The sequence below is a fragment of the Amycolatopsis sp. NPDC114503 genome, assembly GCF_055633655.1.
Genome location: NZ_JBVKDT010000018.1, coordinates 57,672 through 113,376, shown reverse-complemented (window position 1 = coordinate 113,376; position 55,705 = coordinate 57,672). Strand labels below are relative to the sequence as shown.

Annotated in this window: 56 protein-coding genes (2 of these 56 only partly in view); 27 read left to right on the top strand and 29 right to left on the bottom strand. The window is 69.0% G+C overall.

What is annotated here, in order from left to right; translation table 11 throughout:
* From ACZ7OI_RS44885 to ACZ7OI_RS44865, 5 genes are all read left to right on the top strand, one after another.
* Positions 1–284: the 3' end of a tRNA-dependent cyclodipeptide synthase gene (locus tag ACZ7OI_RS44885; protein WP_470270207.1), read on the top strand. The gene continues 400 nt to the left of window position 1, outside the view; only the last 284 of its 684 coding nucleotides appear in the window; the start codon falls outside the window, past its left edge; its stop codon occupies positions 282–284.
* Positions 281–1,963 carry a cytosine permease gene (locus tag ACZ7OI_RS44880; RefSeq protein WP_470270206.1) on the top strand — a complete coding sequence of 561 codons (1,683 nt, stop codon included), beginning with the start codon at positions 281–283 and terminating at the stop codon, positions 1,961–1,963. The genes ACZ7OI_RS44885 and ACZ7OI_RS44880 overlap by 4 nt, the downstream gene beginning before the upstream one ends.
* A gap of 10 nt (positions 1,964–1,973) precedes the next feature.
* On the top strand, positions 1,974–2,441 hold the full coding sequence (locus ACZ7OI_RS44875) for a thioredoxin family protein (protein WP_470270205.1): 468 nt from the start codon (positions 1,974–1,976) through the stop codon (positions 2,439–2,441).
* 61 nt (positions 2,442–2,502) lie between these two features.
* The gene (locus ACZ7OI_RS44870; protein WP_470270204.1) at positions 2,503–3,672 is read left to right on the top strand and encodes a S8 family peptidase; all 1,170 of its coding nucleotides are present in this window, start codon (positions 2,503–2,505) and stop codon (positions 3,670–3,672) included.
* A 523-nt stretch (positions 3,673–4,195) separates the two neighbouring features.
* Complete coding sequence (locus tag ACZ7OI_RS44865) at positions 4,196–5,356, top strand: MFS transporter (protein WP_470270203.1); 1,161 nt, start codon at positions 4,196–4,198, stop codon at positions 5,354–5,356.
* Between the two features lie 15 nt (positions 5,357–5,371).
* Here the strand turns inward: ACZ7OI_RS44865 and ACZ7OI_RS44860 are convergent, their stop codons facing one another.
* Positions 5,372–6,442 (bottom strand): TetR/AcrR family transcriptional regulator, encoded by a 1,071-nt coding sequence (locus tag ACZ7OI_RS44860; RefSeq protein ID WP_470270202.1) that lies wholly within the window; start codon positions 6,440–6,442, stop codon positions 5,372–5,374.
* A gap of 88 nt (positions 6,443–6,530) precedes the next feature.
* Between ACZ7OI_RS44860 and ACZ7OI_RS44855 the strand changes: the two genes are divergently transcribed.
* From ACZ7OI_RS44855 to ACZ7OI_RS44845, 3 genes are all read left to right on the top strand, one after another.
* Entirely contained in the window at positions 6,531–7,667 is a 1,137-nt protein-coding gene (locus ACZ7OI_RS44855; protein WP_470270201.1) for a cytochrome P450 family protein, read from the top strand.
* An 87-nt stretch (positions 7,668–7,754) separates the two neighbouring features.
* Entirely contained in the window at positions 7,755–8,348 is a 594-nt protein-coding gene (locus tag ACZ7OI_RS44850) for an HdeD family acid-resistance protein (RefSeq protein ID WP_470270200.1), read from the top strand.
* A gap of 45 nt (positions 8,349–8,393) precedes the next feature.
* Positions 8,394–8,933, top strand: a complete 540-nt coding sequence (locus ACZ7OI_RS44845) for a DUF6069 family protein (protein WP_470270199.1) — start codon at positions 8,394–8,396, stop codon at positions 8,931–8,933.
* A gap of 64 nt (positions 8,934–8,997) precedes the next feature.
* Here the strand turns inward: ACZ7OI_RS44845 and ACZ7OI_RS44840 are convergent, their stop codons facing one another.
* From ACZ7OI_RS44840 to ACZ7OI_RS44795, 10 genes are all read right to left on the bottom strand, one after another.
* The gene (locus ACZ7OI_RS44840) at positions 8,998–9,789 is read right to left on the bottom strand and encodes a hypothetical protein (RefSeq protein WP_470270198.1); all 792 of its coding nucleotides are present in this window, start codon (positions 9,787–9,789) and stop codon (positions 8,998–9,000) included.
* A complete protein-coding gene (locus ACZ7OI_RS44835; RefSeq protein ID WP_470270197.1) occupies positions 9,786–9,965 on the bottom strand; it encodes a hypothetical protein in 180 nt (59 codons plus the stop codon). Before ACZ7OI_RS44835 ends, ACZ7OI_RS44840 begins: the two co-directional genes overlap by 4 nt.
* 20 nt (positions 9,966–9,985) lie before the next feature.
* Entirely contained in the window at positions 9,986–11,440 is a 1,455-nt protein-coding gene (locus tag ACZ7OI_RS44830) for a hydrogenase large subunit (RefSeq protein WP_470270196.1), read from the bottom strand.
* Positions 11,437–12,909 carry a proton-conducting transporter transmembrane domain-containing protein gene (locus ACZ7OI_RS44825; protein WP_470270195.1) on the bottom strand — a complete coding sequence of 491 codons (1,473 nt, stop codon included), beginning with the start codon at positions 12,907–12,909 and terminating at the stop codon, positions 11,437–11,439. The genes ACZ7OI_RS44830 and ACZ7OI_RS44825 overlap by 4 nt, the downstream gene beginning before the upstream one ends.
* Positions 12,909–13,547: a hypothetical protein gene (locus ACZ7OI_RS44820; RefSeq protein ID WP_470270194.1), complete on the bottom strand. Its 639-nt coding sequence runs from the start codon at positions 13,545–13,547 to the stop codon at positions 12,909–12,911. The genes ACZ7OI_RS44825 and ACZ7OI_RS44820 overlap by 1 nt, the downstream gene beginning before the upstream one ends.
* On the bottom strand, positions 13,544–14,506 hold the full coding sequence (locus tag ACZ7OI_RS44815; RefSeq protein ID WP_470270193.1) for a respiratory chain complex I subunit 1 family protein: 963 nt from the start codon (positions 14,504–14,506) through the stop codon (positions 13,544–13,546). Before ACZ7OI_RS44815 ends, ACZ7OI_RS44820 begins: the two co-directional genes overlap by 4 nt.
* Positions 14,503–16,503, bottom strand: a complete 2,001-nt coding sequence (locus ACZ7OI_RS44810; protein ID WP_470270192.1) for a proton-conducting transporter transmembrane domain-containing protein — start codon at positions 16,501–16,503, stop codon at positions 14,503–14,505. The genes ACZ7OI_RS44815 and ACZ7OI_RS44810 overlap by 4 nt, the downstream gene beginning before the upstream one ends.
* A complete protein-coding gene (locus tag ACZ7OI_RS44805) occupies positions 16,500–16,979 on the bottom strand; it encodes an NADH-quinone oxidoreductase subunit B family protein (protein WP_470270191.1) in 480 nt (159 codons plus the stop codon). The genes ACZ7OI_RS44810 and ACZ7OI_RS44805 overlap by 4 nt, the downstream gene beginning before the upstream one ends.
* Positions 16,980–17,012: 33 nt before the next feature.
* Positions 17,013–17,369: an ArsR/SmtB family transcription factor gene (locus ACZ7OI_RS44800; RefSeq protein WP_470270190.1), complete on the bottom strand. Its 357-nt coding sequence runs from the start codon at positions 17,367–17,369 to the stop codon at positions 17,013–17,015.
* A 286-nt stretch (positions 17,370–17,655) separates the two neighbouring features.
* Positions 17,656–18,504: an NAD(P)H-binding protein gene (locus ACZ7OI_RS44795; protein WP_470270189.1), complete on the bottom strand. Its 849-nt coding sequence runs from the start codon at positions 18,502–18,504 to the stop codon at positions 17,656–17,658.
* Between the two features lie 87 nt (positions 18,505–18,591).
* On the opposite strand from ACZ7OI_RS44795, the gene ACZ7OI_RS44790 reads away from it, so the two are divergent.
* Both ACZ7OI_RS44790 and ACZ7OI_RS44785 read left to right on the top strand, forming a co-directional pair.
* Positions 18,592–18,999, top strand: a complete 408-nt coding sequence (locus ACZ7OI_RS44790; RefSeq protein WP_470270188.1) for a winged helix-turn-helix transcriptional regulator — start codon at positions 18,592–18,594, stop codon at positions 18,997–18,999.
* Positions 19,000–19,256: 257 nt separating this feature from the next.
* A complete protein-coding gene (locus ACZ7OI_RS44785; protein WP_470270187.1) occupies positions 19,257–21,395 on the top strand; it encodes a hypothetical protein in 2,139 nt (712 codons plus the stop codon).
* 119 nt (positions 21,396–21,514) lie between these two features.
* Here ACZ7OI_RS44785 and ACZ7OI_RS44780 read toward each other — a convergent pair whose 3' ends face one another.
* Together ACZ7OI_RS44780 and ACZ7OI_RS44775 are read right to left on the bottom strand one after the other, a co-directional pair.
* Positions 21,515–22,669, bottom strand: a complete 1,155-nt coding sequence (locus ACZ7OI_RS44780) for an acyl-CoA dehydrogenase family protein (RefSeq protein WP_470270186.1) — start codon at positions 22,667–22,669, stop codon at positions 21,515–21,517.
* A 31-nt stretch (positions 22,670–22,700) separates the two neighbouring features.
* On the bottom strand, positions 22,701–23,552 hold the full coding sequence (locus ACZ7OI_RS44775) for a 3-hydroxybutyryl-CoA dehydrogenase (RefSeq protein ID WP_470270185.1): 852 nt from the start codon (positions 23,550–23,552) through the stop codon (positions 22,701–22,703).
* 140 nt (positions 23,553–23,692) lie between these two features.
* Here ACZ7OI_RS44775 and ACZ7OI_RS44770 point away from each other — a divergent pair, with 140 nt between their 5' ends.
* A complete protein-coding gene (locus ACZ7OI_RS44770) occupies positions 23,693–24,361 on the top strand; it encodes a TetR/AcrR family transcriptional regulator (protein WP_470270184.1) in 669 nt (222 codons plus the stop codon).
* A 4-nt stretch (positions 24,362–24,365) separates the two neighbouring features.
* Here the strand turns inward: ACZ7OI_RS44770 and ACZ7OI_RS44765 are convergent, their stop codons facing one another.
* The 4 genes from ACZ7OI_RS44765 to ACZ7OI_RS44750 all read right to left on the bottom strand — a co-directional run bounded on the left by ACZ7OI_RS44765 (position 24,366) and on the right by ACZ7OI_RS44750 (position 27,311).
* Entirely contained in the window at positions 24,366–24,947 is a 582-nt protein-coding gene (locus ACZ7OI_RS44765) for a YbaB/EbfC family nucleoid-associated protein (RefSeq protein ID WP_470270183.1), read from the bottom strand.
* A gap of 1 nt (position 24,948) precedes the next feature.
* Positions 24,949–25,986: a hypothetical protein gene (locus tag ACZ7OI_RS44760; protein ID WP_470270182.1), complete on the bottom strand. Its 1,038-nt coding sequence runs from the start codon at positions 25,984–25,986 to the stop codon at positions 24,949–24,951.
* A gap of 1 nt (position 25,987) precedes the next feature.
* Positions 25,988–26,365, bottom strand: a complete 378-nt coding sequence (locus tag ACZ7OI_RS44755) for a hypothetical protein (protein WP_470270181.1) — start codon at positions 26,363–26,365, stop codon at positions 25,988–25,990.
* A 121-nt stretch (positions 26,366–26,486) separates the two neighbouring features.
* The gene (locus tag ACZ7OI_RS44750; RefSeq protein WP_470270180.1) at positions 26,487–27,311 is read right to left on the bottom strand and encodes a DUF1295 domain-containing protein; all 825 of its coding nucleotides are present in this window, start codon (positions 27,309–27,311) and stop codon (positions 26,487–26,489) included.
* A gap of 51 nt (positions 27,312–27,362) precedes the next feature.
* Between ACZ7OI_RS44750 and ACZ7OI_RS44745 the strand changes: the two genes are divergently transcribed.
* On the top strand, positions 27,363–27,869 hold the full coding sequence (locus ACZ7OI_RS44745) for an EXPERA domain-containing protein (protein ID WP_470270179.1): 507 nt from the start codon (positions 27,363–27,365) through the stop codon (positions 27,867–27,869).
* Between the two features lie 218 nt (positions 27,870–28,087).
* On the opposite strand, the gene ACZ7OI_RS44740 is transcribed toward ACZ7OI_RS44745, so the two are convergent.
* From ACZ7OI_RS44740 to ACZ7OI_RS44730, 3 genes are read right to left on the bottom strand one after another with little or no spacing between them, the layout of a single operon-like run.
* Complete coding sequence (locus ACZ7OI_RS44740; protein WP_470270178.1) at positions 28,088–29,563, bottom strand: MFS transporter; 1,476 nt, start codon at positions 29,561–29,563, stop codon at positions 28,088–28,090.
* A gap of 51 nt (positions 29,564–29,614) precedes the next feature.
* Positions 29,615–29,983, bottom strand: coding sequence for a VOC family protein (locus ACZ7OI_RS44735; protein ID WP_470270177.1), 369 nt, complete (start codon positions 29,981–29,983; stop codon positions 29,615–29,617).
* Positions 29,984–30,002: 19 nt separating this feature from the next.
* Positions 30,003–30,545 carry a dihydrofolate reductase family protein gene (locus tag ACZ7OI_RS44730; RefSeq protein ID WP_470270176.1) on the bottom strand — a complete coding sequence of 181 codons (543 nt, stop codon included), beginning with the start codon at positions 30,543–30,545 and terminating at the stop codon, positions 30,003–30,005.
* A 4-nt stretch (positions 30,546–30,549) separates the two neighbouring features.
* Here ACZ7OI_RS44730 and ACZ7OI_RS44725 point away from each other — a divergent pair, with 4 nt between their 5' ends.
* Both ACZ7OI_RS44725 and ACZ7OI_RS44720 read left to right on the top strand, forming a co-directional pair.
* Positions 30,550–31,014, top strand: a complete 465-nt coding sequence (locus ACZ7OI_RS44725; RefSeq protein WP_470270175.1) for a YciI family protein — start codon at positions 30,550–30,552, stop codon at positions 31,012–31,014.
* Positions 31,011–32,219, top strand: coding sequence for an RNA polymerase sigma factor (locus tag ACZ7OI_RS44720; RefSeq protein ID WP_470270248.1), 1,209 nt, complete (start codon positions 31,011–31,013; stop codon positions 32,217–32,219). Before ACZ7OI_RS44725 ends, ACZ7OI_RS44720 begins: the two co-directional genes overlap by 4 nt.
* On the opposite strand, the gene ACZ7OI_RS44715 is transcribed toward ACZ7OI_RS44720, so the two are convergent.
* The gene (locus ACZ7OI_RS44715) at positions 32,216–32,767 is read right to left on the bottom strand and encodes a M15 family metallopeptidase domain-containing protein (protein WP_470270174.1); all 552 of its coding nucleotides are present in this window, start codon (positions 32,765–32,767) and stop codon (positions 32,216–32,218) included. The two genes, ACZ7OI_RS44720 and ACZ7OI_RS44715, sit on opposite strands and share 4 nt — an antisense overlap.
* Before the next feature lie 199 nt (positions 32,768–32,966).
* Between ACZ7OI_RS44715 and ACZ7OI_RS44710 the strand changes: the two genes are divergently transcribed.
* Genes ACZ7OI_RS44710 through ACZ7OI_RS44700 form a run of 3 tightly spaced genes read left to right on the top strand, consistent with a single transcriptional unit; the run spans position 32,967 to position 35,520 of the window.
* Positions 32,967–33,659 carry a response regulator gene (locus ACZ7OI_RS44710; RefSeq protein ID WP_470270173.1) on the top strand — a complete coding sequence of 231 codons (693 nt, stop codon included), beginning with the start codon at positions 32,967–32,969 and terminating at the stop codon, positions 33,657–33,659.
* The gene (locus ACZ7OI_RS44705) at positions 33,656–35,065 is read left to right on the top strand and encodes an ATP-binding protein (protein WP_470270172.1); all 1,410 of its coding nucleotides are present in this window, start codon (positions 33,656–33,658) and stop codon (positions 35,063–35,065) included. Before ACZ7OI_RS44710 ends, ACZ7OI_RS44705 begins: the two co-directional genes overlap by 4 nt.
* Complete coding sequence (locus ACZ7OI_RS44700; RefSeq protein WP_470270171.1) at positions 35,062–35,520, top strand: hypothetical protein; 459 nt, start codon at positions 35,062–35,064, stop codon at positions 35,518–35,520. The genes ACZ7OI_RS44705 and ACZ7OI_RS44700 overlap by 4 nt, the downstream gene beginning before the upstream one ends.
* A 1-nt stretch (position 35,521) precedes the next feature.
* Here the strand turns inward: ACZ7OI_RS44700 and ACZ7OI_RS44695 are convergent, their stop codons facing one another.
* Positions 35,522–36,691: an MFS transporter gene (locus ACZ7OI_RS44695; RefSeq protein WP_470270170.1), complete on the bottom strand. Its 1,170-nt coding sequence runs from the start codon at positions 36,689–36,691 to the stop codon at positions 35,522–35,524.
* A gap of 95 nt (positions 36,692–36,786) precedes the next feature.
* Here ACZ7OI_RS44695 and ACZ7OI_RS44690 point away from each other — a divergent pair, with 95 nt between their 5' ends.
* Entirely contained in the window at positions 36,787–37,386 is a 600-nt protein-coding gene (locus ACZ7OI_RS44690; protein ID WP_470270169.1) for a TetR/AcrR family transcriptional regulator, read from the top strand.
* Between the two features lie 378 nt (positions 37,387–37,764).
* Here ACZ7OI_RS44690 and ACZ7OI_RS44685 read toward each other — a convergent pair whose 3' ends face one another.
* The 4 genes from ACZ7OI_RS44685 to ACZ7OI_RS44670 form a co-directional block, all read right to left on the bottom strand.
* Positions 37,765–38,853, bottom strand: coding sequence for a Gfo/Idh/MocA family protein (locus ACZ7OI_RS44685; protein WP_470270168.1), 1,089 nt, complete (start codon positions 38,851–38,853; stop codon positions 37,765–37,767).
* Complete coding sequence (locus ACZ7OI_RS44680; RefSeq protein ID WP_470270167.1) at positions 38,850–39,581, bottom strand: sugar phosphate isomerase/epimerase family protein; 732 nt, start codon at positions 39,579–39,581, stop codon at positions 38,850–38,852. The genes ACZ7OI_RS44685 and ACZ7OI_RS44680 overlap by 4 nt, the downstream gene beginning before the upstream one ends.
* Positions 39,582–39,674: 93 nt before the next feature.
* Entirely contained in the window at positions 39,675–40,214 is a 540-nt protein-coding gene (locus ACZ7OI_RS44675; protein WP_470270166.1) for a GNAT family N-acetyltransferase, read from the bottom strand.
* Between the two features lie 19 nt (positions 40,215–40,233).
* On the bottom strand, positions 40,234–40,965 hold the full coding sequence (locus ACZ7OI_RS44670; RefSeq protein WP_037818796.1) for a FadR/GntR family transcriptional regulator: 732 nt from the start codon (positions 40,963–40,965) through the stop codon (positions 40,234–40,236).
* A 214-nt stretch (positions 40,966–41,179) separates the two neighbouring features.
* Between ACZ7OI_RS44670 and ACZ7OI_RS44665 the strand changes: the two genes are divergently transcribed.
* The 7 genes from ACZ7OI_RS44665 (at position 41,180) to ACZ7OI_RS44635 (ending at position 51,663) form a co-directional block, all read left to right on the top strand.
* On the top strand, positions 41,180–42,787 hold the full coding sequence (locus ACZ7OI_RS44665) for an ABC transporter substrate-binding protein (protein WP_470270165.1): 1,608 nt from the start codon (positions 41,180–41,182) through the stop codon (positions 42,785–42,787).
* A 16-nt stretch (positions 42,788–42,803) separates the two neighbouring features.
* Positions 42,804–43,763, top strand: coding sequence for an ABC transporter permease (locus ACZ7OI_RS44660; protein WP_470270164.1), 960 nt, complete (start codon positions 42,804–42,806; stop codon positions 43,761–43,763).
* A gap of 141 nt (positions 43,764–43,904) precedes the next feature.
* On the top strand, positions 43,905–45,866 hold the full coding sequence (locus ACZ7OI_RS44655; RefSeq protein WP_470270247.1) for a dipeptide/oligopeptide/nickel ABC transporter permease/ATP-binding protein: 1,962 nt from the start codon (positions 43,905–43,907) through the stop codon (positions 45,864–45,866).
* 82 nt (positions 45,867–45,948) lie between these two features.
* A complete protein-coding gene (locus ACZ7OI_RS44650; protein ID WP_470270163.1) occupies positions 45,949–46,908 on the top strand; it encodes an oligopeptide/dipeptide ABC transporter ATP-binding protein in 960 nt (319 codons plus the stop codon).
* Positions 46,905–47,834: a dihydrodipicolinate synthase family protein gene (locus tag ACZ7OI_RS44645; RefSeq protein ID WP_470270162.1), complete on the top strand. Its 930-nt coding sequence runs from the start codon at positions 46,905–46,907 to the stop codon at positions 47,832–47,834. The genes ACZ7OI_RS44650 and ACZ7OI_RS44645 overlap by 4 nt, the downstream gene beginning before the upstream one ends.
* On the top strand, positions 47,834–49,840 hold the full coding sequence (locus ACZ7OI_RS44640) for a beta-galactosidase (protein ID WP_470270161.1): 2,007 nt from the start codon (positions 47,834–47,836) through the stop codon (positions 49,838–49,840). Before ACZ7OI_RS44645 ends, ACZ7OI_RS44640 begins: the two co-directional genes overlap by 1 nt.
* On the top strand, positions 49,837–51,663 hold the full coding sequence (locus ACZ7OI_RS44635) for an exo-alpha-sialidase (protein ID WP_470270160.1): 1,827 nt from the start codon (positions 49,837–49,839) through the stop codon (positions 51,661–51,663). Before ACZ7OI_RS44640 ends, ACZ7OI_RS44635 begins: the two co-directional genes overlap by 4 nt.
* A gap of 37 nt (positions 51,664–51,700) precedes the next feature.
* Here the strand turns inward: ACZ7OI_RS44635 and ACZ7OI_RS44630 are convergent, their stop codons facing one another.
* Positions 51,701–52,426 carry a sulfite exporter TauE/SafE family protein gene (locus ACZ7OI_RS44630; RefSeq protein ID WP_470270159.1) on the bottom strand — a complete coding sequence of 242 codons (726 nt, stop codon included), beginning with the start codon at positions 52,424–52,426 and terminating at the stop codon, positions 51,701–51,703.
* Between the two features lie 145 nt (positions 52,427–52,571).
* Entirely contained in the window at positions 52,572–53,297 is a 726-nt protein-coding gene (locus ACZ7OI_RS44625) for a GntR family transcriptional regulator (protein ID WP_470270158.1), read from the bottom strand.
* A 182-nt stretch (positions 53,298–53,479) separates the two neighbouring features.
* Here ACZ7OI_RS44625 and ACZ7OI_RS44620 point away from each other — a divergent pair, with 182 nt between their 5' ends.
* Positions 53,480–53,740 carry a hypothetical protein gene (locus tag ACZ7OI_RS44620; protein WP_470270157.1) on the top strand — a complete coding sequence of 87 codons (261 nt, stop codon included), beginning with the start codon at positions 53,480–53,482 and terminating at the stop codon, positions 53,738–53,740.
* Between the two features lie 50 nt (positions 53,741–53,790).
* Here the strand turns inward: ACZ7OI_RS44620 and ACZ7OI_RS44615 are convergent, their stop codons facing one another.
* Positions 53,791–54,555, bottom strand: a complete 765-nt coding sequence (locus tag ACZ7OI_RS44615; RefSeq protein WP_470270156.1) for an SGNH/GDSL hydrolase family protein — start codon at positions 54,553–54,555, stop codon at positions 53,791–53,793.
* A 126-nt stretch (positions 54,556–54,681) separates the two neighbouring features.
* Between ACZ7OI_RS44615 and ACZ7OI_RS44610 the strand changes: the two genes are divergently transcribed.
* Positions 54,682–55,705, top strand: the 5' portion of a protein-coding gene (locus tag ACZ7OI_RS44610; protein ID WP_470270155.1) for a glycosyltransferase. The gene runs 176 nt beyond the window's last position; only the first 1,024 of its 1,200 coding nucleotides appear in the window; it begins with the start codon at positions 54,682–54,684; the stop codon falls past the right edge of the window.

The following is a 55,705-nucleotide window of genomic DNA, read 5'->3' as shown; positions in this document are numbered from 1 at the left end:
TCCGTTCCGCCTGCTACGGCGCTTCCACCTGGGTGCTGCAGGGCCGGACCGGAAACGTGCCGGACGAGCGGGCGCTGCGGCTCGCGGTGCGCTACTTCCTCGCCGAACTCCCGTTGTTCGCCGGTTCCGGGCTGATCACCGGAAATCCGCGGTCGATGTTCGTCTACCACCAGCGGGTGCCGTTTCTCGAGAAGTTCTTCGACCGGGAATTCGCGTTCCGGCCCGAGCCGGGCCAGGGTTTCCTGGTCGTCGCCGAAGCCGCGCTGGAAGCGACGGGCCGATGAGCGATCGCCACGACGACTATTCGCTGACCCGCGTCCCGGACGCCGCCCGCCGGTCCTGGGCGTCGGTCGCGGTGCAGCGGTTCGGGCAGGTCTCCTCGTTCCAGCAGTTCATCGTCGGCGCGCTGCTGGGCTACGGCATGACGTTCTGGAACGCGGTGCTGGCCATCACGATCGGTTCGGTGCTGCTGGAGGTCATCACCGTGCTGCTCGGCATCGCCGGGGTGCGCGAGGGACTGTCCACCTCGGTGCTGGCCCGCTGGGCCGGGTTCGGCCGGAAGGGCTCCGCGCTGGTCGGCCTGCTGGTCGCGATCAGCCTCGCGGGCTGGTTCGGCGTGCAGAACGGGGTGTTCGCGCACGGGATGCGGGCGCTCGGCGGCGCGCTGCCGGAATGGGGCTGGGCGCTGGTCGGCGGAGCGGCGATCACCGTGATCACCGTCTACGGCTTCCGCCTGATGGCCTGGACCGCCTACCTGACCGTGCCCGCTTTCCTTGTGCTGGCAGGGTATTCGGTGCTGGACGCGCTGCACACGCACTCGCTGGCGGCGTTGATTTCCGCTCCCCCGCCGGGACCGCCGCTGTCGCTCGGCGCGGCGACCACCCTGGTGTCCGGGGCGTTCATCCTCGGCGCGCTGATGACCCCGGACATGACACGGTTCAACCGCACCCGCGGCGACGTGGTCAAGCAGACCGTGCTCAGCGTGACGCTCGGCGAGTACCTGATCGGGCTGATCGGCGTGCTGCTCGCGCACGCCGCCGCGACCTCGGACGTCGTCGGCATCGTCACCACCTCGTCGGGGCTGCTCGGCACCCTGGTGCTGGCCACCGCGATCCTCAAGATCAACGACTGGAACCTGTACTCCTCCTCGCTCGGCCTGGTCAACGTCGTGGACGTGCTGTTCGACCGGAAAGTCAGCCGCGTGCACGTGGTCCTGGTGCTCGGAGTGTTCGGCACGGCCGCGTCCGCGCTCGGGATCGCCGACAACTTCGCCGGGTTCCTGACCGCAGTCGGTGTGCTCGCCCCGCCGGTGGCCGGGGTGCTCATCGCGGAGTACTTCGTGCTTCGCCGGTGCCGTCCCGTTTTCGCCGCCCTGCGCCGCGGACAGGCGGTCGCCGGCCGCGACTGGGAACCGGCCGCGCTCGTCAGCTGGACGCTCGGGACCGCTTTCGCGCTCGTCTTCGACTTCGGGATTCCCACGATCAACTCGGTGGTCGTGGCGTTCGTCTGTCACCTCGCGGCGGGCCTGCTCGCCCGCCGCCGGAACCCGGGAGGAACCGGCATGCTTCCGCTGATCGGCCGCGAAGAGCTGAAAACCGCGATGGACGAGGGCGCGGTGATCGTCGTCGACACCATGCCGCCCGACTACTACGCCCGCGAACACCTTCCCGGCGCCCGCAACATCCCGGGCTTCCCCTACGAGCAGGCCGCGCGGTTCACCGACGAGCACGCCCCGCGGGTGGTCCCGGACAAAACCGCGGCGATCGTCGTCTACTGCGCCAACACCCCCTGCCGCAACAGCGAATTCGTCGGCGCCCGGCTGCTGGAACTCGGTTACGCCGACGTCCGCAAGTACCGCGAAGGAATCGAAGACTGGGTCGGGGCCGGCCATCCCACCGAAACCGGCCCCGCCCCCGAAGCCCCGGCGCGTCCGGCGCCGGTGCCGGTCAACCACCCCGAATAGAGGAGAGAACATGGGAACCAGAATCCGGATGTTCGCGGCCGTCACGGCGATCGCGGCGGGAGTCCTCGCCGGCGCCGCGGCGCCGGCGAACGCCGCCCCGGCCCCGGGGTCCTACGTTTCGCTGGCCCCGCAGGACGAGACCGTCATCGACGTGACCTCGGCCAACTACGACCAGGTGATGGAGATGTCCAAGACCAAGCCGGTGGTGCTGGACTTCTACGCCAGCTGGTGCGGCCCCTGTCAGAAGATGGCTCCCTACCTGGAGAAATACCACGCCGCCGACAACGGCAAGTGGATCTGGGCGAAGGTGGACCTGAGCGAGCAGGGCCAGAACAAGGAGATCGCCGACAAGTACGGCATCGAGTACATCCCGACGCTGATCGACATCTCCAGCGGCCAGGAGAAGGGCAGCCGGGTGGTCGGATTCGACGAGGGCAGCGGCCCGGACGACCTGCGCACCTGGCTGAACGGTCTCTGACATCGCCGGCCGCCGCCGGGACTCCCCGAGGTCCCGGCGGCGGCCTCCCGAAGGGATAACCATGAAACGCACCCCGAAAGCCGTCGTGCTGGCGGCGCTCCTCTTTGTCGCAGCCGGCGTGCTGCCGGCGGCGGCCTCTGCTTCGCCGGACGACACCGCGGTGTACATCGTGCGGCTCAAGCCGATGGACAAAGACAAGGACAAGGTCACCGCCGCCGCGAACGCGCTGATCGCCAAGTACGGCGGCACGCTGCGCCGGGTCTACTACTCGGTCTCGCAGGCGTTTTCCCTTGAGCTGACCCGGGAACAGCACGACAAGTACCTGACCGACCCCGCGGTCACCACGGTCGGGGACAACCAGGTCTACACCGCGGCCGGGACCCAGCAAGACCCGCCTTCGTGGGGACAGGACCGGATCGACCAGGCGGACCTCCCGCTCGACGGCAGCTACACCTACCCGAACACCGCGGAGAACGTGCACGTCTACGTCCTCGACACCGGGGTGCGCACCAGCCACCACGACTTCGGCGGCCGCGCGCACGCCGCGTACGACGCGGTCGATCCCGACGAGGACCAGAGCGGATCGGACTGCAACGGCCACGGCACCCAGGTCGCGGCCGCCATCGCGGGCCGCCGCTACGGAGTCGCGAAAGAGGCGTCGGTGGAGTCGGTGCGCACCCTCGGCTGCGACGGCACGGGCACGTCCGAGGAGATTCTGTCCGCTTTGGACTGGGTGAACCTCAACGCGCAGCGCCCGGCCCTGCTGAACCTCAGCTTCGCCGGTCCCAGCGGCACGGTCCTCGACATCCAGCTGTACAAGATGACCCAGAACGGCCTCGCCTACACCGTCGCCGCGGGCAACGGCTCCGGCGGCGCCGGAGTGAACGCCTGCGACGTCACGCCTGCCCGGCAGACCACCGGGATCACCGTGGGCGCCACCGATCAGGCCGACCACCGGGTGCCGTCGTCGAACTTCGGCAGCTGCGTGGACCTTTACGCGCCGGGAAAGGACATCCAGACGGCGGACAGCACCGGCGACTGCGCGTCCACCGCGGTTTCCGGGACGTCGATCACTTCGGCCGAAGCCGCCGGGGTGGCCGCGATGTTCCTGTCCGCGCACCCGGACGCCACGCCTGACCAGGTGCTCAAGGGCATGACCGACGCGGCCACGAAGGACAAGATCGTCGATCCCGGCGACGGCTCGCACAACCTGCTGCTGCACACCGCGTAACCGGCGCGGCCGGGCCGCCACCGCGCCGGGGGCGTTCCGGCCGCGCCGCACTCCGCGACAGCACGACCGACGGGGGCCGCCACAAGCACCACCCCCGCACAAACCGCGCGGCGAGACTGGACCGCCGCAACACCAAGGACATCACGGTCCGGCCACGCCGAACTCCGCAACAACACAATCGACGCGGACCGCCACAAGCACCACCTCGCACAAACCGCTATTGCACACCACGTAACCGGCGCGGCCGGGCCGCCACAACGCCGGGGCGTTATGGCCCGGCCGCACCGCCCTCCGCGCCCCGGAGACGGACCACGCAACCCGCTACCGCACACCACGCAACCCGCGCGCGGCCGGGCCGCCGCAACGCCAGGGCGTCACGGCCCGGCCGCACCGCACCCCCGGCGACGGGCCGCACAACCCGCTACCGCACACCGCGTAACTGGCGCGGCCGGGCCGCACCCCGGCGACGGATCACAAAACCCGCGCGGCCAGGCCGAGCCGCCACGACCCCGAGGACCTCGCCATGGACGTCACGGCACCGCCCGGCCGCACCGCCCTCCCCGTGCCCGCCCTGCTGGCACTGGCCGCCTCGGTGTTCCTCGGCTGCCTGACCGAGATCGTCCCGGCCGGGATCCTGCTCCCGGCCGCGGCCGACCTCGGGGTGTCCCCGGCCGCCGCGGGACAGCTGGTGACGGTGTACGCGATCACCACCGCGCTCACCGCGCTGCCGCTGACCGCGGCGTCGGCCCGGATGCCTCGCCGGAAGCTCCTGCTCCTGCTGGTCGCCGGATTCGTGGCGACCAACCTGGCGATCGCGCTGTCCCCGTGGTTCGCGCTGGTGCTCGCGGCGCGGGTGGCTTCCGGGGCGCTCACCGGGATTCTGTGGTCCCTCGTGGCGAACTACGCCATGCGGCTCGTGCCCGCGGAACGGTCCGGCCGCGCGCTCGCCGTCGCGATGGCGGGAACCCCGGTCGCTTTCGCTTTCGGCGTCCCGGCTGGCGCCGCCCTCGGCGAACTCGTCGGCTGGCGCTGGGTGTTCGCCGGAATGGCCCTCGTCGCGGTGCCGTTGCTGTGGTGGATCGTGGCGGTGGTTCCGCCGCTGTCCGGCGAGGAACCCGGTGCCCGGACGAGTCTCCGTGCGGTGCTGCGCACGCCGGGGCTGCGCCCGCTGCTGCTTCTGGTGATCGCTTTTTCCTTGGCGCACAACATGTTCTACACCTACCTCGGTCCGTTCTACGCCGGTCGCGGGCATCTCGCACTGTTGAGCGCGGGCCTGTTGTTGTTCGGAGCCGCCACGGTGGCCGGGCTGTGGCTGGTGGGGCTCGTCCTCGACCGGCATCCCCGAGCTGTGCTCACGTGCTGCGCCGCCGTCACCGCCTGCTGTTTCGGGATACTGGTCTTCGGCGGCCGTGAACCGGTGCTGCTGCTGGCCGCGTGTGCGTTGTGGGGCTTGGCTTTCGGCGGCGCGCCGACGTCGTTCCAAGCTGTCACCGCGGTCCTGGCCGGACGCCGCGCCGACATCGCGCAGTCCCTGACCATCGCCAGCTGGAACGGAGCCGTCGCCGGCGGCGCGCTGATCGGCGGCGTCCTGCTCGGCACGGCGCCCGGCGCACTGCCCTGGACAGCTATCGCGCTGATGGTCGTGCCGGTTTTCCTTTCCCGTTTCGTTCTCCGGGCACAGTGAAACGTCGGTCGGCGATCAGCGCACTTCCCCGGATTCGGCGGGCACGGAGCTGGTCGCGGCGGCGTGGCAGGCACCGAAGCCCTCGGCGCGCAGCAGGATGTGTCCATTGTGGACCCGGATCGCGGTCTCGGTCGCGTCGCTGACCGCCGAAACCCCGGCCGCGGAAGCCACCGCGCCGGTCTCGTCCACGATCACGCGCACCTTCGGCCATGCCGATTCCGGGCATGAGCGCTTCAACAACCCACGCAGGTCGGCCAAAACCAAATTGGTCAACGGCACCAGCTCCCCCGGCTGACCGGTCGCCACCACGAGCGTGACCTCCCCGGCCGCGCGCAGGGCTTCCTCCACCGCGGACAGCCGATGCAGCCCGATCACCGCGACCACACCGTCGCCGTCGATCCGCGTCGGACGCTCTCGCAGGGCGTCGAAAACCTCTGGCGGAGACCAGATTTCCCCGGCCGCCCGTGCTTGCGGCACGATCGGCGGCTCCGGCCAGGTGTCGCTCAGTTCCAGCGCGGGCAACGCTTCGCACGCGCGCACGACGTTGAACGGCTCGCCGAAACCGGGTGCCGCGGCCGCTAGCTGACTCGCCCCGTGCAGCATCGTGAGCGCCGCTTCCGCCACCCGCACCAGACGTCCGGACGACGGCGAAAGCCGTTCCAGGGCCAGGCCGAGCACGATCGCGTCGAACCGCAGCAGCTGCGCGTACGGCCGATGGGTGAGTTCGTCGGCGAGGATTTCCGGCAGCAGGTCGACACCGAGGCGCGCGTCCGGATCGGTGGCCAGCGGCAGCCGGGCGACCCAGGCGCGGGCGAACGCGCCGAGCGCTTCGGCGGGCGTGAGGCCGCGGTCCGGCTCGGGCGGCTGGGCGGCGAACCGCTCCGCCTCGGCCGCGAGCACGGCGAAGTAGAGCGCGCGTTTGCCGGGGAAGTTGGAGTAGACCGCGCCGCGGGTCAGCTCGGCGCGCTCGGCGATCACGTCGATCTTGGCGTCGCGGAACCCGCGCTCGGTGAACTCGTCGCGAGCGGCGGCCAGCACCTTCGCCCGGTTGCGCTCCTGCGTCTGCGCCCTGGTCAGCCGCGCCATCGTGAGTCCTCCCGGTCCGCTTCCTTGCCAAGATACCGCCACCATTCATATGATGAGATCATCTGAATTGCCCATCTGGAGGTTCCCGGTGTCCCCCGTTCCCGAGCTCGACCTGACCGATCCGGCCGTCACGAGCGACCCCTTCACCACCTACGACGCCGCCCGCGAGCAGGGCCCGCTCGCCAAGCTGACCGGCACCGGCTTCCCGCCGATGTGGGTGCTGACGCGGCACGCCGAAGCCCGCGCGATGCTCACCGACCCGCGGTTCGCCTTGAGCGAGGCCAGCTACCAACGTCCGGAGGTGCCCGAGCACTGCCGTCCGTACCTGCGGACCATGCAGGAGATGGAGGGAGCCGAGCACGCCCGGCTGCGCCGGCTGGCAACGCCCGCGTTCGCCGCCCGCCGCGCGCTGGATTTCCGGCCGGAGATCGAGAAAATCGTCGCCCGGTACCTGGACGCGCTGCCCGCGGAAGGCCCGGTCGACCTGCTGACCGCCTTCGCCCAGCCGCTGCCGATGGAGGTCATCTGCGCGCTAGTCGGCGTCCCGGAAGCAGAACGGCCGCGCTGGCACGAGTACGGCGCGGCGGTCGTCCAGGTGTCCGGCGACGGGTTCGCCACCGCCGTGCCCGGGATCATCGACAGCTCGCGGACGCTGGTCGCGCATCCGGACAGCGCGATGCTGGCGTATCTGACGAATGCGGGCCTGACCGAAACGGAAGCCGTCGCGCTCGTCTGGCAGCTCGTTTTGGCCGGGCAGACGCCGGCGAATTTCATCGCCAATTCCGTGGAAACTCTGCTGGCGCATCCGGATCAGCTCGAACTGCTGCGCGCGGAACCGGAACTGTGGCCGGGCGCGGTCGAGGAATTGATGCGCTGGTGCGGTTCGCAGCTGCTGACGATTCCCCGGCGCGCCACCGAGGATCTGGAATTGCACGGCGTGCGGATCCGCGAGGGCGAGCCGGTGACCGTGTCGATCGCGGCGGCGAACCGGGACCCGCGCGTCTTCGCCGATCCGGACCGCTTCGACGTCCGCCGCGCGGCGGGCGCGCACCTCGGTTTCGCGCACGGGCCGCATTTCTGTCTCGGCGCGTCGTTCGCGCGGGTGCAGGCGGAGGTGGCGCTGACCGCGTTGCTGGACCGGTTCCCCGGGTTGCGTGTCCTCGAGGCGAAGCGGGTACCCGACCCCGGGACCTGGCGCCTCGCCGGGCTGACGGTCGCTTGGTAGCGCCCTCGATCGGGTGAGGTCCCGGCGATGCCGCCCAGGTCCGGCTACCGTTTCGCCAGGTCAGCACGACACCCCGGGAGGCTATCCATGTCCACGCCCATTCCGCCCGTCCTCGGCTTCGCGGTGCTCGACCCGCGGCGCGCGTGGCCGCTCGTGCTCACGCGCGGGATCCTGGGTGTCCTGTTCGGCGTGCTGGCGCTGGTGTGGCCGGGGATCACCGTGCTGGCGCTGGCTTTCCTGTTCGGGATCTACGTGCTGATCGACGCGGTCGGCGCGATCATGCAGGCGTTCCGGCCGGGAGACGGCGCGCACCGGATCGCGTACGCGCTGCTCGGTGTGCTGGGCCTGGTCGCCGGGATCATGACGCTCGTGTGGCCCGGGGTGACCGTGCTGGTGCTGGCGACGCTCGTCGGAGCGTGGGCGGTGGTCACCGGGATCATGGAAATCGTCGCCGCGGTCCGGCTGCGCAAACAGATCACCGGCGAGGCCTTTCTCATCGTGGCGGGCGCGCTTTCGGTGATCGCCGGGGTGCTCGTGCTGTTCCACCCGATCGCGGGCGCATTCGGCGTAGCGCTGCTGATCGGGATTTACGCGGTCATTTACGGGGTAACCCTCGTAGTCCTGTCGTTCCGGCTGCGCACACTGGCGAAATCCGCCGACCCGGCGGAACAGCCCCGGTAGCGAGACAATCGGAACCGACCGCTTCTGCGACGGAAGGACCGCCCGATGACGCAGCAGTACCCCGGCGGCTACGGGGAGGACACCCGGCCAGGAATCGACGCGGCAAGACTGTGGGCGGGCGGAGTGGCCACCGCGGTGGTCGCGGCGCTCGTGGCGGTGGTCGGCCTGCTGATCGCGCGCGGCGTCTTCGACGTGCCGGTGCTGGCCCCGAAAGGCGACGGCCTGTGGGGCAAGGCGAGCACGCCGACCTACGCCGTCGTCGCCGCGGCCGTCGCCTTGCTGGCGACCGGGCTGATGCACCTGCTGAGCGTGGCGACCCCCGCGCCGGGCCAGTTCTTCGGCTGGATCATGGTGCTGGTCACGGCCATCGCGGTGGTCCTGCCGTTCACCCTGACGGTGGGCATGGAAGCGAAAATCGCGACGGCGGCGATCAACCTGGTGATCGGGCTGGTGATCGCTTCGCTGGTGAGCAGCATGGCGGCCAGCGCGCGGACGCTGCACCGGCGGAAGAAGAACAGCCGGGCGGAGCCTCCGCCGCCTACCCGGCAGTGGCCGGAGGGGCCGACCACGTATTACGACCGCTAAGCCCGGAAGGACGCGACCGGACGGCGGATCAGCGACCCCCGGCTCCGGCCCGATCAGCTCGGGGCTAACGCCGCCGAGGCGGCCGCAACGCCTCCTCGATCGCATCCAGCACCCGGACGGCCAGATCCGGATCGGAAAGGTCCGGCAGCATCCGGTCCACCGGGGTGAGCGTCGTGAGCGCGTGCGCGCACGCCCGGTGCACGTCCAGCTGATAGAGCGGATCGTTCACCGGCCGCGCGACCAGCCCCCGCCGCAACGCCGCGAACAGCCCGGGCAGCGGCAGCAGTCCCGCGCTTCGTTCCGGTGCTGCCAGCGCCGATCCGCCCAGTTCCCCGGCCGGATCGACCACCACGGTCGCGTTCCGCGCGACCTCGGCGAGCGGATATCCGGCCGCGTCGGCGCTCCGCCAGGCCACGACCTCCCCCACCCCGGACGCGACCAGCAGCGGCACCAGCAACGGCATCGTGTCCGAGTTCGCCACCACGACTTTCGCGGCGAACGGCGCGACGTGCAGCCGCCGCGACCGGACCAGCACCGCGGCGGCTGTCGCGATGCCCGCGGTTTCCTCCTCGGTGATCACCGGCACCCCGCCGCTCGCGGCGACATCCCGTTGCGCCGCACGGGCTTTCGCCGGTTCCGTCCCGGTCAGGTACACCGCTTCGACCTCGTCCGGCAACGACCGCAGCGCGACCGACAGCTCGCCCGCATTCCGTGACCGCACCGCGAACGCCGACGCCGGCACGCCGGTGTGCTCCCGGATCGCTTGCGCGTCGGCGCTCAGCAGCGCCAGCGAGGGTTCCGGCTCGCCCGGAGCGCTGTCCCCGACCACCGCCAGCCCGGCCCGCACCCCGTTCACCGGCCCGTCTCGCCCTCGTCCGGGCCGTCGAGGGCGACTCCATTGTGCCGCGCGATGTCGCGCAGCTCCGCCAGCCGCGCGCGGTGGGTGTCCGCGTCGTCGTCGCCCGCGGATTCCAAGGCCTGGCGCGCCGCCGCGACGCCCCGCTTCAATTCCCTGACGAATTCACTCGGCATGCTGTCTCCGGTAGAGGGGTTCACAGGTCGTTGCCCGCGTAGGAGAGGTTGAAACTCTTGTTGGCGAGCGGGAAATCCGGGACGATCGTGTCCACGAGAGCCGCCGGCAGCGCGGGCCAGTTGAAGAAGCTCGGGTCGACGGCTTTGACGCGGCTCAGCACTCCGGCGGAGAGCTCGACGCGGTGCACGATCGTTCCGCGCCAGCCCTCGGCCACCCCGACCCCGGACCGCGTACCGCCGGGATCCGCGGTCTCCGACCGGCTGCCCAGCGATCCGGTCAGCCGCTCCACGAGCGCCGCCGAATGGCCGATTTCCTCCACCCGCACCAGGAAACGGGCGAGCACGTCGCCATCGGTCCGCGAGTGCCGTACCGGCTCGCCCAAATCGAGAAAGGGATGCTCGTACCGCGCGTCGCGGCGAAGACCGCTGGCCCGCGCGACGTACCCGAGTGTCCCGAGATCCGTTGCCTGCCGCTGCGAAAGCACCGCAGTGCCCGCGAATCGATCGCGGACCACGGAATGCTCCAACGCCAGCGAAGCGATCTCCTCGGCTTCAGCGGCCAATGCCCGCACTCGCGCCACGTCCGGCAGCCTGGCCAGTCGTGCCCCGCCGAGCCGGACACCGCCGCGCAGGAGCCGGTGCCCGGTGACTTCCTCGTTGTGCCGCAACAGCTTCTCCCGCACCGTCTGCGCATGCGAGTTCAGCACCGAATGCCCGACGTCGTTGCACAGCGCGCCGAGATCGGCCACGTGGTTGTGGATCCGTTCCAGCTCCAGCAGGACCGCCCTGACCCGCGCGGCGTCCGCGGACACCTCCAGGCCCAGCGCGTCCTCCGCGGCGAGGCAGTAAGCCAGCGCGTGCCCGACCGCGGTGTCGCCGCTGATCCGTTCGGCCAGCTCGATCCCGGCCTCGGGCTCCCGGCCGGCGAACAGCGCCTCCAGTCCCTTGTGGACGAACCACAGCCGGGCCTTGAGGTTCAGGATCGTCTCGCCCGACACGGAAAACCGGAAGTGCCCCGGCTCGATCATCCCGGCGTGCACCGGGCCGACCGGGATCTCCGACACCCCGGCCCCTTCCACCGCGCGGAACGGATACGGCCCGTCGGCCTCCCCGAATTCCGGCGGCGCGCCAGCCCCGGCCCGCATCGGGTACCACCCGCGCGGCCAGTGGAAATGCCGGACCAGCCGGCGCGGCAACGGGTGGTTCTCCGGCACGATGCCGAACAGGTCGCGCATCTCGCGCTCGAACCGGCCCGCCGGGAACGACAGCCCGGCCAGGCTCGGCAGCCGCGGGTCGGCGAGCGGGAGCCGCACGCGCACTTCGGCCCGGCGGTCGCCCGGGGCCAGGAACACATACACCGCGCGCAACCGGTCGCCGTCGTCGTGCCCGGACACGAGCGCGACGCGGAATCCCTCCGCCAGCAACGATTCCGCCGCCGCGGGCAGCTCCGCCGGATCCGTTTCCCGTACGTTCACGAGCCGCCTCCCCCGGCCAGCGCGGCCGCGTGCAGCAACGACGCCAGCGGACCGGTCCAGAATCCGAGCACCGCCGCGGCCGCGAGCGGGGCGACCAGCGCGGCCCGCGTCGCCCGCGGCACCGCCATCGGAGCGCGCGCCGCCCCGGGACCGCCGGGCGGTTCGCCCAGCAGCATCCGCGTCGTGTGCCCGGCCAGCGCCGCCGCGACCACCAGCACCAGAACGAGGACGATCGCCGTCGCCCAGCCGAGGCCGCCGGCGAAACCCGCGCGGGCGAGCCCCAGTTCGCTCGCGAACAGGCTGAACGGTGGCATCCCGGCCAGCCCCAGCACCCCGGCGCCGAGACAGCCGGCGAGCCCCGGCCCGCGCGCGGCCAGCCCGCGCACCTGGTCGATCCGGCTCGTGCCGGTCCCCTGTGCGACCCGGCCCGCGCCCACGAACAGCACCGCCTTGACCAGGCCGTGGCCGAGCACGTGCACCAGCACCGCCGCCGTGGCGACCGGACCGCCGACCGCCGCGCCGAACGACACCAGCCCGAGGTGCTCGATGCTGGAATAGGCCAGCATCCGCTTGTAATCGCGTTGCGCGAGCAGCAAAGTCGCCGCCACGAGGAGCGACGCGAGCGCCATCACGATCAGCAGGCCGCGGGCGAACCCGGCGCCGAGCGCGGCATCGGAGATCACCTTCACCCGGAGCACGGCGTAGAACGCGACGGCGAGCAGCACCCCGGACATCAAGGCCGATACCGGCGCGGGCGCCTGCGAATGCGCGTCCGGCAACCACGCGTGCAGCGGAGCCAGCCCCGCCTTCGCCCCGAATCCGAGCACCAGCAGGGTGATCGCGATCCGCGTGACGCCGCTGTCGAGGCCGCTTGCCCCCGCGGCCAGGCCGGCCAGATCAAGGCCGCCCCCGGCGTGCCCGGACGCGTACCCGAGCAGCAGGGTGCCCAGCAACGCCAGCGCGAGCCCGGTCGAGCAGATCACCACGTACTTCCACGCCGCCTCGACCGCGGTCCGGGTCCGGCCTTGGCCGACGAGGAACGCGGTCACGACCGTCGTCGCTTCGATCGACACCCACAGCAGGCCGAGACCGGCGGCGAGGACGGCGAGCGTCATCGCGGCGAGGAACAAGTGGACCAGCAGGCCGTGCCTCGCCGCCGTGCGCGCCGTCGCCCGGCCCGCGGCGCGTTCCGTCGCGAAATGCCCCGGTGTCGCGAGGGTCGCCGGAATCGCGACCGCACTGATCACCACCAGCAGGAACGCCGACAACGCATCGGCCCGCAGCAGCCCGCCCAGCGCGACGATCGGACCGGCTCGCACCACCGCGACGGCCAGCGCGATCGCCGCGGCGAGACCAACGACGGCGCTCGCCGCGCCCGCCCACAGCATGCCGCGCCGCCACGCGGGCACCAGGAATCCCAGTGCCGTCACCGCGGGCACCGCGAGCACCGTTACGACCAGAATCGCCATCAGTCGCGCAACTCCCGCAGCTCGCCGAGGTCCGTGCCGCCGAACAGCTGCCGCATCCGGCCGGACAGGATCTGCAGCACGAGGACCGCCAGCAGCACGTCCAGCGAAACCCCGATTTCCACCAGCAGCCCCGGATCCGCGCCGAGCAGCAGGCCGGTCGCGGTGATCCCGTTGTCCAGCACCAGGAATCCGACGAGCTGGGACACCGCGCGCCGCCGCGTCACCAGCACGAAGAACCCGATCAGGACCACGGTCAGGCCCACCGGAGCGGCCGCCGAGGCCGGAGAAGGATCGAGTTCCACGAGCGGACGCGACACGGCGTAGGCGACGAGTGCCAGCAAAGCGGCCGACAGCAAGGAAGCCGTCACGTTCACGACCGGACGCGTCTCGCGCCGGTCCAAACCCTGGCGCGCGGTCGCCCGCCGCACCAGCCACGGCAGGACACCGGCCCGCAGGACCAGCAACCCCGCCGCGATCAGTCCCGCCTCGGCCGAGCCGGCGAGCAACGCGGCCATCCCGGCCAGCGCGACGCCTTGCGCCGCGAGCATCCGCACCAGAACCGGAAGTTCGCGCCGCCACAACGTCAGCACCGCGGTCAGCAGGAACAGCCCGCAGACCAGGTAAAGCAGCTCGGTCACGAAGCACCTCCGGGCAGGACAAAGGACGCCGCAACCGCCAGCAGCGCGAGCAGGAACGAGCCCGCCAGCAGCTCCGGAACCCGGAAAAGCCGCAGCTTCGCGAAGAACACCTCGGCCGCCGCGAGCGACGCGCCCAGCAGGCCGACCTTCCCCGCGAACGCCGCGGCGCCCGCGAGCAGCGCGGGCAGCGACGCCGAGGTCGCGATCCCCCACGGCACGAACAGGTTGGCCAGCAAACCGAGGAACACCGTCAGCCGCATCGAGGACGCCAGTTCGACCAGCGCGAGGTCCGGCCCGGCGTACTCCAGCACCATCGCCTCGTGCACCATCGTCAGCTCGAGGTGAGTGGCCGGGTTGTCCACCGGCAGCCGTCCGGTCTCCGCGACCGCCACGATCGCCAGCGCGACCGCGGCCAGCAGGCTCACCGGCGACCCGACCCGCGCCGGATCGGCCACTGTGGACGAAACGATCGCGGCGAGATCGGTGCTGCCCGCCCGCGCGGACAGCGCCAGGATCGCGACCAGCAGCGTCGGCTCGACCAGCGCGATCACGGTGATCTCCCGGCTCGCGCCCATCCCGCCGAACGCGGTGCCGGTGTCGAGGCCGGCGAGCGCGAGCGCGACCGTGCCGAGCGCCAGCAGCGCGACCACCGCGAAGAGGTCGGCTACCGGCGGCAACGCCGACGCCGTGGTGACGAACGGGCCCGCGAACGCGACGAGCAGCGTTGTCGCCATCAGCAGGACCGGTGCGGTCCGGAAAACCTGCCCGGTGCCCCGCGGCGTCAGCGATTCCTTGCGCCGCACCAGTTTTCGGAGATCACGCCACGGCTGGAGCACTCCGGGACCAGCGCGTCCCTCCAACCGGGCGCGGACCTGCCGCATCAGGCCGGTCAGCACCGGCGCCCCGGCGACCACGAGCACGGTCTGCACGACCGCTCCGGCGGCGGCGAACCCGGTCATCGCGTCACCGTCAGCAGGATCAGCGCGAGAACCACCGCGGAGAAGCCGTAGCCGAGGTACCGGTGCACGCTGCCGGTGGCCAGCCGCCGTCCGGCGCGGCCCCACGAGGCGGCCGCGGCGAGGACCGGCCGGTAAAGCATCCGTTCGATCCGGTCCGGCACCTCCCGGCGGTAAGCGACCTGGCGCACGAGGTAGCGCGCTTCGTCGTAGTGGCCGACGTCCACATCGGTCTCCGGGCGCACCACGTCGTCGAAAACCCGTTGCAGCGGTTCGGCGAACGACGTCGCGGTGTACTCCGCTCGCGCCGTCGCGGGGCCGCCGCCGCAGTCCCAGAGCCGCGCTTCCCGGCGCGCCCGGCTCGACGCGAGCATCCGCACCGCCGCGACCACCAGCAGCGCGCCGCCGAGCAGGCCGAAGGTGATCAGCAACGGGGAAACCGTGCCCGAGACCCCGTTCAGCCGCACGGTAAGCAGGTCGCGCGCGGCCGGATTGCCGAAGCCCGCCGCCGCGCCCACCGCGGGCAACACCAGCGTCGGGAACAACGCCGGCACCACGCAAGCCACCGCCGCGATGCCCATGCCGACGAGCATCGGCCCCGGACTTTCGTGCGCTCGTTCCGCGCCGGCGCCGCGCGGTTTCGCGAGGAAGCCGATGCCGAACGCCTTGACGAACGTCGCCACCGCGAGGCCCGCGGTGAGCGCGACGGCGGCCATCGTGAGCGGCATCGCGACCGCGGTGACCACCCCGGCGGCGGGAAGGCCGTGCACCAAAGCCTGCAGCAGCAACCATTCCGACACGAACGCCGTGCCGGGCGGCAACGCCGAGGCAGCCAGCGCGCCGAGACCGAACAGGCCGGTGGTCCACGGCATCCGGGTGCGCAGGCCGCCGAGCGCGTCGAGATCGCCGGTGCCGGTCGCGTGGACGACCGACCCGGCGGCGAGGAACAACAGCGTCTTGAACGCCGCGTGCCCCACGGTATGCAGCAACGCGGCGGCCAGCGCCAACCCCGCCGCGACGCGGGCACCGGAGGACGCGAGCAGCCCGGCCGCCCCGATCCCGGCGAAGACCAGCCCGAGGTTCTCCGTGGTCGAATACCCCAGCAGCCGCTTGAGATCCGACGCCATGACCGCCTGGAGAATCCCGTACACCGCCGAGCCCGCGCCCAGCGCGAGCACGACACCCCACCACCAGCGCGAGCCGCCGCCGAGGAGGTCGAATCCGACGCGCAGCACGCCGTACGCGCCGAGGTTGACCATCGCCGCCGACATCAGCGCGGACACGTGGCTCGGCGCCTCGGGATGCGCGCGCGGGAGCCAGGCGTGCAGCGGCACGATCCCGGCCTTCGAACCGAACCCGGCCAGTACGAGCAGGAAGATCGCGCTCGCCGCGCCTGGTGGCGGCGAAGCGGCGCGCAAGACCGCAAAACTGTCGCCGCCTGCGAGAGCAGCGAACCAGAGCAGTCCGATGAGGACAGTCACGAATCCGAGATGCGTCATGACCGCGTACCACCGGCCCGCCGACGCGACCGAAGGCCGCAGCCGGTGCTCGGCAAGCAACAGCACCAGCGACGTAACCGCCATCAGTTCCCAGCACACGAGGAACGTGCCGACCGATGCCGCCGCGGGCACGAGCAGCATCGCCACCACGAACAGCGGCTGCACCGCCTGCACTGTGCGGGCACGCAGCCCGTTCCGGGCGTAACCGATGCCGTACAGCCCCGCCGCAATCGCTACTCCGCCGGTGACAGCGGTGAACAGGCCGCCCATCCGGTCCAGCTCGAACGAGATCCCGGAGAGCGGCAGCAGCCACGGAAAACTGGCGTGCGCGGCCTGCCCGGCGAGTGCCGCCGCACCAGCCGCGACCCCGGCCGCACCCGCGAACATCGTGCCGATTCCGGCCACTCGCGTCCGAGCCTTGGCCGGCGCCACGAGGCTCACCAGCGCTGCCGCCGCCCCGCTCGCGACCGCCGTTCCGAGCCCTGTCGCCGCGAGGTTCACCGGCCCGTCAGCTTTCGCACCGCCTCGACGATCGCCTCGGGCCGAGGCGGGCAGCCAGGCACTTCGAGGTCGACCGGCACGACGTCGCGCACCGGGCCGGTCACGCCGTAAGCACCCGCGAAGACGCCGCAATCCCGTGCGCAGTCCCCGATCGCCACGACCGTCCGCGGCCGCGGCACGGCTTCGTACGTGCGTTTCAACGGCTCCGCCATATTGCGCGTGACCGGTCCGGTGACCAGCAGCCCGTCCGCATGCCGCGGCGACGCGACCAGCCGCGCGCCGTACCGCTCCGCGTCGTAGACCGAGCCGAACGCCGAACCGATCTCGATCTCGCAGCCGTTGCACGATCCCGCGTCCACATGCCGCAACTGGACCGAACCGCCGAGTTCACGCGCTCGCGGCAACGGCTCCGGCCTCGGCGGGGCGGGTTCGGCAGCGCGCCCGGTCCGGCGGATCGCACGCCACAGCCTCAGCACCGCACACCGCCGGCGCGCCGGGCCCCGCGCACGTCAGCGCTCCGCACGAGGCGCGCTGCCGGCCTGCGCGGTCCGCAGGTCGTCGAGCAGTTCGACCTGCCCGGACAGCACGCCGGTCAGAATCTCCCGCGCCACCGCCATCAGCTCCGCGACCTGCGGGCTGATCAGCGAGTAGTAGACGCTCGACCCTTCCTTGCGCGTGGTGACCAGCCCCATCCGGCGCAGGACCGCCAGCTGCTGCGACAGGTTCGCCGGCTCGATCCCGACCTCGGGCAGCATCTCCGCGACGGCGTGCTCGCGCTGCGACAACAGCTCCAGCACCCGGATCCGGGCCGGATGGCCGAGCGTCTTGAAGAACTCGGCTTTCAGCTGGTAGAGCGGCTTGCTCACGGGCGCCTCCTGCGGTCCGGGCCCGTCCGCGGACGGGGCGGAAGGGTTCAGCAATTGCGAATATTAGCAATTACTGAACCCGCGTCCAAGCCGGGTTGCAGTGGCGGACGAATGTCGGAAACCCAAGGCGACGCCATCGGTGCTGCCAGCCCGGCGAGCAGCGAAAGCGAAGGCCGCCGAGTCCCAACGTCACGTCTGTGAGGGGAACCCTGACGGAATCAGATTCCGTCAGGGTTCCCCTCACAGACCGCGAACCACACCCGCGGCACCTGCGCGTTGGCAGCCGTCAACGCGCGCCGAACTCGGCCGCGTGATCGGCCACCCACTGGGCGTAAGTCCGCGCCGGAACGCCGGTGACGTCTTCCACCGTCGTCGTCGGCCGGTCGGGTTCACGCCCGGCCAAACGGGCGTACGCGTCGAGCATGGCGTCCGCGTACTTCGCCGGGATCCGCTCGAGGAGGAGTTCTCGCGCGACCTCCCGGGACACCTCCTCCCAGCGGGTCTCACGGCCGATCACCTCCCCGATCACCCGGACCTGCTCGGCCTGCGTCAGCGCGGCCGCGCCGGTGAGGTCGTACTTCGCGCCGACGTGCCCGTCCGAAGTCAGCGCGGTCACCGCGACCGCCGCCATGTCGGCCTCGTGGATGAGCGTCGAGTACACCGAGCCGTACGCCCCGCGGACGACGCCGTCCTCACGAATCTGCGACGCCCAGCCGAGCGTGTTGGTCGCGAAGCCGTGGGGTTGAAGGAACGTCCACTCCAGACTCGCGCGCTCGATCGCCTTCTCCACCGCACGATGGACCTGACTGATCGCGTCGTCCGAGTCCGTGCGCGCCGCGGCTGACGACAACAGCACCAAACGACGGGCGCTAGAGGCGATCGTGTCCGCTATCTTCTGAGCCGGATCACCGGAAATCAACGGCCACATCAAGAATACCGATTCCACGCCCCGCAATGCGGCGCGCAGACTGTCCACATCAGACAGATCACCGGGCACGACCTCAACGCCGCCGGGCAGATCGGCCCGTTCGGGCCGCCGAGCCAACGCGCGCACCGGAAGGCCGCGTTCGCCCAGTTGGACAACCACCTGACGGCCGACGTTGCCGGTCGCGCCGATCACCAGAATCTTGGTCACGGGAGTACCTCCTTGTGGGGCAATGAGGCTCACCGTAGGTTTTGGGCTATCCTTTCGTAAGTACGAACCGCGAGGTAAGCTCCCGACATGGGAGTAGGCATCGAGGCAGGACGCCGCGCAGCCGCAGACCCGGGTGACGCATTCAACAGCGACTGCCCCGGCCGCGGAGTGCTCAACCACGTGTGCAGCCGCTGGGGCACGCTGATCCTGCTCTCACTGCGCGAACGCCCGGCACGCTTCTACGAACTGCGCGACACGATCGGCGGGATCAGCGAGAAGATGCTGTCGCAGAATCTGCGGACCTTGACGCGGGACGGCTTGATCCGGCGCGAGGTGGAGCCTGCGACGCCGCCTAAGGTGACTTACTCGCTCACTGAGCTTGGACAGGAGCTGGCGACGCCGCTGGAGGGGTTGCTGGATTGGGTGAGGGCGCGGACGGTGGATGTGGTCAAGGCGCAGAGGCGGCATGATCGGCAGCACAAGCCTTCGACCTGACCAGGCTCGTCCGATCTCGTTGTGAAACATGGATCGGCACCGTCATTCAACAGTGCCGATCCACGAGCAGCCCGGACAACCTGAGCCCGCAGCGAATGGCGAGACATCCCGACCTGATGTCGCGGCAGCCTGAAGACGGCCATGGGCCACCAGCACCCTCGGCGTCAAGAAATTTCATTAAAGCATTCTTGCGCGTTGAATCGGGCCATTTTTGCGCATGGCAGACATAATGCGGAGCGTTTGTTACCGTATCTAACATGTCACACAAAGCCCACGGCGAAACCAAGATCAAATTGCCAGGTCCGCTGCCATGGAATCAACGAAGCCCAGTCATCGGTTGCCCCAAGGGCGACCTGTCGTACCTGTTCGAAAATCTCGCCAGCCTGCTGCAGTTGATTGACAACAATACTCGCAGAGATGCTGTTATCTTCTGGCCAGATTCGACCACTGAGATCACAGTCGGGGAAGCCATGGGGCCGATCTTGAACTCCGGGCTACTTATCCGAGACGTAACCAGCGTGCGGTTATCAGCCCACGGCAAATCCTGGCTAACCGACCAAAACCCCGAGAAGCTAATAGAAATTCTCCATACGCATGTACGGTTCATCGGCGAGATCCTTCACGAGCTCGAGCAAGAATCGATGTCTAGTCGCGCTTTACTCAAAATCGCACGTGAAAAATATCACTTTCAATGGAAAAGTGGCGGTGCCATATTCTACAGGATTAAATGGCTGATCGCCGCAGGACTTGTAAAGTCTTTTAGCCATAAATACCACCTGAGCAACGAAGGCCACAGCTTTCTTGCTCACCTAACCGTACATGAGCCCGAATCCGAAGCCACTACTTCTACAGACTTCCGACCCGCACCAACAGCAATCACAGAACTAATGAGAAGAGCCAAGAACGACCCTAGATGTCGATCGCGTGCGGCAAGCTTCTACATTCCCGGAATCAGGACCAACAACGGACAGATTGAAACCCTTAGAACTATTATCGAAAGTTGCGCATCGCCGATCGAGGACGAAACTTTAACGGCAACAACGGCCAGGTTATTCAACACCAAAGGCACGAGTGCTGAAACCGGTATTCGATCAATGCAAATGAGCGGCCTACTCGAAAGAATATCAGCAACAGAATTAGTCGCAACACCTGCAGCACTTGCCTGGCCAGCGAGCGCTTACCCTATGGACCTTGCTCGCATTATCCACGCGAGTATCTGGTATTTCGGAGAAATCGTTCACGAGCTTGACCAAGCGGGACGACTAACATTCACGGAAGCTCTCGAGAGTTGCGTTAAGTACTCCGCAGGCGACTACTTCGCCCCAATCAAACGCGGCGGTCTCACAGCACGGATCGCACTTCTGGAAGCATTTGGCTTGATCGTCCGCATGTCAAACCACTTCTACAAGGCAACACCACAAGGAGTTGCTTTCTACAATTCGGTTCCTTGCATCGACTCGATCGATCAAGCTGCCGACACGTCAACCGGACGTCAAGAACCAGATCCTATCGAAGCAGAGGGCGCGCAGAGAACTGAGCACCATGAAAATCCAGCTTCTCTGCTTGCCGACAATTTGATTCGCGTCTCGCGAATGAGTAATTATTCTGATGAGCTAGAAATGGCAGCCATCGACGCACTGCAGTTTCTCGGGCTTCCAGCAGCTCACATTGGCGGCCAAGGGGAGCCCGATGGCATAGTCCGGACCCGACCTGGCAATCTAGGGGAAACCCTAACCGTAGAGACGAAAAGCGCCGCCAACGGCACCGTTCCAGAAGAGCAAGCGAAACCGGCGACACTTGCGGACCATCGCGAGCAGCATTGCGCGCACACGACTCTTTACATAGGTCCCGGCTTTGAACGTAGACTTCTGGAGATCCTAGACAACGACAAGCATGTTGCAGTAATTTCCACAGCCGTACTCGCGGAAGCGGTCAGGCGACAAGTAGATACCCCCTTGACCCCCGAAGAACTCCACCCTCTCTTTGACCCAGAACTCTGCGAAAGCGAGCGAAGAAGTCATCTGCTGACGAAGTGGAAAGAAAAAGAAAATTGGACACTTTCCATGCGAGGCGTAATTGAAATTCTCTCACGAGAAGCCGACTCTCCGATGTCTGATGAAGAGCTGGAGTCAGTTGGCGTAGGCTGGCTGGATCTAACAGCCATCCGCAGGTCCTTGCGAGACGTTATCCACCGCGAGACCTCAAGTGATCTCATCAGGGAAGTTCTTCTTTTCCTTGCTTCGCCTCAGATAGCAATTGTCGAGCAACTCCACGATCGCTATCGGCTGAGGATCTCGCTGGAGGCAGTACCTGCGCACTTCATGTACCTAGGCAGACGCTGGCTTGTCGGAGACCGGTTGTTCCGCCAGCAGCCAAGCCCCTTAGTCACCCGTTAAACCATGGCTGGTCAGGAGGACGCTTTGACACGATGTTCGGGCGATCTGGTGCTGACGACGGCCCGGTGGTGGCCTGATCACGGACCACCAGAGCCGCCCGAACTACCGGATCAAAAACCTCAGCCCTTCAACAACTGCCGAGCCATCACCAGCCGCTGGATCTGGTTCGTGCCCTCGTAAATCTGCGTGATCTTCGCGTCCCGCATCATCCGCTCCAGCGGGAAGTCCCGCGTGTACCCGTACCCGCCAAGCAACTGGACCGCATCGGTCGTCACGCTCATCGCGACATCCGACGCGTGACACTTCGCCGCCGCACCGAAGAACGACAGGTCATCGTCCCCTCGCTCGGATTTCGCCGCCGCGGTGTACACCATCTGGCGCGCCGTCTCGACCGCCATCGCCATGTCCGCCAGCATGAACTGGATTCCCTGGAAGTCCGCGATGTGCTTGCCGAACTGCTTGCGCTCCTTGACGTACCCCAGGGCGTGATCCAGCGCGCCCTGGGCAATACCGACCGCCTGCGCGGCGATCGTCACCCGGGTGTGGTCGAGCGTCCGCAGGGCGATCTTCAGCCCCTGGCCCGGCTCGCCGACCATCCGGTCGCCGGGAATGCGCACCTGGTCGAACAGCAGCTCACGCGTCGGCGAGCCCTTGACGCCCAGTTTCTTTTCCTTGGCACCGAAGGAAAAACCGGCGTCGGACTTTTCCACCACGAAGGCGCTCACGTTGGCGCCGCGGCGGCCGTCCGGGTCGGTGACCGCCAGAACCGTGTAGTACTCCGACACACCGGCGTTGGTGATCCACGACTTCTGTCCATTGAGGATCCAGTCGTCCCCGGACGGGGTGGCGCGGCAACGCATCGAGGCGGTGTCCGAGCCTGCGTCGCGTTCGGACAGTCCATACGAGAATCCGGCCTCGCCCGAAGCCAGCGGCGGCAGATACTTCGCCTTGACGTCCTCGTTCGCGGCCAGGATCAGCGGCAGGCTGCCGAGTTTGTTCACCGCCGGAATGAGCGAGGACGACGCGCACACCCGCGCTACTTCCTCGATCACGATGCAGGTGGCCAGCGCGTCGGCACCGGCGCCGCCGTACTGCTCCGGCACGTGCGGGGCGTGGAAGTCCGACGCGACCAGTGCGTCGTAGGACGCTTTGGGGAATTCTTCGCGCTCGTCGGCCTCGGCGGCGTGCGGGGCGATCTGCTCTTCGGCGACCGCGCGGACGGCCTCGCGGATCGCTTCGTGGTCTTCGTTGATTTTGAACAGGTCGAAGCTCATCGGGATCTCCTGGTCGAACGTCAGCCGGAACTCAGTAGGTGTAGAAGCCGCGGCCGGTTTTGCGGCCCAGCAGGCCGGCGTCAACCATGCGGGCCAGCAGCGGCGGCGGCGCGTACAGCGGCTCCTTGAACTCCTCGTACAGCGATTCCGCGACCGCCTTCGTGGTGTCGAGCCCGATCAGGTCGGCCAGCGCGAGCGGGCCCTGCGGGTGCGCGGCGCCGCGCACGAGGCCCTCGTCGATCGCTTCCTTCGTCGCGAAGCCCGATTCCAGCATGCGCACGGCGGCGAGGATGAACGGGATCAGCAGCGCGTTCACCACGAAGCCGGCGCGGTCCTGGCACAGGATCGCGTGCTTGCCGAGGGTTTCCTCGGCGAACTTCCGCGCGCGGTCGGTGGTCTCGTCGCCGGTGAGCAGGCTCGGGACCAGTTCGACCAGCGGCAGCACCGGGACCGGGTTGAAGAAGTGGATGCCGAGCACCTGCGCCGGCCGCGCGGTCGCGGTGCCGAGCTTCATGATCGGGATCGAGGAGGTGTTGGACGCCAGCACCGCGTCCGGCGCGGCGACGATCTTGTCCAGTTTCCCGAACAGCTCCGCCTTGACCGCCTCGTTCTCGACGATCGCCTCGACGACGAGCGTGCGGTCGGCCAGGTCGTCGAGGTCCTCGGTGATCCGGATCCGCTCCAGCACGTCGGCCGCGGACGCGATCTTCCCCTTGCGCTCGGCCCGGCCCAGCGAGGCCTCGAGCCGCGCCCGGCCCGCGTCGGCGGCCGCCCGGTTCGACTCGACCGCCACGACGTCCAGCCCGGCCCGGGCGCACACCTCGGCGATCCCCGCCCCCATCTGGCCGCAGCCGACCACGCCGACGAGCTCCACGTGCCTCACCCATCCCTCCGGTACTTGGTTTCATGATGACGGTACTCAGTACCGACCGGTAGGCCAGAGCGGGGTGGCCCACCTCACCCTGCTCCCGGACGACGGCGGGCGATTAGGCTGGCCGCAGCGTGCGTGCGAAAGGTGGCCCGATGCCCGAGAAACCGGCCAAGCAACGGCTGACCGAGGCCGCGTTCGCGCTGTTCGAGGAGCGCGGCTACGACCAGACGACGGTGGACGACATCACCGACCGCGCGGGTGTCGGGCGCAGCACGTTCTTCCGCGCGTTCCGGTCCAAAGAGGACGTGATCTTCCCCGACCACGAGGTGCTGCTGAGCGCGATCGAGGCCCGGCTGGCCGGTTCCGACCCGCGCACCGCGACCGTCGCGGTCACCGAGGCTTCGCGACTGGTGCTGCGGCATTACGTCGCCGAGGGCGATCTGGCGCTGGCGCGGTACCGGCTCACCCGCAGCGTGCCCGCGCTGCGCGCCCGGGAAATCGCCGGCACACGGCAGTATCAACGGCTGTTCCAGGAATTCGTCCACCGCTGGATGGGCGGCGGCGAGGAAACCGCACTGCGCGCCGAACTCATGGCGGCGGCGGTGGTGACGGCGCACAACCACGTCCTCCGCCGATGGCTGCGCGGGCAGGCGACCGACCCGGAAGCCGCGTTCGACGCCGCGATGGCGGACACGGTCGCGCTGTTCGGCAACACCGGCGAGACCGAGACGACGGTCGTCGCTTTCCGTACTGGCAAAGACCTTTCCGCGGTCCTGCCGGGGTTGCGCAAACTGCTCGGCGACGAGGGCACGCTCGGCTGAGCGGCTACCAGGCCTCGTCGAACCGTACTCCGCCCTCGTACCAGTCCTCGTCGCTCACCGGGTGTTCCGGTTGCGCCGGAAGCTCGGGGTCGGCGGTGCGGTTGCGGAGGTAGTCGCCCTCGCCCAGCGCGCCGGAGGTGCCGCCCGCCGCTTGCCGGGACCCGGCAGCTGCCTGCGGCGCGGAAGAATTCCCTGACGCAGCAACGGGTTTCGGCTGGACCGGCACCGTAGGCCGTTTCGCTTCGACGGGTGGAGCGGACCGCCGAGGAGCAGCGGGCGGAGCCACGGGGGCGACTTCGGGCGTGAACCCGGCCCGCCACTTAAGCCGGTCCATCACGTACCCGCGAGTGCCGAGCGGAGCCAGCAACGACGCCGTCTGGTGCGCCGATTGCCGCTGTGCCTCGGCGTACGTGTGCAGCACCAGCGCGGCCAACTCCTCCGGCGGCAAATTCCGCACTGTGCCGGACAGTTTCAGTCCAGTGAGGACACCGTCGGTGTTGACCGTGGCCGTGACCGCGTTGTCGGCCGAGGACGCCTCGACCGACAACGCGGACAGTGCCTGGATCAGTTCTTCCGGACCGGACACATCAGTCCAGTGTGGATGGTGTCAGCGGCTGCGACACCGAACCGTCCGGCGCGATGTCGACGTTCCGGTCCCGCACCTTCTTCTCGGTGTCCTTCGGGGTGTTGGAGGTCTCGAAGTTGGACGGGTCGAACGAATCGCCGGGGCTCACGTCGGCGGGCTTCGGGATGTCGGGCAGGCCGTCGGCCTTCTCGCGGATCTTGTCCGCGAGCCGCCCGGCCGACTGGCCCATTCCCGAGCGGATCTTCTCGACGTTGTCGAGGAAACTCTCGAAGATCTCCTTCGAGGATGCCCCTTCGACCCGCGCCGTGGCCTCGGCCATGACCTCGGACAGCCCCGCGCCCGCACCGGCTATCGCGGCCTGCGTGCCCTGGGCGGCGAGGGTCAGCCCGGCGCCCGCCGCCGCCGGGGTCGCGACCGCGGCGAGCATCCCGACCAGTGCCACGGTGAAGGCCGTCGTCAGCACCTTGGACAGCGAGATCTCGCCCTCCTTGGCCTTGTCCTTCTGGTACTTGTCCGCAGCGTCCTTGAACGATTTGGCCAGCGTGTTGAGGTCGTCCCGCGCGCCCCACACGCTGTCCCGGCCCGCTACGACACCGCTCTCCAGCACAGAGATCTCAGTGGCCATCTGGTCGTATGTCTCCGACAGCCGGTCGAGATACGTCTTCACGTCCTCGGCCGCTTCGCCGCGCCACGAGCCCATCAGTTCCTTCGCCCGGCGCAGCTCCGTCATCGAGCCGCGGCCGAGGTTCTGCCAGATGTGCTCGTAAGAATTGATCAACGACTGCAGGCCGGCGCCGGTGTCCTTGAGGTCGGCCTCGGAGAACTCGCGGAAGATGCTCGTGACCTCGTCCTGATAGGACTCGTACAGGCCGTCCATCATGTCGAACAGCATGAACTCCGCGTAGCGCAACGCCAGCACGCCGTCGAGCGCGTCGTTCGCGCCCTGCTGCAGGTCCTCGCAGATGCCTTCGAGCAGCTGCTCACGCGGGCGCTCGCCCGAACCGCCGCTCAGCCCGAAGTAGTTTTCCTGGTCGCTCACGTCAGAGCCCCTCCCCCGCCGCGTTGCGCACGCCCATCCGGGCTTCCCCGTCGGCGCTCTCGTACAGGTCGGCCACGCGCGCGAGCGCGACGCTCGCCTGCTGCGTGGTGAAAGCGAGCTTCGCCAGCGCTTCCTCGACCTTCGAGCGGTGGTACTCGTACGCCGCCGCGACCTGGCGCATGCCGAGCGAACCGCCGAAAGCCGTCGTCGGGCCGCCGCCGAACGGGTTGAACCCGCCGATGATGGCCTGCGGGCCGGTCGCCTCCGGCATGTCCAGCCCGTCCACCCCGCGGCGCGCGGCCTCCGCCGCGTGCCCGGCGTCCTCGACGAACCCGCTCGCCTTGCGCAGATCCTTCACGTCGGTTTCGAAACCGATCATGGGTCCACCCCCAGTCGTATGAACCGTCACCCTACTGAGCGAACGGTATCCTTCCGACTCATCGGACATGACGTCGGTTCACGACATCGACGTGACCACCGCCACATTCCGGACGTACCGGCTATCCCTCGCGCGCGGGCGCGGGAGCCGCACGGCGCGGAAACCACGGCACGATCGGCGAAACGCGCCGCTGGTAGTCCGCATACTCCGGATAGCGGCCGAGGGTGATGCTCTCGGTGAAGATCGTCGAGCCGGCGAACAGGGCGGTCAACAGGACCGCGCCGGCGATCGTCCACGTGATCGCGCCTGCCGCGGACACGCCGAGCAGAAACACCAGCCACCACTGCGCTTGTTCGAAAAAGAAGTTGGGATGGCGGGAAAAGCGGAAGAGCCCGGTCTGCGCGAACCGCGGGTCGGGGGTGCGCCCGGCGGCCGCCTCGCGCTTCTTCCACTGGTGAAAGTTCCACTGCTGCTGATCGGCCAGGGTTTCGCCGGCAAGGCAGGCCACGAACGCGACCGCCAGCACGATGTCGACGGCGCCCAGCGGCGTCCGATGGTCCAGCGCGGTCCACGCGGGCAGCGTGATGAGCAGCAGGATCACGTTCTGGTACAGCGTGATGAAGAAGAGGTTGAACAGCTGGAACTGCCACGGAGCCATCCGGCCGCGCAGCACCGCCCAGCGGTAGTCCTCGCCGCCGCGTGCGTAGCCGCCCTTGCGGCCGTAGTTGAACGTCAGCCGCGCGCCCCACAGGAACACGAGCGCGAACAGCAGGTTCAGCCTGGCGTCCGCGAACCCCGCGTGACCGGCGAAGATCCCGGCGTAGGCCACCGGGACAACCGACCAGATCCGGTCCACCCAGGAGTACTCCCTGGTGAGCACCGACAGCAGCCAGCAACCGGCGCACACGCCCGCGAAAACCCAGAGGCACACCTGGAACGCGTTCATGCCCGCGACTTTACTGCCGGAACCGCCCGCGCGACGCCGTAGAATCCGCCGATGGGCACCACGACGGCGAACCTGCCCCTGCGCCAGCGCAAGATCGACCTGTTCTTCGCGGTGATCTTCTCCGTCTTCACCGTGACGTCGCTGATCAGCGACCTGCTGCCGACGATCGGCGTCGATTTCTCCCGTCCGACCGGCAACTTCTTCGTCGACTCCAACTACTGGTACGCCCACGACGCCGACCCGCTCTTCATGCACCCGCCGGACTGGATGCGGATCGTCACCGGGCTGTCCGCGTTCGTCTACCTTCCTTTCTACGTCGTGCTCGTCTGGTGTCTCGTCGCAGGCCGCAACGGGATCCAGCTGTTCGCGGTGATCTACGCGACGATGATCGTCACGCTCACCGGGATCGTCGTGTTCGGCGTCGAGTTCTTCGGCGACCCGGCGACCCGCACCGGCAACCCGGGCAAGTTCCTGGCGTTCAACCTCCCGTATGTGCTGATCCCGTTGCTGCTGCTGGTGCGGATGCGTCGGCCGATGCCGTTCGCTCGGCGGTTTTGACCACTGTGGACAGACATCGGCAGGGCTTGGAGGTCACTGAGGTGCGCTTCCGGGCACGGAGGTGGCCAGCGGCGACAGCACCAGCGGACCAGCGAGCCGGACCGATCCGGCGACCCGCCGCGCTGACCGTCATCGGCCGCGTCAGCGGCAACCCGCAGGAACACCGCCGCCATCGTGTCGACGCCCGGCTAGGCGACCACTGTCGACAGCCCCCGCAGCTACCCCACCTCCGCACCCGCCTTCCGCAGCGCCCGTTGTCGGCGGCTCGTGTAAGCCGCGACCGAACCGCACAGCAGGGCCAGGGTCGCGATCGCTGCCAGTACGTCCGTCACCGACGTGACCAGGAGCGAAAGCGCCAGCGGCCCGGCCAATCCGCCGAGCCGGTTGAAGAACGACACCGACCCGGCGACGCGCCCGCGCTGGCCGTCGTCGGCCACGTCGGCGGCGACCGGGAGGAACACCGCGGCCATCGTGTTGACGCTCAGCAACGCGACCGTCAGCACGGCGGCCGACAGCCACGGCGCGGCGACCGCCCATCCCGATACCGCGAGTGCCAGCAGCAGCACCGCGGTGCACACGGCCAAGCGCACTGTCACGCCCGTCGGGCCGAAACGGCGGTAGCCGAGCACCAGCAGTCCCGCGCACAGCACCATCGCCACCGCGGATCCGGTGAGCAGGGCGTTCGCCGTGGTCAGCGAAAGCCCGCCGACGCGGGACAACGTCGGCACCCAGGTCGTCAGGCCGAACGTGGTCACGCCGATCGAGAAGGCGAACACCCATTGCAGCCGGGTCGTGAGCGTGTTCCGGGCCAGCCAGTTCTCCTCCGTCGCGGGTTGTGCGGGGGCACCGCGTTGATCCGGGATGACCGCCGCCGCGGCGGCCAGCAGCAGGCCGGTCGGCGCGCCGATGAGCCACAGCACCCGCCACCCGAACACCGGCTCCAGCCACAACGCCGAACCGGACGCGACCAGGTAGCCGATCGCGGTCGCGGCGATCGACAGCCCGGTCACCACCGCTCCCCTGCCGCGTCCGGGGAACAGGTCGCTGAGCACCGTGATCAGCATCGGAGCCAGCCCGCCGACAGCGATGCCCATCAGGAAGCACATCACCACGTTGCCGCCGAAGTTCGGCATGGTGCCGCACATGCTGGTCGCGGTGAACCCGAGCGTGGCGAGCAGGTAGCAGGCCCGCCTTCCGATGCGCTCGGCCAGCTGGCTGCACAACAGCGCGCCCAATGCGGTGCCGGACAGCCCGCTCACCGCCAGCAGCGACGCGGTCGAGGCGTCGATGCCGTATTCCGCGCGCAGGCCGGGAATGACGAACCCGAGCGTCGACGTCTTGCTGATGTCGATCGTCAGCGCGGCGGTGGCGACCACCGCGATCGTCCGCCTTCCCCGGACTTTCGGCTGTGGCAGAGAAACACCGGACCGCGTCCGGCCGAGAACCAGTGCGGCTCCCAGCGCGAACAGCAATGCCGTTCCGGCCGCGAACATCTCCGGCATGTCGGCCAGCGCCATGCCGTGCAGCCGCCGGTCGGCCATCGGACCCATCGAATCCATCGCACCGGCCCGGTCCGTCCCGGGCATTTCGAAAGCACGGAAAAAGCCCACCGCCGACGCGACCACGACCACTGCCGCCGCCACCGCGAGCAATCCCCGCCAGCCCGTGCGGGCCGGCGCCGAAACTGTCGTCATGCCTCCAATTTCTCACCCGCGCGCCCGGTCTGGCATCTTCACTCTTGCGCTTCAGTTTTCCTGGAGGACGGAAAGAATATTCCCCGCCGGATCCTTGAACCACGCGATCAGCGGACCGCCGAGCCGGAAGACGCCCTTCTCGTCCACCCCGTCGAACGGTTCGAACGAAACCCCTGCCGCACCAAGGTCCGCGACCGCCTGGTCGATGTCGTCGACCGGGAAGTTGAGAATGGTGTACTCGGCCGGAACGTGCTTGTCGCCCTTCGGGTACACAAGCACTTCACGCCCTTCGGCGAGACGCAGGCGCAGCATCCCCCAGTTTTCGGCGACCTCGATGCCGAGCGTCTCGGCGTAGAACTTCCGTGCGGCCGGGATGTCGTCCACGGAAAAACCGCTGAAAGCTTTGCTGGTGTCGAACATTTTTGCTCCTGATGAATTGTCAGTGCGGCTTCGGCCGGTACGTCACCGAGAGGACGCCGTTTCCGAAGGCCCGGGAAGAGGCGAGTTCCAGGTCGGCCCGGTCGGAGGGCGCCTCGAACAGCCGCGCGCCCGAGCCGAGCACGATCGGGTGGATCAGCAGATTCAGCTCGTCCAGCAGACCCGCCAGCAGCAGCGAGCGGACCAGCCGGGGGCTGCCGGGAACGTGGATGTTCTTGCCCGGCTTGCGCTTGAGCGCGGTCAGTTCGGCCGCCAGGTCGGCGCCGAGCAGCGTCGAGCCGCTCCAGTCCAGTTCGGTGAGCGTGCTCGACACGACGTACTTCGGAGTGTTGTTCAGGAACGCGGCCATCGGCGACGAGTCGCCCAGCTCCGGCCACATCCGGGCGAAGTCCGCGTAGGTGTTCCGGCCGAGCAGGACGGCGTCCGACTCGGCGATGCTGGCCCGGATCGCCTCGTCCGCCTCGTGGTTCAGCATCATCCAGTCCGGCGGCGACTCGGTCACCCCGTCCAGCGAAACCGACAGCCCGGCCACGATCTTGCGCACGGCTATGCTCCTTTCTCAGCTGACATTCGCCGGGGACGTCGGAGCCGGAATCGCCGAAGGCGACACCGGCGGCGGAAAAGTTTCGAAGGGGGCCTTCGTGCGGTACCTGATCATGATCCACAGCAATCCGCGGTTCCGGGCACTCTGGGAGGAGCTGCCGGACGAGAAGAAGGCCGAGTTCGCCCGCAGCCATCTCGCGCTCGACCAGGCGCTCGAAGAGTCCGGCGAACTCGTGCTCAGCGACGGGCTGGCCGATCCCGCCGAAGCCAAGTGCGTCACCGTGCAGGACGGCAAGGCGGTGGCGAGCGACGGGCCGTTCGCCGAGGTCAAAGAGCATCTGGTCGGCTTCTACCTGGTCGAATGCGAGAGCATGGAACGGGCGCTGGAACACGCCGCCCGGGTGCCGGACGCGTTGTACGGCAAGATCGAGGTACGGCCGCTCCTCAACGTGAAAGAGCTGAATCTCTGACTCCCCCGCCCGGCTTCGAACAGCTCCTGCGTGACCTCGCGCCGCAGGTGCTCACCGCTGTCTGCCGGCGGTTCGGCGACTTCTCGCGGTGCGAGGACGCGGTGCAGGAAGCGCTGTTGTCCGCCGCGCTGAAGTGGCCGGAGCAGGGTCTGCCGGACAACCCCAAGAGCTGGCTGATCACCGCCGCCGCGCGCAGGCGCATCGACATCGAACGCAGCGAGTCCGCCCGCCGGCAGCGCGAGCACACGGCCGCCGGATTGGCGGTGCCGCAACCGGAACTGGCACCGGCCGACGACGACACGCTGACTCTGTTGATGCTGTGCTGTCACCCCGAACTCGGCAAAGCGTCGCAGCTCGCGCTGACGCTCCGTGCGGTCGGCGGCCTCACCACGGCGGAAATCGGCCGGGCTCTGCTGGTGCCGGAGAAAACCGTGGGCCAGCGGATCAACCGCGCGAAAAAACGGCTCAGCGGGGCCCGGTTCCGGATGCCGCCGCCGGAAGAACGAGCCGAGCGAATGGCCGCGGTACTGCAGGTGCTGTACCTGATCTTCACCGAGGGGCACACCGCCAGCTCCGGAACCGCGGTCAACCGCGTCGAACTCACCGCCGAGGCCATCCGGCTCACCCGGCAGCTGCACGCGCAAGTCCCCGACGACGGCGAGGTCGCCGGGCTGCTGGCGCTCATGCTGCTCAGCGACGCCCGTCGGCCCGCGCGGACCCGGCCCGACGGCACCGCCGTGCCGCTGGCCGAACAGGACCGCACCCGCTGGGACTCCGCGGCGATCGCCGAAGGGCTCGGCCTGATCGAGAAAACCTTGGCCACCGCCCAGCTCGGGCCGTATCAGCTCGAGGCCGCGATCGCCGCCGTGCACGACGAGGCGGCGCGCGCCGAGGACACCGACTGGCCGCAGATCCTTGCCCTCTACGACCTTTTGCTCGCTGTCGCGCCGAGCCCGGTCGCGGCGCTGAACCGGATCGTCCCGGTCGCCATGGTCCACGGCCCGCGCGAAGGATTGCGGCAGCTGGACGAGATCGCCGGGCTGGACGAGCACCATCGCGTCGACGTCGTGCGCGCGCACCTGCTCGACCTGGCGGGCGAGCCCGAGCAAGCCAGGGTCTATTACCGTTCAGCGGCACAGAAAACACTCAGCGTTCCAGAACGAAGATACCTGGAATCCCGTGCCACGACCGGGAAAACACCCTAACTGGCGACCCGGGCCATCGACGGCGGGCGCAGCGCGTCCGGGTCCGGCAACCGCATCGGGACGGTGTGCGCGTGGTACTCGAAGTGCCACCATTCGTTGTCGTAACGACGATACAGCCGATAATCCGGCCCGTGCCGCTCCAGCCACGCCGCGCCCTCGCTCGGACGCACGTCCAGTGCGGTGCCGCGGACGTGGGCCGACTCGTGCGGTGGCAACACCCGGCGCCGAGCTGCGGTGACGGAGCCGGTGCGCTGCACCTCTTCGGCGAACAGCCGGTGCTGATGGGCGGCGTCGCGGTGGCCGGAGGTGAGCCCGATGAGCTGGCGGTGCTGCCAGAACGCCTCGGTGCGCGCCGCGGTGAAAGCCGCGCGGGCCGGTTCGCTGAGGCCGGCGAGGTCCTCGGCCGGGTATCGCATCGCGAGCGCCCACTGGCAGGCCAGATGCCGGCCGCAGCCGGGCGAACGCAGGAAAGCCGCCGGGAGCAGCGCCACCGCCAGGAAGCGGGTGACGGCCGCGAGGACCCGGGGCCGGCGAAGCGACTCGATCATGGGGTCCACTTTCGGACCCCAGTGTGCGCGCACTGCGCACGGAGTTTGACAGCTCTGTAACAGTTCGTCGCGGCGGCGCTGTTACCGAACGATGACACGGCACGCACCGGGCGGGGATCCGGGCCGGGCAGGCTGGGGCCCGGCTGTCCGCTGTGGACTGTCCGGGCGGCCGGACGGGCGGGCTGCGATAGTGGGAGACATGCCGAGGGTGCTGCTGATCGAAGACGACCAGGCCGTGCGCGACGGCCTGCGGCTGGCCCTGACGTACCAGGGCCACACGGTCGAAGCGGTGGAGACCGGCGAGGAAGGCCTCGCCCGGCTCGCCGGGGACCCGGCCGACGTCGTCGTCCTCGACCTCATGCTGCCCGGGATGGACGGCTTCGAGGTGTGCCGGCGCATCCGCGCGTCCGGCGACCTGCCGATCATCATGCTCACCGCCCGCAACGACGACATCGACGTGGTGGCCGGGCTCGAAGCCGGAGCCGACGACTACGTCGTGAAGCCCGCGCAGGCCCGGGTCCTGGAGGCGCGCATCCGCGCCGTGCTGCGCCGGACCGGCGGCGAACCGCGCGGACAGGGCACGAAACCGGGTCCGGAACGGCACGGCGACCTCACGATCGACCGCGACGGTCTCGTGGTCAGCAAGCACGGCACGGTCATCGGGCTCGCGCCGACCGAACTGCGGCTGCTGCTGGAGCTGTCCGCCTCCCCCGGCCGCGTGCTCAGCCGCCAGCAGCTGCTCGAATCCGTGTGGGACCAGGGCTATCTCGGCGATTCGCGGCTCGTCGACGCGTGCGTGCAGCGGCTGCGCTCCAAGATCGAGGACGACGCCGCGAAACCGGTGTACGTCCAGACTCTGCGCGGTTTCGGCTATCGCTTCGGGCCGCTGTGACCGGCTGGCTGTTCCGGGGGCTGCGCACCCGGCTGCTGGTGGCGTTCGCCCTGCTGAGCGTGTTCACCGCGATGGCCGTCGCCGGGATCGGGTACGTGCAGGCCCGCGACGGGATCCTGCAGCGCACCCAGGACAACGCCGCCGTCGAGATGACGACCCAGCTCAAGCAGCTCTACCCGCTCCCCCGGCGGCCGGTGGACCCGGGCACGCTGCAGTCGGCCGCCGACCGGCTGAACGGCCGGAAGAACTCCGCGCTGGTGATCAGCGGCGGGCACAGCGCGGGCAACATGCCCGCCTCGGTGATCACGCCGGAACTGCGGGCGGTGGTGCGATCCGGCCGGGTCGCGTGGCAGCGCGTGGACGTCGGCGGGGTGACGCAGCTGGCGCTGGGCGCGCCGTTGCTGATCTCGACCGGCGACCGGCGGAATCCGACGATCCCCTCCGGCATCGAGGTCTACGAACTGCGCAATCTCGACGCGGAAATCGAGGCGGTGAACCGGCTCGCCCGGGACGCGTGGCTCACCGGAGGGGCCGCGCTGGTGGTGGCGCTCGTGCTCGCCGTACTCGCCGCGAGCAGCGTGCTCCGGCCGGTGGGCGAGCTGCAGCGCGCGGCCCGCAGGCTCGGCGCGGGCGACCTCGACGCCCGGATCGCCGTGCGCGGCAGCGACGAGCTGGCCAGTGTCGCCGAGACGTTCAACTCGACGGCCGCCTCGCTGCAACGCCACGTCGGCGAACTGCGCCGGATGGAAGCCGACGCGCGGCGGTTCGTCGCCGACGTGTCGCACGAACTGCGCACGCCGCTGGCCGCGATGACCGCGGTCACCGACATGCTCGACGCCGAAGCGAAGCGGCTGCCGGACGCGGCGGGCGAGGCGGTCCGGCTGGTCAGCCAGGAAACGCACAACCTGGCGCGGCTCGTGAACGACCTGATCGAGGTCACCCGGTTCGACTCCGGCACCGCCTCGCTCGCGGTGGACGACGTCGACGTGGCCGAGGCGGTCCGGGCGACTCTGCGGGCGCGGGGATTCGAGGTGGAGACCGATCTGCCGGACGGGATCCGGGCGCGCGTCGATCCGCGCCGGCTCGACGTGATCGTGGCCAACCTCGTCGGGAACGCGCTGCGGCACGGCGGGGAGCCGGTGACCGTCCGGTTGCGGGGCGACCAGGCGGGGATCACGCTTTCCGTCGAAGACTCCGGCTCCGGGCTGGACGAGGAGGTGCTTCCGCACGTGTTCGCCCGGTTCTACAAGGCGGATACCGCTCGCAGCCGGTCCGAAGGGAGCGGGCTCGGACTCGCTATCGCTTGGGAGAACGCGCGGTTGCACCACGGGAAGCTGACCGCCGGGAACCGGCCAGGGGGCGGCGCGGTGTTCACGTTGTGGCTGCCTCGGGAGGTGCGGCAGTGAAGCGGGTGCTGGCGCTGATCGCCGTCTTGGCGCTGACGGTGAGCTGCGGGGTGCGGCCCAGCGGCGTGATCCCCGGGGAAAACGCGCCGAGCGGGCCGCCCAACGGGAACAGCGGGTACACGGCGACGGTGTATTTCGTGTTGAACGGGAATGTCGTGCCGGTGGTGCGCAGCGGAGTCAGCGACGTGGCCGCGGATCGGGTCCGGGTGCTGGAACGCGGGCCGGACGAGGGCGAGCGGGCCGGCGGCTACACGACGGAACTGCCGCCGTCGTTCGAGCCGATCGCCATCGGGGTGAGCGACGCGGAGATCGGGGTCAACGTCCGGGAATTGTCGCCCAACGCCGTCTCGCAGATCGTGTGCACCGTGCTCGCGGCGGGCGGGGGCGGGGCGTCCGGGACGATCAAGCTTTCCGGCGGGGGCCAGGAGCTGCAGCCGCAGGCTTGCGGCAGATAGCTCAGCCGCGCGGCTTCATCACGGGCGCGAACACCACCGCCACCACGCACAACGCCAGCGGCAGCAGGAACGCGACGTTCAGCGGCACCCAGTGCGCCAGCCCGCCGATGATCGCCGGACCGGCCAGCAGCCCGACGTACCCGACGCCGACCACCCGCGCCATCAACGCCCCCGACGCCCGCTTGTCCAGGTTGCCCGCCGCGGTGAACAACTGCGGGACGCCCCCGGAAAGCCCGAGCCCGAACAACGCCCAGCCGCACAACGACAACGGCACCCACGGCGCCAGCGACGCGATCGCGAGCCCGAGCGCGGCCAGCCCGCTGCCATAACGCACCACCGCGACCGGACCGGCCAGCGCGGCCACCCGGTCGGTCGCGAACCGGCCGACCGTCATCGCCACCGCGAACGAGCCGTACGCCAGGGCAGCGGTGCTCTCAGACGTGCCCAACCCGTCTCGGAGATACAGCGCGGCCCAGTCGTTGGCGACGCCCTCCGACAGCATCAGCGCGAAGGCCAGCAGACCCAGCAGCCACACCACTCGGGCAGGCGTACGCGTCGGTTTGGCTTCCTCGGCGGTTTCCTCGGCAGCCTCGTCCGACGAGTCGAGCAGATACCGGCGGACCACCAGCGAAACCACGATGCACAGCGCGCCGGTACCGCCGAGCGACACGAGCGTCGGCACGCCCGCCCCCAACACCGCCGCGCCGACGACCGCCGCGATCGCACCGCCGATCGACCACATCGCGTGGAACGCCGCCATGATCGGCCGCGGATAAGCCCGTTCGACGACCACCGCGTGCGCGTTCATCGCGACGTCCAGCGAGCCGTTGAAGAACCCGAACGCCGCGAGCGCCAGCCCGAGCGTCCACCAGTTGGCCGCGAACCCCGGCAACACGACCGCGACCCCGACGAGCACCCCCGCGACCGAGACCACCCGCGGATGCCCGAACCGATCGGCGAGCGGCCCGGTCACCTGCATCCCGATCAACGCCGAACCGCCGAGCACCAGCAGCAACGCCCCGAGCGCGGTGTGCGAGACGCCGGTCGCGCGCTCGATCACCGGAATGTGCACCACCCACATGCCGACCGCGAACCCGCACAGGGCGAACACGATCCAGGTGGCGACGCGGGCCGCGCGGGGCAGCACCGGAGACGGGGAAAGCTCGGTCATCGGGCTCGGCTCCATTTCGGGGGTCGGGTCCAGGCAAGAACACGGATGCGGGCGGGGCATGATGGGCGAGTGGAAGCCGACCTGATCGCCGCCCCGTGAGCGGGGGCTACCAGAAGGGCAGAATCCGCCGCGACGACATCGTTTCGGCGGCCGCCGTCGTATACGGCGAGGCTGGCTACCACGCGTCGTCCCTGCGGGAAATCGCCAAACGCGCCGGCATCACCCACGCCGGCTTGCTGTATCACTTCCCGACGAAGGAAGCGCTGCTCGCCGCAGTCCTGGAACGCCGAGACGCCGAGGACGCCGCCCGCGAACAACTGACCGCCACCCCGCCCGGCTTGGACGTCCTGCGCCGCTTCATCGCACTGGCCGAACACAACGTCCGTCACCGAGGCATCGTCGAGGTGTACTCGCGCCTCGCCGCCGAAGCAGTCTCCGAAGACCACCCCGCGCACGCCTACTTCGCCCGCCATTACCGCGAGGCCCGCGACAGCATCGCCCAGTCGTTCCACGCGCTCGCCGAAACAGGCGAGCTGCGCCCCGGCGTAGACCCGGACTTGGCGGCACTCACCTTCGTCGCACTGATGGACGGCCTCCAGGTCCAGTGGCTCACCACCCCCACGCAAGTCGATGCAGTCGCTTCCCTCCGCCTCTCTCTGCAAACTCTCCTGACCGTCCCCCTGTTCCCGAAATAAGCGAAACCCGACAATTTCGCCCGGATGGCCGCCAATCCCGCCAGCCGTCCGTGAGGGGAACCCTGACGGAATCTGATTCCCTCAGGGTTCCCCTCACAGACGTCAGCCGCTCGTGAGGGACCCCTTCACGGACTTAGATTCCCTCAAGGGGCCCTTCACAGCCCACCCGCGAACCCGCAGCCCGCGCACCCGCTATCGAGGCACCCAGCCCCTCCCCCGCACCCCGATACGAAGCCTCCCTGCGGTTCGGGGGTGCTTGTCAAGGCATCTTTCCCGCCTTGACAAGCACCCCCGAACCGTCAGCACAATCAAGCTTCGGGGTGCCCCACGCAACGCACCCGGGCGCAACGTCGCCCCCAGGCGACGAGCCGAAACCCCTCACAACGTCCGAGAAAACGGATCCCACCCCACCGGCAACAACTCCCCCACCTCCACCCGGCTATCCACCTCCACCCCCACCCCGCGCTCCATCGACTCCTCCACCCCCACCATCACGTCCAGCACGTGAAACGCCAACTCCCCCGAAGCCCGCTCCGGCACCCCACCCCGAATCGACCGAGCCAGATCGAGCACCCCAACCCCCCGAGAAGCCGCATGCCCCACCGCAGCCACCTCCTCCGGCTCCCCACCCGAATGCACCACAGTAGAACCACCAAACCCATTGGGATCCGGCAAAACCGCAGTCCCCAACGCCCCGGAAACCTCGACAACCCCCGTACGCCGCAACGCGGAATCAAACGTCAACACAACCTGCGCACTACCCCCGCGCACAAACTCCACCAACACACTCACCGTAGTAGGCACAACAACCGGAAACTCAGTCCCAGCCCGAGGCCCAGACCCAATCACCCGAGTCTCCCGCCCCCGCCCGCCAACCCCGGTAACCTTCCGCACAGAACCAAAAACCTTCACCAATTGCGTCAAGTAATACGGCCCAATATCCAACAACGGCCCACCACCAGCCGCGTACAGAAACTCCGGCGCAGGATGCCAACTCTCCGGCCCAGGCGTCTGGAACAACGCCAACGCAGTAAAAGGCACCCCGATCCGACCAGCCTCCAGCGCACGAAACGCGGTCTGGTGTCCGGCACCCAAAACGGTGTCCGGCGCCCCAGCCACCCGCACCCCCTTCTCCCGCGCCCGGTCAAGAAGCTTCCGCACACTCTGCCGATTAACCCCGATCGGCTTCTCCGTCCAAACGTGCTTCCCCGCCTCGACCGCCGCAAGACTGACCTCGACATGCACCGCAGGCACAGTCAAATTCACGACAATCTCAACATCCGGCAACGCAAGCAGATCCCCCGCCGACCCGCTCCAAGGAACCCCGTATTTCTCCGCCTGCGCCCGAGCCCGATCGACATCGAGATCAGCAACCGCCTCGACCCGAACATCCGGAAACGCCGTCAAATTCTCCAAATAGGTATCACTGATAAACCCGGCCCCGACAACCCCGACCCCGACAGTCACTTCCCCGCCCCAGCGAGATAAGCGAAACTCTCGGCAATACCCCCGAAAACATCCTCATGCTGATCGAACTCCACCACGCGCAACGCCCCCGGAGCCGCAGCAAGCACCTCTCCCAGCGGCACCCGCCCCTGCCCCGCAGGCACCTGCCCAGAAGCATCGATAGCCAACGACCCGTCCTTCACGTGAATCGCGAAAACCCGCTCCCCCAACCGCTTCAGCAACCCGGGCGCGTCCTCGCCGCCCGCGGTGGCCCAGTAAGCATCCACCTCCAGCACAACCTCCGGAGAAAGCTGATCCGCGAAAACCTCCAACGCGCTGCGCCCGCCGATCCGCGATTCCAGCTCCCACCAATGGTTGTGGTACCCCACCCGAACGCCATACCCCGCCGCAACCTCAGCCGCGGCATTGAGCGCCGAAGCAGTAGCCGCGATGTCCCCCGGACTCTGCCACTGCGGAGCCGGAACCAGCGGTTCGATCACCACCCCGATCCCCAACTCCCGAGCCGCGGCGAACACCTCCCGCAGGTCCTTTCCCACCAACGCGGCATGCGCGGTAGGCGCACTCAACCCATGCGCCGCCAACCCGGCCCGCAGCGCCGCGACGTTCTCCACCACCCCGTACGGCTCCACCCGGTCGAACCCGATCGCAGCCAGCCGCCGCAGCGTCTCGTCCGGATCGGCCGCGAACGCGTCGCGCACCGAGTACAGCTGCACCGAAGGTCCACCCATGCCAACTCCCAGCGGTAGAGGGCTTTCGCCAATTTCTACCACCTGGTCAGAATTGACACCAGGACAAAACCGGACGGAAATCCGCGGCCGGAGTCAGCCGAGATCCTTGTGCCAGATGAGAAAATCGCACGGAGTCGCCAGCAGCGGAGCCAGCTCCGGATGCGGCCCGTCGATCGTCGACTTCTCGACCACCCGGTACCCCAGCCGCCCGTACCACTGCGCGAGAAACTCCTTCGACGGATGCGTCCACTCACGCGGCACCAACAGCTCGAGCTGCATCCGCGTGCACCCGGCAGCCCGGCAGTGCTCCTCCGCGAACCGCACCAGCTCACGTCCGATCCCCGCCCCGCGCACCTCCGGCGAGGCCGCGAGCAGGCCGAACTCCCCCAGATCATCCGCCAGCCGCTGGATCCGGACCGAACCCACCACGTCCCTGGCGAGCCGGGCGACCGCGATCTCGCCCGCGCGGACCAGTCCGGCCATTTCCGAAGCATTGGTCCGATCGGCCGAACCAGCCCACAACCCGGCTTCGGCCTTGGCGTAGACGGTGTTCACCAGCTCAGTCAGCAGAGCCACCAGCGCAGCGTTCTCGGCGGCGGACGGCGGCAGAAAAGCGATCTCCGGAGTCGTCACAACCCCAGATTAACCACACTCAGCTCGCGGCCGAGCCGGAAACCGCAGGCCGGGCCTCGCCGAATCCACCGTAACGACCGGCCTTGGCCCGCTTGCGCACCTCGTCGAAATGCCGGTGCACCGCGTGCGCGGCCGCCTCCGCGTCGCCGCTCACGAGCGCGTCCACGATCGCCTGGTGCCGTTTCGCGGTCGCCGGGGCCGATGACACCGGACCGCCCATTTCGCCTTCCGCGGCCCGGTAGACATCCCAGAACAATCCGGTCAGCTCGCGCGCCAGATCGAAACCCGCCTCGGCGCAGATCAGGTCGTGGAACTCGCGGTCGGCCACCGCCGCGTCCGGTCCCTTGCGGCGCATCCGCGCGACGCACGCCTGCAGTTCGCCGATCAGCTCCGGCCGGTGGTCGCGGGCGACCCGGCTGGTCAGCTCCGTTTCGATCATCTCGCGCACCTCGAGCAGGTCGCGCAGCCGCCCGGCGTCGGTGCTGCCGCGGCTGCGCGTGCGGAAGAGCAGCCACGTCTGCAGCGCCTCCGACCCCGCCGCGCCGACGAACGTGCCGTACCCGTGCCGGACCTCGACGATGCCGAGCGCCTGCAGCGCCTTGACCGCCTCCCGGATCGAATTCCGGCTGACCCCGATGTCCTCGGCGAGGCTCAGTTCGGTCGGCATCGGCGCGCCGGTCGGCAGCTGCCGGTCGACGATCAGGTCGATGATCTGCTTGGTGATCTCTTCGCTGCGTTGCGGGCGCGCCACACGTGTCTCCCGGATGTCTTTCTTGCACTGGCACGTCGCCATCGGAGGACATCCTACGTCATGATCGGCTTCCCCCGCTGCACCCGCGCGGGTGGGAACAAGCCTCTTGACCGGGGCGGGAACGGGACTTAGGGTTCCGGCAAGTCATAGGACGTCCCACGTCCTACTTCTCGATGCTTTCTGGGTGGAACACCGCATCAAGTCAGGAGACGCCATGTCCCGAACCGCCATGGGGACTCAGTTCAACCGGCGCGCACTGCTGCGCTACGCCGGCCTCGCCGGGGCTGCCGCAGCGGTTTCGTCGACGCTCGCCGCGTGCGGGGGTCCCGCGTCGACCAACAAGACCGGCGCTTCGTCCGGTTCCGTCACCGCGGTGATCGGGTACGGCAACAACCAGACCTGGGACCCGCTGCAGACCGCGTCGGCGTTCGCGATGGCGGCAATCCTGCACAGCTACGAGTCGCTCGTCGAAGGCGACCCGGTCACCCGGGAACCCTTCCCCGGCTTGGCCAAGGCGCTGCCGGCCGACCTCAAGAGCACCAAGCTACGCTTCGAAATCCGCGACGGCGCGAAGTGGCACGACGGACAGCCAGTGACCGCCGACGACGTGGTGTTCACCTACGCCCGCGTGCTCGACCCGAAAGAAAATGTTCTCATCCACAGCTTCTTCTCGCAGTGGCTGGAGTCGGTCGCCAAGGTCGACGCGAAGACCGTGGAGTTCACCCTGAAGTTCGCCTTCCCGTACGCGCTGCAGCGGATCCAGATCTGCAAGATCGTGCCCAAGCACGTGTTCGAGAACAACTGGAAGGCCGCCGCCGCGGGCAAGGTCGTCGGCTCCGGGCCGTACAAGATCACCGAACAGGCGCCGCTGTCGCACACCACGTTCGAGAAGTTCGCCGACTACAACGGCCCGCGCCCGGCCGCGTACGACAAGATGCTCTGGAAGTCCATTGTGGACTCCGCACCGCGCGTAGCGGCGATCTCCGGGGCCAAGCCGGACGCGCAGATCGCGGAGAACATCCCGCCCGCCAACGCCGAGCAGCTGCGCAAGGCGGGCCGCACGGTCGAATTCGCCGACGGCGGCAACAACCTGTTCCTCCTCTTCAACACCAAGCACTCGCCGTTCGCCGACAAACGGGTCCGCCAGGCGCTGCATTACGCCATCGACAAGAAGAAGATGATCGAGATCGGCCTGCGCGGCGCCGGCACCGCGGGCACCTCGTTCATCAACCCGAAGCTGCCCGTTTCGCAGCCAGCGTCGCAGAGCTTCGAATTCAATCCGGAAAAGGCCAAGCAGCTGCTCGCCGAAGCCGGGGCCAGCGGACTGAAGATCTCGCTGTCCACCACGAACACCTCGCTGGTGCTCGACTGCGTCAAGGTGATCAAGGAGGGCTGGGACGCGATCGGCGTGCAGACCACTTTGGACTCCCAGGACACCAAGGCGCTGTTCTCCAAACTGGACAACGGCGACGACTTCCAGGTCGTGGCCACCACGAACAACCCGCTGCAGTTCGGCAACGACCCGGACCTGCTGATCCGCTATTACTACGACGCGCAGTCAGTGCTCATGACCAAGTACGCGCGCTGGAACGGCGACGACACCAACGCGTTGCTGGCATTGCAGGACAAGGCTGCCGCGGAAACCGACGAGACCAAACGCAGCGGGCTTTACAAGCAATTGCTCGACCAGATTTCCGAGCAGGCGGTGATCTACCCGATCGTCTTCACGCAGATGGGCACCGCCTGGGACCCGAAGGCGATCAGCGGCGTGCGTGCCCAGGGCTACCCGGGCATCTACCTCAACCAGGCCAAACCGGTCTGAGAAGGAGGCCCGCGAAGTGACAGTCGTCGTGCGGATGCTGGCCGGTCGCATCCTCGCCCTGATCCCGCTGCTGCTCGGCGTGATCCTGTTCGTCTTCATCGTGATGCGGTTCTCGCCGGTCGACCCGGCGATGGCCGCGTTCAACGGAGCCAACGCCACCGCCGATCAGCTCCAGCAGTTCCGTGAGCAGAACGGCTTGCTCGACCCGTTGCCGCTGCAGTACGCGCACTTCGTGTGGCATCTGCTGCAAGGCGATTTCGGCACGAGCGTGATCACCAAGGAGCCGGTGGGCCAGACCATCGCCACCGCGCTCCCGCTCACCCTGCAGCTGACCCTGCTGGGCCTGGCGCTCGCGCTCGTCGTCTCGGTCGTGCTCGGCGTGACCTCGGCGTTGTTCCGCGGCCGCTGGCCGGACCACCTGATCCGGTTCGTGACGCTCGCAGGGGTCGCCGCGCCGGCGTTCTGGATCGCGCTGCTGCTGGTGCAATGGCTGGCCGTGGGCAAGGGCCTGTTCCCCACCAGCGGATACGTCAGCCCGGCGGATTCGTTCTCCGGCTGGCTGAACTCGCTGACGCTGCCCGCGATCGCGCTGTCCGCGCCGGTCGCGGCGCAGCTGACCCGGGTGATCCGGACGTCGATGGTCGAGGAACTCGACAAGGACTACGTGCGCACCGCACGCGGCGGCGGACTGCCGCCGGTCGTGGTGGTCGGCCGGAACGTGCTGCGCAACGCCCTGGTCAACCCGCTGACCGTGCTCGGGCTGCGAGTCGGCTACCTGCTCGGCGGCGCGGTGGTGATCGAGACGATGTTCGCGCTGCCCGGCATGGGCCAGAACATGATCCAGGCCGTGCAGGACGGCGACACCGCCAAGGTGCAGGGCTTCGTCATCACCATCGCGGCCGGGTTCGTGCTCGTGAACCTGATCGTCGACGTGCTCTACCTCGTCGCCAACCCTCGCCTGCGGAGCCGCTCGTGACGCGCCCCGTCGACCACGCACGCCCCGTCGCCAAACCTCGCCCGCGGAGCCGATCGTGACGCACCCGAACCTCCCCGCCGACGCCCGCCCCGCCGCCGACGCCCGCCCCGCCGCCGACCCCCGCCCGCGGAGCCGATCGTGATGCGCCCAGTCCTCCGCCCGAACCTGACCGCCCGGCTGTCGCGGCCCGGCGTCCGGTTCCGGCGGCTTCCCCTGTCCTCGTGGATCGCGCTGGCAGTGCTGATCGTCCTGGGGCTCGTCGCGATCCTCGGCACCGTCGTGGCCACCCACAACCCGGACCTGCTCAGCACCGACACCGGCGGGCCCAGCGCGGCGCACTGGTTCGGCACCGACCAGTCCGGCCGCGACATTTTCTCCCGGCTGGTCGCGGGCACCCGCTGGTCGCTCGCGATCGGGCTCGGCGCGACGGTGCTCGCGCTGGTCGCGGGCATCCTCGTCGGGTCGTTCGCGGCGACGTCCGGCCGCCGGGTCGACGGCCTGGTCATGCGAGTCCTCGACGTCCTGATGGCCTTCCCCGGAATCGCGCTCGCCGCGGTGCTGGTGGCGGTGTTCGGGCGCGGCATTCTCGTGCTGATCCTCGCCATCGGCTTCCTCAACATGGCCCCGGTGGCGCGGGTAGTGCGGGCGAACGTGCTCGCGCAGTACGGCGAGGACTACGTCGCGGCCGAGCGGGTGATCGGCGCGAAACGGCTGTTCATCCTCGCCCGGCACGTCGCGGTCAACTGCGCCGCGCCGATCCTCGTGTACTGCACAGTCACGGTGGCGGACGCGATCGTGTTCGAGGCGTCGCTGTCGTTCATCGGCGCGGGGATTCAGCCGCCCGATCCGTCGTGGGGCTCGGTGCTGTCGGACGGCAAGGACCTCGTGCTGACCGGCGGCTGGTGGGCGACGCTGTTCCCCGGCCTGCTGATCCTGGCCACCGTGCTGGCGTTGAACATTCTTTCCGAGGGGATTTCCGACGCTTGGGCCGCTCCGTCGGCTCGCACCGCGAAGGCGGCCGAAGCGGCACAGCAGATCGAGCTGGCTCCGGACGCCACGGCTCCGGTCCTTCCGCTGCGCGGTCTGCGCGAAGCCGGGCAACGGCTGGCCGCCAAGGCGAGGGATTTATCCGGACGGGAAACCGTGCTGGCAGTGGAGAATCTCGCGATTTCCTTCCCGGACCGGCACAACGGCGTGAACGTGGTCGACGGGGTGTCCTTTTCGGTCCGCTCCGGCGAGGTACTGGGGCTGATCGGCGAATCGGGGTGCGGGAAGTCGCTCACCGCGCTGTCGATCATGGGGCTGCAGCCGGACGCCGCACGCCTCAGCGGCGAGATCCGGTTCGCGGGCGACGACCTGCTCACCATGAAGCCGAGCGTCCGCCGCCGGCATCTCGGGCACGACCTGGCGATGGTGTACCAGGACGCGCTCAGCTCGCTGAACCCGGCGATGACCATCCGCGCGCAGCTCAAGCAGTTCACCCGGCGCGGCGGCACCCGCACGCCGGAGGAGCTGCTGGAACTGGTCAACCTCGATCCGGGCCGGACGCTGCGGGCCTACCCGCACGAGCTGTCCGGCGGGCAACGGCAGCGTGTGCTGATCGCGATGGCGCTGTCCCGCAGCCCGAAGCTGATCGTCGCGGACGAGCCGACGACGGCGCTCGACGTCACCGTGCAGGCGCAGATCATGGCGCTTTTGCTGAGGCTGCAGGAAGAATTGGGCTTCGCGCTGGTGCTGGTATCTCACGACCTCGCGCTGGTATCCGACATCGCCGACCGGGTTGTCGTGATGTACGGCGGGCAGGTCGCCGAGACCGGGGCGACCGCGGCTGTCGTCGGCGCGCCGCGGCACCACTACACCCGCGGCCTGCTCAGCGCGGTGCTGTCGCTGGAGGAGAACGAAGCGAAGCTCACCCAGATCAAGGGCGTCGTGCCCGCACCGGCGGACTTCCCGCCCGGCTGCCGGTTCGCGAGCCGGTGTCCGGCCGCTCGCGGGCACTGCTTCGAGGTCGCGCCTGAACCGGCGGGTGAAGGGCATCTCGTGGCTTGCCACTACCCCGCGGAAAACCCGGTTGCAGTGGTGGCGGAAGGAGCGCAGGCATGAGCGCAGCTTGCAAGCGAATCATTGCTATTCATGCCGGCGCCTCCCGATTGGCCAGCGTTCAATTCCTTAAGGAGGTGTCGGCATGAGCCTCGTCGAGGTCGACGGCGTGCACGTCGTGCACAAGATCCGCGGGTCGAGCCTGTTCGGGCACGACCGGGTGTACGCGCTTACCGACGCGAACCTAGCCATCTCGAAGGGCGAAACCGTTGGCGTGGTCGGGGAATCCGGCTGCGGAAAGTCCACTTTGGCCAAAGTGCTGGTCGGCCTTCAGAAGCCGACTTCCGGCACGGTTCGCTACGCGGGCCAGCCACTGTCCGCATTGCGTCCGGCCGAACTGGGTCGCACCGTCGGCATGATCTTCCAGGATCCGTCGACCGCGCTGAACCGGCGGTTGCCCGTCGCGAAGATCCTCCGCGACCCGCTCGACGTGCATCAGGTCGGCACCGCACCCGAACGCGCCGAACGGGTCCGCGAGCTGATGCACCTGGTCGGGCTGCCGTCCAGCGTGGCCGATGCGTTGCCGTCGCAACTGTCCGGCGGACAGCGGCAGCGCGTGGCGATCGCCCGCGCGCTCGCACTGCGACCGGCGTTGCTGGTGGCCGACGAACCGACGTCCGCTTTGGACGTTTCGGTGCGCGCGCAGATCCTGAACCTGTTGCTGGAACTGCGCGAACAGCTCGAACTCGCGATGGTGTTCGTGTCGCACGACATCCAGACCGTGCGCCGGATGAGCGACCGCATCGTGACGATGTATCTCGGCCGGATCGTCGAACAGGCCCCGGCCGCCGAACTGCCGCACCACGCGCATCACCCCTACACTCGGGCGCTGTTCTCCGCGACGCCGAGCCTGCTGCACCCGGTGGAACCGATTGTCCTCAGTGGACCGGTTCCGTCGGCGACCGCGCCGCCGCCCGGCTGCCCGTTCCACACGCGCTGCCCGAAAGCCACCGACGAATGCTCCCTGGCCTTGCCACCGCAGTCCGGGCCGGACGAGCACACCTACCGCTGCATCCACCCAGAAATCGGAGTGACTGCCTCATGACTGCGCCCAAGTTCGCCGGCATCATCCCGCCGCTGTGCACGCCGTTCCACGACGATTTCACCGTGGACACCGCGTCGCTGCGGCGGCACATCGAATTCCAGCTCGACGCCGGCGTGCACGGGATCTTCGTGCTCGGTTCGTCCAGCGAGGTCGCCTTCCTGCCCGACGACCAGCGGCGGATCACCGTCGAAACCGCGGTCGACCAGGTCGCCGGGCGGGTCCCGGTGCTCGCCGGCTGTATCGACATGACGACCCTGCGCGTCGCGGAGCACGTGAAGACCGCCGAAGCGGCCGGCGCGGACGCGATCGTGGTGACCGCGCCGTACTACACCCGCACGCACGTCGCGGAAATCGACCGGCATTTCCGGCTGCTGCACGAGCGGACGCCGCTGCCGATTTTCGCCTACGACATCCCGATGGCCGTGCACACGAAGCTCGACCGCGACATGGTGCTGGATCTGGCCGCGGACGGCGTTCTGGCCGGGCTCAAGGATTCCAGCGGCGACGAGGCCGGGTTCCGCCTGGTGCTCCAGCAGCGCCGCGAGCGCGGGCTGGAGCAGTTCGCCGTGTTCACCGGCTCCGAACTGCTCGTGGACGCAGCCCTCGCGCAGGGAGCCGACGGCGCGGTGCCGGGGCTCGGAAACGTCGACCCGGTCGGCTATGTGCTGATCTACGACCACTTCCGCGGCGGCAACCCGCAGGCAGCGCGGCGCGAACAGGAACGACTGCTGACGCTGTTCAGCATTACCGACGTCGCGCCGACGCACCGGATGGGCCGCGGTTCGGCCGCACTCGGCGCGTTCAAAGCGTCGATGAAGATGCGCGGATTCATCGACAACGCGGTGATGGCGCCGCCGCAGCTCCCCCTCAACGACGACGAACTGCTGCAGATCAAGGGAAAGCTAGCGGAAGCGGGTCTCCTCTGATGGATCGGCTGTACTACGGCGGGGATTACAACCCCGAGCATTGGTCGCCCGACGTGTGGGCGGAAGACCTGAAACTGATGGCCGAGGCATCGGTTTCGATGGTGACTGTCGGGATCTTCTCCTGGGCACAAGTCGAACCGCGGCCCGGGGAATTCGATTTCGGCTGGTTCGACACCGTCATGGACAATCTCGCTTCCGGCGGAGTCCGGGCCTGTCTCGCCACCATGACGGCGTCGCCGCCGCCGTGGCTTTCGCATCGCTATCCGGAAATCCTGCCGGTGCGCGCGGACGGCACCCGGCTGTCCGCCGGTGCGCGGCAACAGTTTTGCCCGTCCAGTCCGGTGTTCCGCGAGCACGCCGCACGGTTGGTGGAGCAGGTCGCGACCAGGTACGCGGGGCATCCAGCGCTGGAAATGTGGCATATCGGCAACGAATTCGGCTGCCACATCCGCGCCTGCTACTGCGATGAGTCCGCTGTGGACTTCCGGCGCTGGCTGACCGAACGCTACGGCAGCGTCGAGGCGTTGAACGAAGCCTGGAGCACGACTTTCTGGTCGCAGCGGTACTCCGATTTCGCCGAGGTACAGCCGCCGCGCGTCGCGCCGACCTTCCCGAACCCGGCGCAGCAGCTCGACTTCCACCGGTTCTCCTCCGACGCGTCGCTCGGCTGCTACCTCACCGAGCGCGAGGTGCTCGCCCGCATCACCCCGGACGTCCCGGTGACGACGAACTTCGTCGGCCGCGTGCAGAAGTCGCTCGACTGGCACCGGTGGGCGCCGCACGAGGACGTGGTGAGCCTCGATTCCTATCCCGACCCGCACGATCCGCGTTCGCACGTGGAGGCGGCCTTCGCCTACGACCTCGTCCGGTCCCTCAAGGACGGTCGGCCGTGGCTGCTCCTGGAACAAGCTCCGAGCGCGGTGAACTGGCGCACCCGCAACGGCCCGAAGCAGCCGGGAACGATGCGGCTGGACAGCTGGCAGGCGGTCGCGCGCGGCGCCGACGCGGTGCTGTTCTTCCAGTGGCGGCAGACCTCGGGCGGCGCGGAGAAGTTCCACTCCGCGATGGTGCCGCACGGCGGCCCGGAAACCCGCACGTTCCGGGGAGTCCGCGACCTCGGCCAGGAACTGGCCGCGACGCGGCAGATCGCCGGGGCCAGGGTGCGGGCCGAGGTCGCCTTCCTGCACGACTGGAACAACTGGTGGGCACTGGAGCTGAACTCGCATCCATCAGATGACCTCGACCAGCTCGAAACCCACCTCGCGCACTACGCGCCGTTGTTCGACGCGAACGTGACCTGCGACGTCCTGCATCCGGCGAAGGACCTTTCCGGGTACAAGCTCGTCGTCGTGCCCAATCTGTACTTGATGGACAGTGCGGTCGCCGCCAATCTCCGCTCCTATGTGGAGGGTGGCGGGCATCTGGTGGCGTCGTTCTTCTCCGGTATCGCCGACGAGAACGACCGGGTGCACACCGGCGGCTATCCCGCTCCGCTGCGCGACATCCTCGGCCTGCGCGTCGACGAATTCTGGCCGCTGCCCGAAGGCGGTTCCACGACGCTCGACCTCGACGGCGCCTCCGTCGGCGCGACGATCTGGTCCGAATGGATCGAAACCGAGGGCGCGGACGTCGTCGCGACCTTCGCCGAAGGTCCGCTGGCCGGTCGGCCCGCGATCACGCGGCACGAGTTCGGCTCGGGCGTCGCGTGGTACCTCGGCACCCGGCCGGACGCGGACGTCATGCGCACGCTCTTCGACCGGATCACCGCCGACGCCGGAGTTTCGCCGGTGCTGCCCGGTCTGCCGGACGGCGTCCAGGCAGTCGTGCGCCACGGCGCGGACGATTATCTGTTCCTGCTCAACCACAAGGCTGAAGCCGTCACCGTTTCCCTGCCTTCGCCCGGTACAGATTTGCTCGCCGATCCCGCTCAGCCATCGTCCGAAGTGGAACTGGCCGCGCACGGCGTGGCCGTCCTTTCCGGACAGTTCGGAACGGAGACCAGATGAGAACCGCCCTTCGCGTGGTGCTGGCGTTCGTACTGCTGGCTTTCCTCGCTCCGGCCTCAGCGCAGGCCGCCCCTCAGTTCGATCAGAAGGCACTCTTCAACCCGCACCAGGAAACCGGATACGCCTGCTTCCGCATCCCGGCGATCGTCCGCAGCACGCACGGCACGCTGCTGGCCTTCGCCGAGGGCCGCAAGAACAACTGCGGCGACACCGGCGACATCGACCTGGTGCTCAAGCGGTCGACCGACGGCGGCACCACCTGGTCGCCGCTGCAAGTGGTGAACCGCGGCGGCGGGGACACCCACGGGAACCCAGTGCCCATTGTGGACACCAAGACCGGCCGCGTCGTGCTGATCACCACGTACAACAAGGGCCGCACCGACGACAAAGGCTGGGACGTACCCTGCCCGCGCACGCCTCACTCGCAGTACAGCACCGACGACGGCCGCACCTGGTCGACACCGGTCGACATCAGCGCGCAAGCGAAGCTGCCCGCGTGGGATTCCTGGTACGCCTCGGGTCCGGTGCACGGCATCCAGCTCCAGCACGGCCAGCACGCGGGCCGGCTCGTCTTCGGCGTGAACGCCGAACGCAGTGACGGCACCAATTCCGTCGAAAACTACGCCGGACTCATCTACAGCGACGACGGCGGCTCCACCTGGCACGTCGGTGCGGTCGACAACTACCTGCATCCCGTAGGCGGCACCTTCAGGCAAAAGCCGTCGGAGGTCAGTGTCGTGGAACTGCCGGACGGCACCGTCTACGCCGGCGGTCGCGAACAGAGCGGCACCGACATCGGCAACCGCGACTACGCCCTGAGCCGCGACGGCGGCGAGACGTTCTCCCAGCGCTTCACCACGATTCCCGATCTCGTGACACCGATGGTGCAAGGTTCTCTGCTGCGCCTGGACCGTCCGGGCGGAAAACGGATCCTCTTCGCTTCTCCCGCGGACACCGACCGGCGGCGCTGGATGACCGTCCGTTCGTCCTATGACGACGGTCGCACCTGGGAGAACGCCGACCAGGGCACGCGGGTCACGACGGACTGGTCGGGCTACTCCGACCTGGTCCAGCTGAGCGGCCCGCAGGACAAGAACGCGAAAATCGGCCTGATGTACGAGGGCGGCGCGGTGGACGCCCGTGACGAGATCCGCTTCGCCCGCTTCGACGAGAACTACCTCGGCTGGAAGCGTTCGCCCGGAGTGTCCACTCCAGACGTCGCAAGTGGACAACCCGCTCGCGTGCTCGGCGACGCCAGTGTGGTTCCCGGCAAGTTCGGCAAGGCGGTCCAGCTGAAGAACGGCTTCGTGCGCGTCCCGTACTCGCCGGCGCAGCTGGTGGGCTCAGGCGACTTCACCTTCTCCACCTGGGTCAAATACGGCGCCGCGAAGGACCCGCAGCCCCTCCTGTGGCTGGGTGGCATGGGCTCGACCGCGCCGCAACTGTGGCTGCGCGCCGAACCCGCGTCACACCGTCTGATCGCGATGATGACCACCGCCGCCGGAAGCAAGTCGGTGACCACGCAATCGGCGTACGACGACCAGAAATGGCACCACGTGGCGCTCCAGCGATCCGGCGGCCAACTCCGCATCCTGGTCGACGGCGCGGTGGCGGCGTCCGGTCCGGACTCCCCCGGTTCGGTCACCCAGACCGTCTCGTTCCAGCTGTGGCTGGGCGAACGCCTGGACGGCGCGCAGCACCTGACCGGCGCACTGGACGACGCGCGCCTCTACCGCCGCGCTCTGTCCACCGCGGAACTGACCGCCGCCCGCGCCGGGAAACCGGTCCCGGGAGCGGTCATGGAACTTCCCTTCGACCGGTGACTCACAGCCGGGTGGTTCCTCGCGGAGCCACCCGGCTTCAGCCGTGCAACGCGAGATACGGCGCGATCCCGACCAGCACCGCGATGAGAGCGGCCTTGAGCGTCTTGGCAGGCAACGCGTGCGCGATCCGCCAGCCGATCAGCACGCCCGCCAGCTCCGGGATCCCGACGATCGCCGCCAGCCGCCAGTCGACCGCTCCGTGCAGGACGTAGCCGGCCGTTCCCACGGCGGCGATCACCACCGACTGCGCCTGCGCCGCCGCGAGCGCCCCCAGCACCGGCATCCCGGCGACGACCAGCAACGGCACCGCCAGCATCGGCCCGCCGACCCCGACCAGTCCCGCCGCCACCGCGACTCCCGCCCCGATCGCTCCCGCGACCGGCAACCCCACAGGCCGCTCCCGTCCCTTCAAACCGACGAACACCGCAACTACGAGCGCGAACCCGCCGAGCACGATTCCGAAGGCCTTTGTGGACACCCCGGAGTTCAGCAGTACGCCGAGCGGTGTTCCCACCACCGCGGCGGCGGCGAGAACTCCCGCGATTTTCCGGGTTTCCGGTTCGCGCAACTGTCCGGAACGGACGAACGCGGCGCTGCCGAGGATTCCGGTGGCGACGTGCGTGACGATCGCTGTCCCCGCGACCTGCGCCGGGGCGAGCGAGGTGAAGACGAACAGCCCGACGGTCGCGAGCACCCCGCCCGGCCCGACGGCGGTGATGCCGATCCCGGCCAGCAACCCGGTGACGATGAGTGCGGCGATCATCTCGGGAACCTCCGGAAGTCGTTTGCTCGCACCGGAATCGTGCCGAGCACTGTCGTGGGATCACTCGCACGATGACCACGCCACCGGCACTCCGGGGCGAAACCGGCCCTCGAGCGCGATGGCCGGCAACGCCGCTCCAGCCGGATCACCCCGCGCCACGCTGCAAAGTCGCCCGCAACGTCAGCCGATCCGCACGCACGTGCAGCCACTCCGCGTCCACCGGCCGCCCGTCTGGCAACCGAGTCAACCGGTCCAGCGCGAAAACCGCCGTCCCCGGCGCGATCTCCAGCAACGCCGCCGTATCCGGTCCGGCGGACACCGCGTGCACCTCCACCTCCGCCCGCCCCAGCCGGATGCCGTTCGTCTCCTCCAGCAACGCGAAGAGATCCCGGTGCGCCAAATCCTTCCCCAGCAACGGAATCCCCAGATCCGCCACCAAATACGTCGAGTCGAGCGACAGCGGCGCCCCGCCCAGCCGACGGACCCGCTCCAGGTGCACGACCTCCTCCCCCGCAGCCAGGCCGAGACGGTCCGCCACCGCGGGCGGCGCGACGACCGTCTCGGCGGTGCGCACCTCGTTCACGACCTCGCCGTGCCCTTCGAGCGCCTCCGCCAACCCGGCCAACCGGTCGAGGCCGTGGCCGTACTTCGGGCGCACCACCAGCGTCCCGACGCCCTGCCGACGTTCGACGAGCCCTTCATCGCGCAGCAAGGCGAGCGCTTCCCGCACGACGTTCCGCGAAGCGCCGAACCACTCGCCCAATGCGCGCTCGCTCGGAAGCAGCTCGCCGACCTCGCCCGCGACGATCCGCTGCCGCAGGCCGTCGGCCATCTGCCGGGCCCGTTCCGCCCTCCGCTGCGTAGTCACCACGTCGGCGACGCTACCTGGATTTTGATTACGCCGAGGTTACGCCACCCACATTGACCTGCGGAAACGCTGTGAGCAGCAGCAACCGCGACCCCGCCGGCGCGTTCCGCCACTCCCGAGCTGCCAGCACCGGCGCGAGAGTTCCGGCGCGAGAGTTCCGGCAAGGTCGGAACGGGGAGGGGATCATGACGGTCTTCGGAGTACGGCTCGATTCCGGGTTCAACGGCACCGCGGTCGGGGACGGCGATCCCGCGCGGCTGATCGCCGAGGCGCAGGAGGCCGATCGCGCCGGGCTGGACGTCGTCACGGTGACCGACCACCCGTACCACGCGCGGCATCTCGACGCGTACGCCACGCTCGGCTTCGTCCTCGGCGGGACGTACAGGACTGGCGCAGCGAAACCGTCGCGAAGTCCCGTCCCGCGCGCGATGCCCACAGGTCAGTGAGGGGAACCCTGACGGAATCTGATTCCCTCAGGGTTCCCTTCACAGACCGCTCAGCAGATGCTCCCCAGGCTCGACGTCCACCCCCACCACATCCCGTACTCGGCGAGGTTCCCCGCGTCGTTCAGGTGCACGTTGTCCGCCAGCCACGGGCTCGGGTTGGGCAGATTCGCCGATCCGGCGGGCGGGATGTACTGCCGCAGGTCCACCAGCGCGGTGCCCTTCTCGACCGCCGTCTGGTAGATCGAGGTCGCGTACTGCGACCAGAAGTACTTCTGCGTCTGGCCGCCCCACTGGTTGGGCGTCCACTTCAGCTCGGCGTAGATCGACAGCAGGATGTCGACCCCGGGCCGCGCGGCGCGGATGTTGTCGATGACCTTGCCGAGGTTCGCCTTGAACACCGCCGGGTCGGCCTGCGAGATCAGTTCGTTGCCGCCGAGGTCGACGAGGACCAGGTCGGGCTGGCGTTGCGTGATGTCGGCGAGCGCGCCGGTCGTGTCGGGCCAGCGGCCGCCGGGGAGGTAGTCGGTGGCCATCGCGCCGTTGTGCGCGTAGTTCTTCGTCGTGGTGTTCCACTGAGCGCGGAGGTCGTTGGCGATTTTCGTGGTCCAGCCGTAGGTCGTCGGCGCGTAAGTGTCCGTGGCGGACTGGTAGCCCGTGGTGCCGTAGCCGGTGTCGGCCGACGTGCCGAGGATCGCCACCTGTTCCTTTTTGGTGCACCAGGTGCTGGTCTGACCGGCGTCGGCGGTGACCGCGGGGGACATCGCGATGCCGAGGCCGACCAGGGTCAGCAACGCCGCGACACGGGCTTTTCGCATGGGGACCGGGCCTTTCCGGAAGTGATGATCTGCGGATGTGTCGCCGCGACGGCCCCGCGCGTTACCGGTGCGGCGAAACAGAAACCGGGATGCGGGGAACGTCACGGTTCTGGCAGTCTCGGAGAGGTGAAGATCCTGTTCGCGTCCGCGCCCGGGTACGGGCTCACCCTTCCGCTGATCCCCGTCGTCTGGGCCGCCCGCGCCGCCGGGCACGACGTGCTGCTGGCCACCACCGCGGAGATCGCCGAGGTGTCCGCGCGCGCCGGGCTGCCGGTCGCCGACGTCTTCCCCGGCCGCGACATCTGGACCGATCTGCTGGCCACCGTCAAGGACGGGACTGCGCCGGATCCGGACGAACCCGAGGAGTACCGGATCGCGCGGCAGCACGAAGGTCCCTTCGGGCTCTTCACCGCCGCCATGACCAAGGGCACGATCGAAGCGGGCCGGGCGTTCGGCGCGGACCTGGTCGTCTACCCGTCCGACCACGCCTCCGGCGCGCTCGCCGCGGTGGCCCTTGGCGTGCCCGCGCTCGAGGTCGGCAACCGGATCTCGTGGTCGGCCAGGGACCTCTCGTGGCGCACCGAGCACCACGACTTCCTGGACGGCGAACTCGTCGCGCTGATGCGCGAGAAGCTCGGCCTCGGGGACGCGCCGCCGAACGTCATCGCCCGGATCGACCCGCGCGCGCCGAGCATGGGCGGCCTGCGCGCGGACGAGGAGCACGCCGACGAACGCGACGGCGCGCCTTGGTGGCCGATGCAGTTCGTGCCCTACAACGGCGGGTCGGTGCTGCCGGAGTGGGCGCTGCGGAAGCCGGAGCGGCCTCGGGTGGCGGTCACGCTGGGCACGGTCGTGCCCGCGATGGCGGGGATCAGCAGCCTGAAGGTGGTGCTGGACGCGCTCGGCGGGATGGACGTCGAGGTCGTTCTCGCGGCGGGCACCGCCGATGTGGGCGAGCTGGGCGAGCTTCCGGAGAACGTCCGGTCGGTGGGGTATTTGCCGCTGTCGGTGTTCTTGCCGGGGTGTTCGGCGATCGTGCATCACGGCGGGTCCGGGACTACGGCCGCGCCGTTGTTCTACGGGGTGCCGCAACTGGTGCTGCCCAGTTTCGCGGACAACCCGATGTCGGCGGAGCGGGTGGTCGAGCGGG

Excerpts from the sequence above, each read along its gene's own strand:
- ACZ7OI_RS44880 (WP_470270206.1), top strand. The coding sequence starts at position 281 with ATGAGCGATCGCCACGACGACTATTCGCTGACCCGCGTCCCGGACGCC.
- ACZ7OI_RS44875 (WP_470270205.1), top strand. The coding sequence starts at position 1,974 with ATGGGAACCAGAATCCGGATGTTCGCGGCCGTCACGGCGATCGCGGCG.
- ACZ7OI_RS44870 (WP_470270204.1), top strand. The coding sequence starts at position 2,503 with ATGAAACGCACCCCGAAAGCCGTCGTGCTGGCGGCGCTCCTCTTTGTC.
- ACZ7OI_RS44865 (WP_470270203.1), top strand. The coding sequence starts at position 4,196 with ATGGACGTCACGGCACCGCCCGGCCGCACCGCCCTCCCCGTGCCCGCC.
- ACZ7OI_RS44860 (WP_470270202.1), bottom strand. The coding sequence starts at position 6,442 with ATGGCGCGGCTGACCAGGGCGCAGACGCAGGAGCGCAACCGGGCGAAG.
- ACZ7OI_RS44850 (WP_470270200.1), top strand. The coding sequence starts at position 7,755 with ATGTCCACGCCCATTCCGCCCGTCCTCGGCTTCGCGGTGCTCGACCCG.
- ACZ7OI_RS44845 (WP_470270199.1), top strand. The coding sequence starts at position 8,394 with ATGACGCAGCAGTACCCCGGCGGCTACGGGGAGGACACCCGGCCAGGA.
- ACZ7OI_RS44835 (WP_470270197.1), bottom strand. The coding sequence starts at position 9,965 with ATGCCGAGTGAATTCGTCAGGGAATTGAAGCGGGGCGTCGCGGCGGCG.
- ACZ7OI_RS44825 (WP_470270195.1), bottom strand. The coding sequence starts at position 12,909 with ATGGCGATTCTGGTCGTAACGGTGCTCGCGGTGCCCGCGGTGACGGCA.
- ACZ7OI_RS44815 (WP_470270193.1), bottom strand. The coding sequence starts at position 14,506 with ATGACCGGGTTCGCCGCCGCCGGAGCGGTCGTGCAGACCGTGCTCGTG.
- ACZ7OI_RS44790 (WP_470270188.1), top strand. The coding sequence starts at position 18,592 with ATGGGAGTAGGCATCGAGGCAGGACGCCGCGCAGCCGCAGACCCGGGT.
- ACZ7OI_RS44785 (WP_470270187.1), top strand. The coding sequence starts at position 19,257 with ATGTCACACAAAGCCCACGGCGAAACCAAGATCAAATTGCCAGGTCCG.
- ACZ7OI_RS44780 (WP_470270186.1), bottom strand. The coding sequence starts at position 22,669 with ATGAGCTTCGACCTGTTCAAAATCAACGAAGACCACGAAGCGATCCGC.
- ACZ7OI_RS44770 (WP_470270184.1), top strand. The coding sequence starts at position 23,693 with ATGCCCGAGAAACCGGCCAAGCAACGGCTGACCGAGGCCGCGTTCGCG.
- ACZ7OI_RS44755 (WP_470270181.1), bottom strand. The coding sequence starts at position 26,365 with ATGATCGGTTTCGAAACCGACGTGAAGGATCTGCGCAAGGCGAGCGGG.
- ACZ7OI_RS44750 (WP_470270180.1), bottom strand. The coding sequence starts at position 27,311 with ATGAACGCGTTCCAGGTGTGCCTCTGGGTTTTCGCGGGCGTGTGCGCC.
- ACZ7OI_RS44745 (WP_470270179.1), top strand. The coding sequence starts at position 27,363 with ATGGGCACCACGACGGCGAACCTGCCCCTGCGCCAGCGCAAGATCGAC.
- ACZ7OI_RS44740 (WP_470270178.1), bottom strand. The coding sequence starts at position 29,563 with ATGACGACAGTTTCGGCGCCGGCCCGCACGGGCTGGCGGGGATTGCTC.
- ACZ7OI_RS44735 (WP_470270177.1), bottom strand. The coding sequence starts at position 29,983 with ATGTTCGACACCAGCAAAGCTTTCAGCGGTTTTTCCGTGGACGACATC.
- ACZ7OI_RS44725 (WP_470270175.1), top strand. The coding sequence starts at position 30,550 with ATGCTCCTTTCTCAGCTGACATTCGCCGGGGACGTCGGAGCCGGAATC.
- ACZ7OI_RS44715 (WP_470270174.1), bottom strand. The coding sequence starts at position 32,767 with ATGATCGAGTCGCTTCGCCGGCCCCGGGTCCTCGCGGCCGTCACCCGC.
- ACZ7OI_RS44710 (WP_470270173.1), top strand. The coding sequence starts at position 32,967 with ATGCCGAGGGTGCTGCTGATCGAAGACGACCAGGCCGTGCGCGACGGC.
- ACZ7OI_RS44695 (WP_470270170.1), bottom strand. The coding sequence starts at position 36,691 with ATGACCGAGCTTTCCCCGTCTCCGGTGCTGCCCCGCGCGGCCCGCGTC.
- ACZ7OI_RS44680 (WP_470270167.1), bottom strand. The coding sequence starts at position 39,581 with ATGGGTGGACCTTCGGTGCAGCTGTACTCGGTGCGCGACGCGTTCGCG.
- ACZ7OI_RS44665 (WP_470270165.1), top strand. The coding sequence starts at position 41,180 with ATGTCCCGAACCGCCATGGGGACTCAGTTCAACCGGCGCGCACTGCTG.
- ACZ7OI_RS44655 (WP_470270247.1), top strand. The coding sequence starts at position 43,905 with ATGCGCCCAGTCCTCCGCCCGAACCTGACCGCCCGGCTGTCGCGGCCC.
- ACZ7OI_RS44650 (WP_470270163.1), top strand. The coding sequence starts at position 45,949 with ATGAGCCTCGTCGAGGTCGACGGCGTGCACGTCGTGCACAAGATCCGC.
- ACZ7OI_RS44645 (WP_470270162.1), top strand. The coding sequence starts at position 46,905 with ATGACTGCGCCCAAGTTCGCCGGCATCATCCCGCCGCTGTGCACGCCG.
- ACZ7OI_RS44640 (WP_470270161.1), top strand. The coding sequence starts at position 47,834 with ATGGATCGGCTGTACTACGGCGGGGATTACAACCCCGAGCATTGGTCG.
- ACZ7OI_RS44635 (WP_470270160.1), top strand. The coding sequence starts at position 49,837 with ATGAGAACCGCCCTTCGCGTGGTGCTGGCGTTCGTACTGCTGGCTTTC.
- ACZ7OI_RS44630 (WP_470270159.1), bottom strand. The coding sequence starts at position 52,426 with ATGATCGCCGCACTCATCGTCACCGGGTTGCTGGCCGGGATCGGCATC.
- ACZ7OI_RS44620 (WP_470270157.1), top strand. The coding sequence starts at position 53,480 with ATGACGGTCTTCGGAGTACGGCTCGATTCCGGGTTCAACGGCACCGCG.
- ACZ7OI_RS44615 (WP_470270156.1), bottom strand. The coding sequence starts at position 54,555 with ATGCGAAAAGCCCGTGTCGCGGCGTTGCTGACCCTGGTCGGCCTCGGC.